Source organism: Rahnella woolbedingensis (genome assembly GCF_003602095.1).
GTDB lineage: Bacteria > Pseudomonadota > Gammaproteobacteria > Enterobacterales > Enterobacteriaceae > Rahnella > Rahnella woolbedingensis.
In genome coordinates, this window is the sequence record NZ_RAHH01000011.1 from 115,344 (window position 1) to 173,014 (window position 57,671).

Here is a 57,671-nt window from a genome sequence, read left to right on the forward strand (position 1 = left end):
TCCTGAAAATCGCGATAGTCACGATTTTGCCAGTGATACTGCAAACCCTGACGGTGCTGCCAGACGGGTTCAGCCCCGATAATCCGGTTGGCGCGTTCGTCGGTAAAATTGATGTGCGCGCCGGTCAGGCCATTTTCTTCCAGATAATCCGGCAGTGCCTGTAAGAGGCTTACCGCAGCAGATTCATCGCCCAGCAGCCGTGCGCCGGTCACCGGACTGAACGGCACGGCGCCGAGCCACTTCGGATAATAAGCAATGCCGGAACGCTGACAGGCGTCTGCCCAGCCCTGATCAAACACGTATTCGCCGTAAGAATGTCGCTTACGGTAGCCGGGAATGGCGGCGCGGATTTCGCCGTTTTCCTGCCAGGCCAGATGTTGCGGACGCCAGCCGGAATTGGGCCCCAGACTGCCGCTGTCTTCCAGAGCGGATAAAAAAGCATGACTGAGAAAGGGTTGCTGCGCAGGCACCAGCGCATCCCACTGTGCAGCAGGACAATCGGCCAGACGGTTCAACGTGATAACAGGCATGAATTATTCTCGCTATGGCATTGAAGGAGAAAGCGGTTAAGTGTCGTACAGGTGGGGAAATATTGTCGGCTTAAAGGTGCGGCTGAAATTATAAATTTGGTTAAATGGCCGGTTTATAATGCGCAACCGAGTTAAAGCTGTTCCGCATTAAATACCGGCACGACATCATGCCGGTATTTCTTATCAGCTGGCCCTGACTTCAGGATTATCTGACAGGGAAATAAAGGTGCTGCTTTTGGAGTCAAAGGCTTCAATTGAACCCGATTCAATATCATATACCCAGCCGTGCAGGGTCACTTCGCCTTTCGCTAAAGCCACCGCCACGCAAGGATGGGTGCGCAGATTGCTCAGCTGCGCGACCACGTTCTGATGCACCATACCGTTAACACGCGCTTCAGGCGATTCGTGTTCGAAGGATTCATTGATGGCTTTCGCCGCATCAGAATAACGCAGCCAGTGTGCGACCGCAGGCATGTGATCCAGACAGGTGCAGTTAGCGATTGCGCTCATTGCGCCGCAGTTGGAGTGTCCGCAGACCACGATATCTTTTACGCCCAGCGCCATCACCGCGTACTCGACCGTGGCAGAAACGCCGCCCGGTTCCGGCCCGAATGGCGGCACAATGTTACCGGCATTACGGATAACAAACAGTTCGCCCGGCTCACGCTGCGTGACTAATTCCGGCACTAAACGGCTGTCAGAACAGGATATAAATAGGGTCTTAGGATTTTGATTTAATGCGAGCTTTTTGAAGAGCTTAGAGCGTTGGGGAAACGCTTCTTTCTGGAATCTGAGAAAACCTTCAATTACGTCTTTCATAGGGGAATTCCATGTATTTCAATGCCAGTGAGTCTGCCATGAAAAAAAAAGCAGATCAATCAGACGCAATATCAGTACTATTTACAGGGGAAATTATCGATCACAAAATATTATAATTTTCGGGTCATAAGAATTTCACATTCTGTTTTTTTAATGGCATACCTTTATCTCAGCATTATCCGTCCCCATATTTCCTCTACCCCCTGAGTGAAGGAGTCTGTATGACAATCGAATACGCTATTTTCGGTGGCGGCTGTTTCTGGTGTACAGAAGCGGTGTTCAAAGACGTCATCGGCGTGGAGTCGGTGGAAAGTGTTTACACCGGCGGGCGTCGACCGAATCCGAATTATGAACAGGTTTGCACCGGTACGACCGGCCATGCGGAAGCCATCCGTGTCGGTTTCGACCCGGAAAAACTGACCTACGGTGATTTGCTGGATATCCATTTTGTCACGCACGATCCGACCCAGCTTAACCGCCAGGGGAATGACGTCGGAACGCAATACCGTTCGGCGATTTTCCCGGCGAATGAACAGCAAAAGGCGGATGCAGAAGCGGCAATTCTGCGCGCGCAGCATGACCACAGTGACCCGATAGTCACCAGCATCGAACCGCTGGGCGAAGTGTATGTGGCTGAAGGTTATCACCAGAATTACTGGGATGGCGCAGGGCAGCAGAACCGTTACTGCATGGCGGTGATCCCGCCGAAATTACAAAAACTGCGCAAGAGTTTTGCGCAGCGAGCGAAATCCTTGCAATAATAATTCGCCTACACACGAATGAATAAATTATGAGCAGGGTAATGTCTTCGTTACCCTGCTTTATTTTATTTCAGAAGAATTATTTTCTTAATCATTCATTAACCCCCCCCCCCATTATTGAAATAACTTACTGAATTAAAAGAGACTTTTAACTAGTTTAGTGTAACTTAAATAATCATTCAGAAACCGTACGTTTACATACTCTAATTAAAGGAATGATAATGCGACGTTTTAGAGGATAAACTTACAGGAACGTATAAATAATGAGTGGTTTAAAATTAGCAGCATTTTCTATTGCAACGTTAATCATATTAACAGGTTGTGTAAATAAAACCGATCCGGCAAAAAGTAACTCCCCGATTGCGCAAAGAGAGGGAGTGACATGCATTAATGAATTCAAAGCGTTGCAAAGTCTTTCTCCTGGAGATTTTGCAGTTTACCAGTCACAGTTTACGCAACTGACTAATGCTTACGATGTATATAGAAAAAATAATGGAGCTATTAATAAAGATTCCGAGGAAATTCTTAATATCGAATTGCAGTCAAAATTAAAGATGATCTGCGCCCGCGTGAAAGGTGCTGTATTTAAAAATATGGACGAACGCTCCCAGGAAATTAATAAAATATGATGAGCAAAATAACATCAGTTATTTTTATTTTTTTGCTGACCGCATTTCAGGGGGCTCGGGCCGATAATTTAGAGTTGCTGGATATGCTTCAGCAGGAACACTTGATCCCGTCGTCTCAAAAACCGGTGGTTCAGGAGGAAATTAAAACTTCTCCAGCATTGACTGCGCAACCACAAAACATTGAAGCGCCAAAAACTGTCACCAAGGCGTCTGCACCGGTTAAAAAGTTGCCGAAGAAAGCAAAAGCAAAACACAAAAAATCTGACCAGCGGATACATTCCACTCTCGATGTGCAGCCAAAATCCGTGCCTGCTACTTTGGGTGCCGATCTCATCGTCACCGGGAAGGAGCTGCCAAAATCGGATTTTGAAACTCCGCATGCCAGCAACAATCTGCCGGAGGCTGTGAAAACGGAGGCTATCCTGACTGAGCCTGCCGCAATACCAGTGACTGCGAAAGCAGATCCGAAGCCAGCTGCACCAGTCACCCAAAAAGTGCATCAGGTTAAAAAAAGTCATCAGCAGTCAGATCGTAAAAAACAGACCGCTAAGAAAGAGCGACCTGTTGAGAAGACCACGGTGAAAGTTCAGGAAGTGAAATCTGCGGAGAAACCCGTGATGACCACAACGCCTGAAGTGAAAAACGTTGAAGTGAAAAACGTTGCTCAGAACTGAAGGCAGATATCTGTCAGCGTAAAAGCCAGAACTTCTGTTCTGGCTTTTTTTGTTTGCGACGGCAACAGAATACGTATCTTTGTTGAAGGCGATTTACTCCGTCTATTATTCTTCCGGTAACACTCCCCCTTTTGCCCAATGTGATTTTGGTATTTCAGTGATCACCACATCCACACTTTCAGGCTTACATTTCAGGGTTTCTACCGCCAGGCGGGTCACTTCACGGGCAAAGTCGCGTTTCTGCTCAGCAGTACGGCCTGGCAGCATTTCCAAACGGATCATCGGCATAGTAAATCCTCAGTCATTAAACCCTCACGGCGGGGGCAAAACCATTCTACGTATGGATGGTGAAGAATAAAGACGGAAAAAAACAAAAGCCAGAACTGAGGTTCTGATTTACGGGTGCCAAGATTTTTGGGTTTCTATCAGGCTGAAAATTATGACGTTTCACGACTGTTTATAGAGAGGAATGTCTGTCAAAAAAATCTGAACAAGTTGCCAAATTCTTTCCGCTATCCGCTTTTGAAGTCCTGTCTTATTGTTAATTCCAGCAGCACAACAACACAACGTTAAATAAAACTCACAACCCAACAATGCACTCTGAGAGGAAATGAAAATGTCTAAATTCGATCTGCTGGATCCACAGAACTCCACCCTGATTTTCATCGACCATCAGCCACAGATGTCATTCGGCGTTGCGAATATCGATCGCCAGCAGCTTAAAAATAATACTGTCGCCCTCGCTAAAGCAGGCAAAGTTTTTAACGTGCCGGTGATTTACACCTCGGTCGAAACGGAAAGCTTCAGCGGCTATATCTGGCCGGAATTACTGGCAGTGCATCCGGATGTGAAGCCGATTGAACGTACTTCCATGAACTCCTGGGAAGACGCCGCATTCGTGAAAGCGGTGGAAGCGACCGGGCGTAAAAAACTGATTATCTCCGCGCTCTGGACCGAAGTATGTCTGACTTTCCCGGCCCTGATGGCAATGAAAGAAGGGTATGAAGTGTATGTGGTGACGGATACCTCCGGCGGCACCAGCGTGGATGCTCACGAACGTTCCATCGACCGTATGGTGCAGGCCGGTGCGGTACCGGTAACCTGGCAGCAAGTTCTGCTGGAATACCAGCGCGACTGGTCACGCAAAGAGACATACGACGATGTGATGGATCTGGTGCGTGAACACAGCGGTGCATACGGTATGGGTGTCGATTATGCCTACACCATGGTGCACAAAGCGCCGCAGCGTCAGGGTTAATTTCTGAATATATAGCCCGGTTATTCCGGGCTATATACGGTGCTCAGTCCGTCGAAATCCTGCAAATTCTCCCGCCACCACATCGCTGCATTGCCGGTAGCATTTTCGTTCCAGGCCATAAACGCCTGATCACGGCGGGTTTCGGTATCGAGACGGCGTTCCACCAGCATTCCGCTTTCAAGGTGCGGCGCAGCCAGATAACGGGGCAGATAGCCGCAACCCAGCCCGGCAATTTGCGCATGAACTTTGGCATTAAAATCATGAACACTGAGCATTTTCTGCTCATCGAGTACGCGTAAATCAGCGCCTGTACTGTGGCGGGACGAGTCGTGAACGACGACCGCGCGATACTGGCGGATTTGTTCGCGCACCAGCGGTTCCGGCATCGAGGCGAGCGGGTGGTGTGGTGCAACGGCAAACACATATTCCAGCCAGCCGATAGGGCGATATTCAATGCCGCTGCGCGTGAGCGGTTCCTGCACGGCACCAAATACAATGTCAGCTTCACCATAACTGAGCGCCTCCCAGCAACCGGCGAGCACATCGTGGCGGAATAATAACTGGGTATGCTGATGCTCTGCGTAAAAGCGGTCGACAAGCGGCGCAAGCAGCGCGAACGGCACGGAAGCATCCACGCTGAGGGTCAGCTTGCTTTCCCAGCCACTTTCGACGTACTGAGCCTGTTGTTCCAGCTCGCTGACGGCACGCAGCAGCACGCGGCCTTTATCCAGCATCAGACGACCGGTGGGGGTGAATGTCGCGCGATGGCCGGAGCGGTCCAGCAGTTTGATATTCAGATCACTTTCCATTTTCTGCACGGTATAACTCAGTGCTGAAGCGGTTTTAAACAGTCTGGCGGCCGCTGCGGCAAAGGTGCCGTGTCTGTCCAGTGCATCCAGGATCAGCAGTGCTTCAAGGCTTAATCGCATTATTTTCCCCACCCCAAAAATTGTTTAACAACAACCCAAAATATTTCCGTTATCAATCGCCGTGCCGATTTCGTATCGTTTATGAATATAACGCAACATTCAGTTAACCAGAACAAGGGTTAATCAGAAGGAACATCCTGTGACTTATCCTCATCAATCTGACCACATTACCCTGGTGATCACCCACGGCGTACAGCGGGATAAGCTGGGGGAATACGAATTCTGGCTGGAAAATCTGATAGCTGACGCCGCAAGGTTTGCCGGTTATCAGAGTATTAACGTACTGCGACCGGTTCACGGTGAAACCATCTACACGCTGCTGGTGCGCTTCAATAACATTGATCATTTGTATCAGTGGATACAATCAGATCAGCGCGAAATCCGTGAGGCAACGCTCGCCAACTTGCTGAACGGACAGGAATATATTGAGATGCGTATGCAGGCATAATTTTTGCTGCCCAAAATTTACACAAGGTTTGTTCTGCAAAGGTTGAAGACTGTATAAAACGCCAGTATGATTCGCCTGTTTTTTATACGGCATTTTTATTGAAAAATTAGCAAAGAAAACAGGTCAGCTATTTTGTGGAATCCCGAAAAAGAGCTTTTTACCGAGCTCTATCAGTACCCTGAGCATCTACGTCATACCTTAGAAAACTTACCTAACTGCAGCGGCGTCTACATTTTTTATGGCGACAATAACGCCTTTCCGCTGTATATCGGCAAAAGTGTGAATATCCGCAGCCGCGTGATGTCGCATTTTCGCAATCCTGCCGAAGCCAAACTTCTGCACATGACCCGCGATATCGAATATATCGAAACCATCGGTGAAGTCGGGGCGTTATTGCTGGAATCAGATCTGATTAAAACCCGTCGTCCGCTGTTCAATAAGCGGCTGCGTGTGGCGCGAAAACTCTGTTCAATCAGGCTGTTGGAATTTAGCGCGCAAATCGTTTTTAGTGATGACGTAGATTTTTCCCACAGCGAAGATATGTTTGGCCTGTTTAAAACCAAAATGTCCGCAATCGAGAAAATCCGCGATATCGCCGATCAGGAGCAGCTGTGTTACGGCGCGCTGGGGCTGGAAAAACTGGCGAAAAACCGCGCGTGTTTTCGCTTCTCGCTGGGGAAATGCGCCGGTGTCTGTTGCGGCAAAGAATCGCCGGAGGCTCATCAGGCGCGTCTGCGGGATGCGCTCAGTGCGCTGAAAATCCGCAGCTGGCCGTATCCGGGGCGGATCGCTATCGTCGAAGAAGCCAGTGGTCAGACGGATTACCACGTCATCAATCACTGGTTCTATCTGGGCACGGTGAAAACGCTGGAAGCGGCCCGCGAATTTGATCTCGCCGTCCCGCATTTTGACCGCGACAGTTATAAAATTCTCTGCAAACCGATGTTCGCGGCGGACACCCCTAAAGTGATTTTGCTAGATTAACCTAGCAATCATGAAAACGAGTGAGCCGTTAGCTCACTCGGGGTAAGACGCGAGAAGGCGCCTCTTTTACTTGCCTTTCTTGTGATCATGCTCTTTCAAACCCGGATGTTTAGGTTTGTTTTCTGGCGTGACTCTTTGTCTTTTGTCTTCTTTTCCTGTTGATTCAGCAATTGGTTTTGGTCCGGTTTTGATACTCATATCAATCTCCTAAGTGTATTTTTAATCAGCAAGGAATATCTGCTGAGCGAGTTGATTATTATTTCTTGTGTACCATGGGTGCCAAATCGCTGAACCAGTTTGGGTGGTTTTCCAATGCAGTATCAAGTTCTGACCATTCAAGGATTTTTTCTGAATAACCTTTTTTAACTTTAGTCTCAATGGTTTTAGTCAACTTATTAAAATTGTCTTCACTCGTTGAATATTCCTTTTTCTTAAGCCAGTGTTCTAATTCATATGACTCTTTTTTTCCGGTGTTCACTAATTTCCAATCTGAATTAGGCATTTCATTAATTCCTTTAATGTCAGCACAGAATTGCACTGTCCTTTACTAAGATAGGGATTTGAAATGCTCTTTTAATTAGCTAGTTAACTAATTCGGCTGCGTTTTTTTTAGAGCTATAGATAACGCTATGAAATAAAATGATTTTAAATTTAAATTATTTTCGATAATTTTTTAATAACCAAAATAAGATTACATTAATCTAAGAAAAATATAGAAAAAAGGCCTGAGATCCAACGATCTCAGGCCTTTATATTTTTTACTGAAGGGCGAATTAACGCATGGTCACAAATTCTTCCGCGCCGGTCGGGTGGATGGCGACGGTGTTGTCGAAGTCTTTTTTGGTTGCGCCCATTTTCAGTGCGACCGCGAAGCCCTGCAACATTTCATCCATGCCGTATCCGATGCCGTGGATGCCGACGATTTTCTCTTCATCACCGACGCACACCAGTTTCATGCGACACGGCTGGCGGTGCTGCGTGACAGCGGTGTACATCGCGGTGAACGAGGATTTATACACTTTCACGTTGTCTTTGCCGAACTGCTCAATCGCCTGCGGTTCGGTCAGGCCGACCGTGCCGATTGGCGGGTGGCTGAACACGACGGTGGCAATGTTGCTGTAATCCAGATGCTCGTCAGGTTTGTTGTTAAACAGACGCTCAGACAGACGACGGCCCGCAGCGACGGCAACGGGTGTCAGTTCAACTGCGCCGGTGTTATCGCCCACCGCGTAAATGCCTTTTACGCTGGTGTTCTGGAACTTATCGACGACGATATAACCTTTATCGTTGGTTTTCACGCCAGTCGCTTTCAGGTTGAAGTTGTCAGTTTCCGGTTCGCGGCCAATCGCCCAGACCAGGCTGTCGACTTCAAACTCTTTCCCGTTTTCCAGTTTCAGCGTCAGGCTGCCGTCGGCATTTTTCACCACTTCTTTCGGAATGGATTCTTTATGCAGCACCGGGCCTTCAGCTTCCATCACTTCAACCAGCGTCTCGACCATCAGCGGATCGAAGGTACGCAGCGGCGCGTGTTTACGCACGAACAGGTGCGTTTCAGCACCCAGCGCGTTCATCACGCCGGCGATTTCTACCGCGATGTAACCTGCGCCGATAACCGCAACGCGTTTAGGCATTTCGGTCAGATCAAAGAAACCGTCGGAATCGATACCGTATTCTGCACCCGGAATATTCGGGTGACTCGGACGGCCACCGGTGGCGATCAGGATGTGATCGGCAGTGATCTTCTCGCCGTTCACTTCAACGGTATGTTCGTCAACGAAGCGCGCGAAGCCTTTGATCACGTCCACTTTATTTTTGCCCAGCACGTTGTCGTACGAGGTGTGGATGCGGTCGATGTAAGCGGTGCGGTTGGCGACCAGCGTTTTCCAGTTAAAGCTGTTCACGGTGGTATCAAAACCGTAATCCGGGCCGTAATTGCGGATGGCTTCAGCGATTTGCGCGGCGTGCCACATCACTTTTTTCGGGACACAACCCACGTTGACGCACGTGCCGCCAAGCTCTTTAGCTTCGATCAGCGCACATTTTTTCCCATACATGGCTGCACGGTTGATTGATGCGATACCGCCGCTGCCGCCGCCAATTGCCAGATAGTCATAATGTTTGGTCATCGGATTTTCCATGAGTTGTCAAAAATGAAGAACGCCATACCAGCGTCGCTAATCTTAAAAATTGTCTGAGAGTTTAGCGCGTGAATGCGTTTTGTCGCAAAGATTGGATCGATGGTTGCAATAGGTTTGATAGCTGAGACCTTAGAAAAAGGCCTCAGCCAGGGGAAAAGCTTTACTTACTCAGGCACTACCCAATTAACCGTAGTATGACCGGTACCGGAAGGTACCAGCACTTTCAGCAGCCACGGCAGAACGTTGTTCATCTGCTGCTCGAGTTTCCACGGCGGGTTAATCACAATCATGCCGGAAGCGGTCATGCCGCGCTGATCGCTGTCCGGACGCACGCCCAGTTCGATTTGCAGAATACGGCGAATGCCGGTGGCTTCGAGATCACGCAGCATTTTTTTGATTTGCTGGCGCATCACCACCGGATACCACAGCGCGTAAGTGCCGGTCGCAAAACGCTTGTAGCCTTCCTGAATCCCTTTTACCACGTCCTGATAATCGGTTTTCATTTCATACGGCGGGTCCATCAGGATCAGACCACGGCGTGAAAGCGGTGGCAACTGGGCTTTCAGCTGCTGATAACCATCGGCGCGCGCAACGCGGGTACGGTCATCTTTCTGGAATTCACTGCGCAGCAGCGGGAAATCGCTCGGGTGCAGTTCGGTCAGATGCAGTTTGTCGTCTTCGCGCAATAACTGACGGGCAATCAGCGGCGAACCCGGGTAATAACGCAGATTTTCATTGCGGTTGAAGTGATTGACGACCGACATATACGCCGCCAGTTCTTCAGGAATATCGTCCCGCTGCCAGATGCGTGCGATGCCTTCCAGATATTCGCCGGTGCGTTCGGCGTGTTCGCCGCTCAGCTGATAGCGCCCGGCACCCGCGTGGGTGTCGAGATAAAGGAAGGGCTTTTCTTTTTCTTTCAGGGATTCAATGATCAGGCTCTGAACGGTATGTTTCAGTACGTCAGCATGGTTGCCAGCGTGGAAGCTGTGGCGGTAACTCAACATAGGTCTTACGTTTCCGTATGATAGGTGTAGACAGTAAAATCAGTGGGTTACCGGATTTTTATACTGTACTGGGATGCAGCGGCAAGCGGCCATGATGTGCGGCACGCCTCTAATACGGCTTAGTATAAACTGTCTGGCGATGAAAATGGCAAAAGCCTTGCTCAAATCGCCAGACGGGCTGCCATCCTATGACGCGTTCGGACAGGTTTCAGACACGCCGTTAAGGTTTTCAGCCTCTTTTTTGAAGCTGACTTTTTGTGTCGGTGCGGATTTATCCAGTGTCACAATGAAAATACTGTCAAAATCGCTGCCCGGCCATTCAGGCACCCTATTCGGATCGCCGCCATTTTCTTTCACAATCTTTTTGACGATTTTGTCCAGATTCTTGTGCTCCCAGGCGACAAAAATCAGGGCGTTCTGGTACTTATCGTTCTGTAATTCTTTGGCTACGCCATCCGCATCATCGGCATTGTACGCAATATTAATCGCCTGATTCAGGCGTACCGCCGTCGGCATAATGGTTGACAGCGGGCGTAAAGAATCGCCGGGTTTTTGTTCTTTCGGACCTGAGGCGAAAATAAAATCCGGATGACCAAAACGCGACAATAAAACACCGGGCAATGCCAGTGCCCGGTTCAGCCCTTTACAGGTCAATTGCCCGCTGTTACTGGTGGGTTTCTCCCCGTGACGGACAAAAATCAGAGTTTCCCTGGCACTGGCTGTCTGGCTGACGAGTGACAGCGCGAGCAGACCACCGGCTAAATAACCCATCGTTCTTGCTTTCATTAATGACGCCCTTTTGCTGAGTTAACTTAATATAGCGTGATCGCGACATGGTTGAGCAATGAAGAGGCATTCCCCCATTGATTTCCCCATAACTTGACCGCATGTTAGAAGTTACGTCATCTTTAAGACGACCCGAATTCACGGCGTGGTGCGCCACAGGCGCATCAGCCCCAAACGCTATTACGAAGGACTGGCCCTATGACTGAACTGCAAAACGCGTCGAATCCGCTCTTAAAACCGTTCTCCCTGCCTCCTTTCTCTGCGATCAAGCCTGAACATATTGTCCCTGCGATGAAATCCGCGATCGAAGAAAGCCGTCAGACCATTGAACGTGTCGTCGCGCAGGGCGCGCCTTACACGTGGGAAAACCTGTGTCAGCCACTGGCCGAAAGTGACGACCGCCTGAGCCGTATCTGGTCGCCGGTCGGTCATCTCAATGCTGTGAAAAACAGCCCGGAACTGCGAGAAGCTTACGAGCAATGCCTGCCCATTCTGTCTGAGTTCAGTACCTGGACCGGCCAGCACGCCGGTTTATATCAGGCATACCGCGATTTAAAAGACAGCGAAAATTTCAGCACGCTGTCTGTTGCTCAGAAAAAAGCCATTGATAATGCGCTGCGTGATTTTGAACTGTCCGGCATTGGTTTGCCGATGGACAAACAAAAGCGTTATGGTGAAATTTCTGCACGTCTGTCCGAACTGGGCTCGACCTACAGTAACAACGTGCTCGATGCCACGATGGGCTGGAGCAAACTCATCACCGATGAGAACGACCTGAAAGGCCTGCCGGAAAGCGCACTGGCCGCCGCAAAAGCGCTGGCAGAATCGAAAGAGCAGGAAGGCTGGCTGTTAACGCTGGATATCCCGAGCTATCTGCCGGTGATCACTTACGGCGAAAACCGTGCGCTGCGTGAAGAAATGTACCGCGCGTTCGGTACCCGCGCGTCCGATCAGGGCCCGAATGCCGGTAAGTGGGATAACAGCGAAGTGATGGCTGAAGAACTGGCGCTGCGCCACGAACTGGCTCAGCTGTTAGGTTTTGACTCCTTCGCGGATATGTCGCTCGCCACCAAAATGGCGGAAAGCCCGAAACAGGTTATCGACTTCCTGAGCGGTCTGGCAACTCGTGCGCGTCCGCAGGGTGAGCAGGAGCTGGCGCAACTGCGTGCCTTCGCCAAAGATCATTTCGGCGTGGATGAAATGGAAGCCTGGGATTTGCCGTTCTATGGCGAAAAACAGAAACAGCATCTGTTCTCCATCAACGACGAGCAGCTTCGTCCGTATTTCCCTGAACAGCGCGCGCTGGAAGGGTTGTTCGAAGTGGTGAAACGCATTTACGGCATCACTGCCAAAGAGCGTAAGGACGTAGAAACCTGGCACAAAGACGTGCGTTTCTTCGATTTGTTCGATGAAACCGGCGACCTGCGCGGCAGCTTCTATCTCGACCTGTATGCCCGCGAGCACAAGCGCGGTGGCGCATGGATGAACGACTGTGTCGGCAGTATGCGTAAAGCTGACGGCGAACTGCAAAAACCGGTCGCCTATCTGACCTGTAACTTTAACGGCCCGGTCGGCAATAAACCGGCGCTGTTCACGCACAACGAAGTCACCACGCTGTTCCATGAGTTCGGTCACGGTCTGCATCATATGCTGACCCGCATCGACACCCCGGGCGTCGCCGGTATTGCCGGTGTGCCGTGGGATGCCGTCGAGCTGCCAAGCCAGTTTATGGAAAACTGGTGCTGGGAGCCGGATGCACTGGCGTTTATCTCCGGCCATTTCGAAACCGGCGAACCGTTGCCGAAAGAAATGCTGGATAAAATGCTGGCAGCGAAAAACTACCAGGCGGCGCTGTTTATTCTGCGTCAGCTAGAGTTTGGTCTGTTCGATTTCCGTATGCATGCGGAATATGACCCGGCCAAAGGCGCGCAAATCCTGCAAACGCTGGCAGAAATTAAGAAACAAGTTGCCGTGGTGCCGTCACCTTCATGGGGACGTTTCCCGCACGCCTTCAGCCACATTTTTGCCGGTGGTTATGCAGCCGGTTACTACAGCTATCTGTGGGCGGAAGTGCTGTCTGCCGATGCGTATTCGCGCTTCGAAGAAGAAGGGATTTTCAACCGGGAAACCGGTCAGTCATTCCTGGATAACATTCTGTCGCGTGGCGGTTCTGAAGAGCCAATGGAGTTGTTCAAACGCTTCCGCGGGCGTGAGCCGCAGCTGGATGCTATGCTGCGCCACTACGGAATCAAAGGATAACCTCTGCCTGTGAGTGTGTGTTTACTGTGTGAAGAAGGCGCCGATGAAGGCGCCTTATCTGTTCTGGCGCAGCGCTGGAGTCTGACGTCTGATCCGGATGCCATTATGGCGCTGGTGCTGACGCCTGAACGTCTGGAATTACGCAAACGTGACGAGCCAAAACTCGGCGCGATTTTTGTCGATTTTGTCGGTGGCACCATGGCGCATCGTCGTAAATTCGGCGGCGGACGCGGTGAAGCGGTAGCTAAAGCCGTCGGCATCAAAGGCAGCTATCTGCCGGATGTGGTTGACGCCACCGCAGGCCTGGGCCGCGATGCCTTTGTGCTGGCGTCTCTGGGCTGTAAGGTGCGGATGCTGGAACGTAATCCGGTAGTGGCAGCATTGCTCGATGACGGGCTGGCACGTGGCTATCGCGATGCGGAGATCGGTCCGTGGCTGCGTGAGCGCATGACGCTGCTGCACGCCTCGAGCCTGACGGCGCTTGCTGAGCTTTCGCCAAAGCCGGAAGTGGTGTATCTCGACCCGATGTATCCGCATAAACAAAAAAGTGCGCTGGTGAAGAAAGAGATGCGGGTGTTTCAGGGATTAGTTGGCCCGGATGAAGATGCCGACGGTCTGCTGGAACCGGCGCGCCGCTTAGCGACCAAGCGCATTGTGGTAAAACGCCCGGACTACGCCCCGCCAATGGCCGATATCGCCGCACAGGCCGCCGTCGTGACCAAGAGTCACAGGTTTGATATTTATACGCCGCTGTAACGAGCTGGCGCTTTAGCATCTTCTGTTTTAGTCATAAAAAAATGCCCGCCGGTTTCCACCTGCGGGCATTTTTTATGTCAGCGTAAACGCAAGAATACGTCTTACGCTTCTTCTTCCTCATCGCGCAGAGGCACAATCAGCATGTCGATGTGAACGGTGTTGATCAGCTGGCGAGCAGAGGACATCAGTTTGCTCCAGAAATCCTGATGATGGCCGCACAGCACTAAATCCACGCCGTACTTGTTGATGGCATCCACCAGCACCTGCGCTAAATCACCGCTGCCGCTCAGAGTTTCTGAAATCGGGTAACCGGCGTTTTGCGACAGTTCGTTCAGCGCGTGGTGAGTTTCTTCGGAAATACGTTTCTGCATGTCACCCAGATTGACGTCGATAAGACCGGTATACAGGTCAGAATAGTTCACATCAACGTGGATCAGGGACACCTTGGCGTTGTAGGGACGCGCCATGGAAACCGCTTTCTCGACTAAAACTTTGCTCTCAGGTGAGAGGTCAACAGCAATAAGTATGTGTTTGTAAGCCATAAGAAAACTCCTTCCATAAGTCGGTTAATAGCAATATCAGCATCATGCGAATGTCATGACTTTAGTATAGCGCCAAAATGGTGAGAGAAATCAAGCATACAGATCCCATTTCCAAATCCGGGCATCTATAGATACAAATAATATGAACAGTTCGGGATTCGTTTCCTACACTCAATAATGCAGGCTTCTCCTGCTTTAGCAATCTTCTGTGGTACGAAAAGAGGGCGGGCGCAGTTTGCCCGGGGGTGTGAAATTGCGGAAAGGCAGGGCGAAACGTCGGGGATGTGCCGCTATTTTACCGGTGCATTGCGCGGTGTCAGTTCGCCTTGAGGGGGAATCATGATCAGTCCCGTTGCGCTGTTTTGGGCTTTATGTTTTGTGTGTGTCGTGAATATGCTGCGTTATTACTCTTCTTTGCGCGCATTGCTGGTGGTATTGCGCGGGTGCGATCCACTGCTGTATCAGTACGTCGATGGCGGAGGTTTTTTCACGTCGCACGGTCAGCCCAGCAAGCAAATAAGACTGGTGCGCTATATTTATGCTCAGCGCTATGTTGAACATCACGATCCTGAGTTTATCCGCCGCTGTGAAAGGGTTCGCGGTCAGTTTGTGCTTACGACTGCTCTGGTCGGACTGATATTGATGAGCATGATTGCGATGCTCATTTGGTATTAAAACCTGAAGGAAACGTGAGGGAGGATGTGTGAAAAAGGAAACAAAAAAGGCGACATGCTGAGCATGGTCGCCTTTTTAATGCCGGTCAGAAAGCTATCAGATAAGCTTCAGCGCAAGCCAGTACAGCACGCCGGAAAGCACAATCGACACTGGCAGAGTTAAGATCCACGCCATTGCGATATTCTTCACGGTCTTCGACTGCACACCGCCGCCATCCACAATCATGGTCCCTGCAACCGCAGAAGACAGCACGTGTGTGGTGGAAACCGGCATACCGGTGTAGCTGGCAACGCCGATGGAAACGGCTGCCGTCACCTGTGCAGACAAGCCTTGTGCATAAGTCATGCCTTTCTTGCCAATCTTCTCACCGATGGTGGTCGCCACGCGTTTCCAGCCAATCATGGTACCCAGTGCCAGCGCCAGAGCGACAGCAACGATGATCCAGATTGGAGCGTATTCAACGGTTTGCAGAATGTCTGTTTTCAGATCGCCGAGGAAGCGTTTGTCCGCTGCAGAGGTTTCCGGCAGCTTGGCAACTTTATCCGCGGTATCAGAAACACACATCAGCAGGCGACGCATATGGCTGCGTTCTTCCGGTGACAGGTTGCTGTAAGACTGAAGATTGGTCAGCAGTGTTTGCGCGCGACCGATAGCGTCAAGTGCGTGGCTGCTGTCGCAGTGGAACACTATAGGCTCGTCGGTCGGTGCGATATTAACGTCAGGCGCAGGCACTATCGGCGTCTGGGCAATCACGTGCGGCACGGCATCAACATGTTGCTGATAATACTGGCCGAGGTGCGTGACTGCGTCGCGGGTACGGGTAATGTCGTAACCGGTCGCGTTCATATTCACCACAAAACCCGCGGGTGCCACACCAATCAGAACCAGCATGATCAAGCCAATCCCCTTCTGACCATCGTTAGCGCCGTGAGAGAAACTCACGCCGATAGCCGACATAATCAGACCGGTACGTGTCCAGAATGGCGGCTTTTTCTTGCCATCTTTCTTTTCACGCTCAGCAGGTGTCAGGTGGATACGGGCATGTTTCTTGCTGCCACTCCAGTAACGGCGCAACAGGAAAATCATGGTACCCGCCATAATCATCCCGACCAGTGGTGAGATAATCAGAGAGGCGAAAATTCCAATCATTTTAGGTATGTTTAATGCATCGACCACAGAAGTGTGAGTCATTAATGCATTGGTCAGCCCTACGCCAATAATGGCGCCGATAAGCGTATGGGAGCTGGACGCCGGCAGGCCGAAATACCAGGTGCCGAGGTTCCAGATGATCGCCGCCAGTAACATAGAGAACACCATGGCAAGGCCATGTGCGGAACCTACATTGAGCAGCAAATCGGTTGGCAGTAAATGGACAATGGCATAGGCCACGCTCAAGCCACCAAAAAGGACACCAAAGAAGTTAAATACCCCTGCCATCACGACCGCTAATTGCGAACGCATTGCCCGGGTATAGATGACGGTTGCTACTGCGTTGGCCGTATCATGGAAGCCGTTGATGGCTTCATAGAACAGAACAAACAGTAACGCGAGAATCAATAAAGAACCGGTATGAATATCCAACCCGGCAAATAGATGCAGCATAATTGTTACGCCAGTTAGTGGTCATGAACGCCGCGCATTATCTGCGAGAACAGGGTGAGGGGAAAAGGAAAATATGACATTTTTTTGACTAAAAATAGTTTATTTATCGCACGTTATTCAATTTAATTTTTATTAATCAAAATCTTAATCCTGCTTTCCCGGCTGAAACATTTACTTACGACGTTCAAAAAGCGGACTGTGTTGCTGGTTTAAGGCGTGCCTCTCCCTTACAATCCGCGGCGTATGCGGCCACAACGCCCATTCAGTCGGGGCAGACCCTATCTAAAACGTAGTCGAATTTTCGTAAAGAGAGGCCAAAAGTGGAACAGGTTGATGTGGTAGTCATTGGTGCAGGTGCGGCAGGCATGTTTTGTGCAGCACAGGCCGGACAGGGTGGCTGCCGGGTTCTGCTGGTGGATAACGGAAAAAAAACCGGACGTAAAATTCTGATGTCAGGCGGCGGACGCTGCAACTTCACCAATCTTTATGCTGAACCTGCTGCCTATCTTTCTGAGAATCCGCACTTCTGTAAGTCCGCGCTGGCGCGTTACACCCAGTGGGATTTTATCGATATGGTCAACCGCTACAGCATCGCCTGGCATGAGAAAACACTCGGGCAGCTTTTCTGCGACGACTCCGCGCAGCAGATTGTGGCGATGCTCGATAAAGAGTGCGAGTTGGGTAACGTCGATGTGCGCCTGCGCAGTGAAATTACCGACGTGGAGAAAACCGAAGAAGGCTTTATTATCAAGATGAATGGCTCAACTGTGAGTACTCACTCACTTGTTATCGCGAGCGGCGGACTTTCTATGCCGGGTTTGGGCGCGTCGCCATTTGGTTATCGTCTTGCCGAACAGTTTGGGCTGAAAGTACTGCCAACCCGCGCGGGGCTGGTGCCGTTTACCCTGCATAAGCCGCTGCTTGATCATTTACAGGCCCTTTCCGGTGTCTCGGTGCCCGCGGTTCTGACTGCGGAAGATGGGACTGTGTTTCGCGAAAGCATTCTGTTTACCCATCGCGGTCTTTCTGGTCCGGCTGTTTTGCAGCTTTCGAGCTACTGGCAACCTGGTGAGTTTGTAAGCGTTAACTTACTTCCTGATGTAGACCTGGCGGCGTTTCTCAATACGCAACGTCAGGAACATCCGAACCAGAGCCTGAAAAACACGCTGGCGATGCAACTGCCGAAGCGTCTGGTGGAATGTTTGCAAACACTCGGCCAGCTGCCAGATGTGACGCTTAAGCAACTGAACGCTCAGCAGCAGGCCGAACTGGTGGAACAACTGCAAAACTGGCAGGTGCAACCTAATGGCACCGAAGGTTACCGCACGGCGGAAGTGACACTCGGCGGAGTCGATACCAAAGCGTTGTCTTCAAAAACGATGGCGGCGGTAAAAGTCCCCGGTTTGTATTTCATCGGCGAAGTGGTGGATGTGACCGGCTGGCTCGGCGGCTACAACTTCCAGTGGGCCTGGAGTTCTGCCTGGGCGTGTGCGCAGGATTTGGTGGCTGAGTCGGGCAAATAAAAAAATAAGGTCTGCACACGAGTCAATATGTCTGAATAAAATGAATATTTTTAATTGTTAACAATAAAAATTTTGAATATTCATTTTAAATGACATTGCTCATTTTATTTTCTGCTTTTTATTTCTCCCTATAAGTGTTCACGCCGCGTTTGGCACCACTTCGGCGTTGTCAGTAATGAGTTTTCCTCCCGGATATAACGTGACCTCAATCGCAGTGACCTATTTAACTCGCGTACAGAATAAATGTAACAAAATAACCGCTAAAGAAATTCAAAATTAAACAACGGGCAGTTGTCATTTATTAATTAAGCACTATAGAATGCGCCCACACTTTTTCAACCCGATCAAAAGCAGAAAAATGAAAGCAGCATGATTCAGTCTCACCGAGTTATCCTTCTCCTCCCTCTGTTTCTCAGTGCATGCGGGACATTGTCTGACATGCATGTCGACGAAAATCCGCAAGATGCGAAACAGCTTGCCTGTACTGACGATCTTAACGGCATGGTGGATGACGTTGTCAGCCACTACCGGCGCAAGGAAAAATCTCAAGGTGTGGCGATTGGCATTATCAGAAATAACGGTGCCGCTCAGACCTGGGGTTATGGCTATACCAACGCGGTGAACGGCCACAAAATCGATGGCGAAACGTTGTTTGCGCTCGGTTCTGTCAGTAAAGGAGTCACGGGAGAAGTGGTGGCCGGGCTGGTGGATAAAGGCCAACTGAGGTGGGATGACAAGCTGGGAGATTTACTGCCGAAAAATATTGTGCTGAGTGAAGATGCCAAAAATATCACGTTGTTGCAGCTGGCAACGCATACGTCCGGTCTGCCGCGTCAGAATATGACGAAAGATATGCTGGAAAACTTCCTGAAATATCTTTATACCGGCGATAATTTCTATCATGAGCTGGACAGTGACGACGTACTTAACGATTTGTCTTCATTTAAAAAACCGCAAAATCCGGCACCGCAATATTCCAATCTGGGCTACGCGCTGCTTGGGTATATTCTTAAATTAAAAACCGGCGAAGATATCCAGCAGCTGGCTTATGATTTTATCTTCGACTCGCTGAAAATGGGCAATACCAGTTTCTATGGCAACAGACTGAAAGCCTATCCTTACCGCGCGATAGGGCATGCAGGTGATCAGCCCAAGTTTATCCGTCGTGGCGAAGTGGTCCCGGACTGGTCGTTTAATAATAATATGGTTGCTGCCGCCAGCCTTTACAGCAATGTGGATGATTTACTTAAATATCTTCGCGCCCACCTTGATGATGAGAAGCCTGGTGATCTCAATACCGCTTTCCAGGTAGTGGAAAAAGTGTATTTTCAGCGGCAGATTGAAGCCGCCAATATTGCCTGGATATCTGATACGAAAAACAACCAGACTATCACCTATCAGGTCGGGTATATCGGCGGCTACTCCAGTTATATTGGCTTTGATAAGAAACATAAAAATGCCATTGTTGTGTTACAAAACTCTTTCAACTGGAGTAATTATCTTGGCCATGATTTGTTGCTGAAAATGGCGATGGCAGACGATTATCAGGGACGCTGTACTGATGAAAAAAAATCCCATTAATGAAGTATCATATTCATTTGTTGTAATTATTTTATGTCGTCACATTATTCCGTTGACTTATTAATATATGAAGTCTTACATAATTGATTGTTCGTATTTTTAATCTACTATTATTATGTGCCTTCATAATTCTATCGTTATGAGTCGTTATAATTTTTGCATGGCGTAAGTTATGCAACATTATCAGGTTCATAACACTCACTTTTGAAAGGATCTTTATGCCTCGCTCTTACAAAAAAGGACTTTACCTGTTCAGTGCTCTGATGATGTCGGGTATGACTTTATCTGCCAGCGCGGCTGAACAGGCTGCGGCTGTGGCAACCCCTGCAGCGACCGCACCGGCTGTGGCACAAACCCAAGACGCCACTCCGGCTGCACCGGCAGATGCTGCACCTGCTCCGGTCGTGACGGTGGAAAAAACGCCGCAAGCAATCCCAACTCAGGCAACGACGCCAGTGACAGCGCCGGAAAAAACGCCAGTGGCTGAAACTACGCTGCCGACCGCGGCTGCAAAAGCAGTGCCTGATGCACCCGTGAAAAAAGACATTCCGGAAGAAGTGACCGCTGACAGTATTAAAGCGGCCGGGATTGTGCCTGCACCGGCGCAGATGCTGGACAGTGAAGAGCAGAAACGCGCGTATGCCAGCGGTGTCATGCTGGCGCACTTTATCGAAGAGCAGCTCGCTAACCAGAAAAGCCTGCACATCACCCTGAATAAGAACATCCTGCTGGCCGGTATTGCGGATACGTTCAGCCATCAGGAGAAGATGAGCGATGAAGAAGTCCACACCACGATGACTGTGTTTGATGAGCAGGTTAAGGTGCTGACGCTGGCGCAGAATCAGAAAAAACAGGCGCAAGACAAAGCCTATGTGGAAGCCTTTGCCAAACGTGAAGGGGTGAAAAAGACCAAACAGGGTCTGCTGTATCGGATTGATAAGAAGGGCGATGGCCCGGCGCTGAAAGATACCGATAACGTTGAGGTCAGCTATAAGGGCACGCTGGTTGATGGCACCGTGGTTGACGGACCAAAGATCGACAACGCGAATGAAATTTTCCGCGTCGCTAACATGCCACCGGTACTGCGTGACGGCGTGAAACTGATCCGCAAAGGGGGTCAGGTTACAGTGGTGATCCCACCTGCGACGGTGGAAAAAGTCAAAGACGACAACGGTGAATCGCCGCTGGATACTGTCGTGATTTACACCATCACACTGATGAATGTGGCTTCGGCGCAGTAAGTTTTGGCGCTACAAGTAAACGGGGCTATTTGGCCCCGTTACTGTTTGCGTCTTACTCAATTTCAGCGGCATTTTCGATAGTGGTTGCCAGCGCGTTCAGAGAATTCAACAGCTGAGCGTGGTCAGTATCACGAAGAATGATCTGACCGATGAAATCCGCATTGCTTTTGATTTCATCATTGAGCATGTCGCCCGGTTTTGCTGAGAATTTCACCTGATGCGCGCTGATCCCCAGTTCTTCTGCCAGCTTTTTCCCATCGGGTAATGACACCAGCGTGCCACTCTGGCGGGCACGCAGCATGCGGATACCGGCGTAATGCGTCTGACGTAACGGCTCTGACGCGACAGTGCCTTGCGCCGCCCAGCTCAGCCACAGCTGCCAGGGATTGAAGTTCTCGAAGCTCAGCATCGCCAGATCCCAGATATGCATTCCGGCCGGTCGCATATTGGTTTCCACTGCCGCCGTCGCTCCCGGTAACAGGAAAATCTCGTTATGCCACGCGCCATTTTGCGGAGAAACCAGATGACGCATATGTTCGCCCGCATGGCGCAGCAATGATTCGTCTTCCGGTGACAAACAGGCCGGAACCACCTGCTGATATTCGGCGCGGTAATGCCCTTGCGTGGTGTGCTTCTCAGTGATCCACTGCTTTCCTGCAACGTAATCCCAGCTGAATTCGCTGGCACTTTCAATCAGCGTTTCCACCAGTACGCCCGCCTCGTGATAAGGCGTGAGAGAGAGCCAGACCGCCTGACAATCTTCCACACTTTCAATCACCTGACAGCCACGGCTGTTGCCTTCTTTCGCCGGTTTGATAAAGGCTTTGCCGCCGAGTTCTTTCACCCGGCTGATAAGGTCCTCCAGCGAGCTCACCTGCTGACTGGTAACGGTGCGGTATCCGGCCGGATGCGAGACGGACTGCGCGTCAAGTTGTCGAAAAATCTGTTTATCCAGCCCCGCGAGAGCCTGTTGCGGCGTTGCGCCGTGCAGTGAAAAGCTCTCTGCCAGCAGCGCGCCCAGCGGTACGCCGCGGTCAGAAAAGGGCAGGATCCCGACAGGTAACAGTCCGCTTTTGGCCAGTGCATCGCTCACCGAACATAAGGACTGATGGAGCCGCTCAGAGTCGAACGACGCTTCCACCACCAGATCAGCAAACTCGTCGTCGGTCGCTCCTTTTTTCTCGGTGATCAGCACCATTTTGGCATCGAAATTTTTTAAGGCTTCTTTACGCATTTTCTCAACGTCATAAATGCGGACGTTGTTATAACCCACCACCACAAAACACGGAGTACTCATGATATTTCCACCACTGTGCATACATTGAAAATCGACTCAATGGTCTGAGAAATCTGTTCCTGCCCGCCGAACACCACGCCGCTCAGCGGAGAGCGATCCGGAGAATATGAAATCGTGCCTTTGGAACAGATGCCTGCATTACATTGATAATGAAGTAAATTCTCACTCCAGTTTGCAGGCGAGAAGGAGAGGGTGTAATCGGAGTGCAAACGGTGGGCGGGATAGACAAACCAGCCGTAAAATACGCCATTGAGCAGCGGGACACAGACCGGTGGCATGCCGTAAATCTGATAACGCAAATCGGCATGGTACAAGTTCAGGCCGGTGCGCAGATGGAATGTTTCAGCCACGCCGGCACCGCCCACGCGGGCCGCTGTTTCCAGAAACCAGAACTGACCGCTGGCATCTTTTATGGCTTCAAAATGGAAGCTGCCATTCTCGTAACCCAGTGCCGCCAGGGTACGGGTCACCAGTGTGACGTGCGCCGCTTCGGTACTCACTTGAACTGAGCCCAGCGGCGTACCGCCCGAAAAACTCAGGCAGTCGCGAATGTAGTGGCTGCTGACGAACGCCAGCGGTTCGCCTTTATTCAGCCAGCCGTCGAAGTGATAAATCACGCCATCGATAAACTCTTCCACCATCATGGTTTCATCGTCTTTCAGCGCGAAAATAGCCTGTTTGATGGCGGCATAATCCCCCACCTGAATGCCGTTACTGGAGGCTTCCGCACGTGGTTTGAGCAGGAATTTTCCTTCGCGCTGAGGCCCCTGAATAAATTCCAGCGGATGCCAGAAATCAGGCTGCGGGATCCCCTGCTGTTTGCAGCGATATCGCATGGTCCATTTATTTCTCAGCGGTAAGATCTCAGCAGGGGTATCACCCGGGATCACAAAGAATTCGCGGATCTTCGCGGCTTCAATCAGATCGTACTCCGAACGGGAGATCACCCGGTCGGCATCCACCAGCAACGAGGTATAACGCTCGATCAGTTCTGAAGCGAGGAAGGTGTCGTTATTAACAATAATCACGTTAGCGTCGTCGGGCAGGTCGCTGCTGTGGCCCGGCAGACAGAAGTAATACACCTCATGCAGGCGGCTATCGATAATCTGGTCGTAGCGAATTTTTTCAAACGGGATGCGATGCAGAACGATGATTTTCATGGCTGATACTCCGTTTTCAAATAATCGTTGGTCTGGTTGAAAAAGTCGGGCTGCTGGCTGGCGGCCATTTCGGTGATATCCCACAGCGCCATGCCGAGGAAAATCTCGCGCTCCACGCGGGGCAGGCGGTCGCCGGGTTTGTAGAGCACCTTGTCCAGCAGCACCTGCGGTTCAGTGACGTTGCGTTCAATGCGTTGCAGGGTACGACCGGACTGACCGAAAAAGACCCGGAAGAACGTGGTGCGTTCGTGCCGGGATCCACGCTGAGCGGGTTTGCCGGTGATCAGCCGCAGCCAGGTTTCCAGCAGGCAGGCGCCGGAGTGGACCCGGGTGCTGTCCACAATGTAAGCACCGCCAATGCGCGGATTGATTTCGATGATTTCCCAGCGATTTCTGGCGTCGCATTTCATCTCGACGTGGTAAACGCCGGTGTGTACGCCGAGTGTCTGCATCACCTTGCCGAGAAAAGCTTTACCGGCTTCGGTTTGTTCAGCATTAAGCGAGCGGGGCGGGCAGATACAGGCGCCTTCCAGCACCGACCAGGTATCCTGTACGACATCGAGTTTTTCATGGACAGCCAGCACATCCGATTGCCCGTCGCTGACGCTGACTTCAAAACTGCATTCGGTGCCGCTGATAAAGCCTTCGATGATGAAGCCGTTATCCGCTGAAAAAACACCATCGTAATTGCGGTCAGCGGCGGCGCTGGCCCACAACGCATCAAGCTGGGAATAGGCCGTCAGGGATTTCGCAGGAAAGGTGCCCATTGAGGCCAGACCGGTACGCGGCTTGATAAAGTAGTTTTCCGGCGTAGTGATACTTTGATAAATATCTTCGTTCAGTAACTGGCAGGAAACCGCTGACAGACCGGCTTCCCGAAGTCTTGTGCGCATGGCAAGCTTATCGCGTAAACGTACGACGACGTCTTCGCTGATATCGTTAGCCCCCAGTTTCTGATTGGCGTACGCCATTAATTCGCGGTAGCCGTCCCACACGCTGATACATCCGACGAAATCGATTCCCTGACCGTAATCTGTCAGGAACTGATCAATATCCGCATGAATCAGATGCAGCGAATTTGTCACATGAACAGAGTATTTATCAAAAGACCACTGTGGCTTCTCAATTCTTTCTGAGGCGGAAGAAAGAATGAAACAGGTATAACCTGATTTTTCTGCAATGTGTTTAATCGGTTCAACCATCGAGAGTAACTGATGGGATAAAATAAGAATTGCTTTTGCCATTTCGCCTGCTCCGCCATATTGACTCGTTTATTCAGGTTGCAGAAAACCCTGCAACCTGAATTGCATCATTACTGAGTCTTAATGAATTATTCTTTAATATATTTGTTATGCATATCTACGAAGAACATTTTCAGCAGCTCCTGAATTTCCGCTAAATAACGTTTTACATCCTGAATATCTTCTTCGCTTTCGATGAGTTTGCTCAGAATATCCCACATGTCCTGCGTGTGATCTTCTACCAGGTCGGTATTGAGATGGGCAGCCTGACCGCTGATTTTGTCTTTACCAATGGACTCTGACAGCGCCTTAATTTGTTTTGGCGTGATTTTCTGCGTGGTGTATTCCACCAGATAGCTGTAACACACCACACCGACCGGCTTTTCATGTTCGGCGATGAAATACAGAAAGCCGCTCAGCAGACGGGTATAGAAGCTTGGTTCCGTGTTGAAAATGGTTTCTTTGGCAATGCCTAAGCTTTCGGCATCCTGCATGAACAGGGTGTCGTGCAGCATTTCTTCATCCTGATAGGCGGCATAAAGTTGCGCGGCTTCGGCATTGGTCTGGGAGATTTTGTGCAGCGCATTGCATTGTACGGTACGCATCAGACGGATACGCCAGCTGTGCTCGATCAGGGTTTGCTTATAGTAATCCTGATTGATCTCTTTATTTTCGAGATGTTTAGCCGAAGGCACGGTATTGTTCCATTCGATAATTTTTGTATCGAGGAAGTCATCAATTTCACGCTTAACCTGCTGGCTTCTTTCAAGATTCAGAAACGGTGCGCGACGAACAATAGCGGTATCTTTAATACGGTTGCTCATGAAATTACTCCAGAAAATTTTCAATTAAGGTGACATCACCGGTTATTTTGCACTGGCAGGCCAGTCGTATATCAGGATCTTCGATTTCAAGAACTTTAAACAGGCGTCTTTCTTTAGTGGTGATGGATGTGATGTTTTCTATGCCGGATAAAACTTTCACCCGGCATAATCCACAATTACCCGTTTTACATCCAAACTTCATATTATCCCGACATTCCAGCAGACTGATTACATCTCTGAACGTAAATTCCGTTTCACTTTTCGTAAACGTCACTGAGGGCATCAGCACTTTCCTCATGTTTTGTTTCAGGCGGATATTTGTATTGCCATAGCCAGATAAATAATGCGGCGATGGAAATAACCGAAAGGATTTCAGTGTTTACCGATACCGGGAAAAAACGCATGACTAATACGGTTAATCCGGCACCTATGCTGACTGACAACTCTTTAATCAGGAGTGCATTGTCCTGTGCGGCGCAATAATCGATATAACTCAGCCCGCATTCGGCAATCGAAAGAAACGCCAGCCACACAAATGCTCCTGCAAAAGTATGCACCTGAAATAATCCTGGCACGGCCAGAACAATTAATCCGGATAATATAATGGCCATTGATAACAACATAGCCCGTGAGCCGCTGCGCTCAATCAGTTTCATTACCGGAATTTGCAGCAGGGCGACAATCGCGCTGTTAAGAATAATCATCACACCGTACCAGCCTGGCAATTGTGGTCGGTGAGCGAGAATTTCCTGCGGCAGTATGGAGAAGACAGCGAATAATTTAATACCCGTCACCACACCGGCCAGTACCCATTTAAATTTGCCGGGTTTACGGGCATTGGATTTAATCATGCTCTGCGTGGTGACTTCACCCGACAGGCTGAACCGGCGCGCCGCAGGAAGGCAAAGCAGCAGGAGCAGACCCATAATCAGATAAAATTCGACCGGCATCCAGTGTGGATAAAGTAATAACAACCCGGCACATAAGCTGCCCAGATTGAGCATTATTTTGTTGTTTGCCGCTCCGGCAGGGGTTTTCGCCGCATCATTCTTGACGATAAAACCCAATACCGCCACGCCATAACTGAACAGAATCACGGCCAGCCAGTTGAAGATGGCCAGAATATTGAGCGACAGCAAGATAAGACCCAGCAAAGAGGCGAATAATGTTGCAATTAACGCGCGTTTTCCGAACAACGCCAGAGTCAGTGGAGTCAGGATCAACAGAAAACGGTACCCGAAGGCCAGCAGCGCATTACTGGTGGCGTCCAGCCAGACATTGGCCTGCCCCAGTAAGGAAAACAGGGCGATGGCAGAGATCATCCGCAACAACAAAAGTTGCGCATTACCTGATTTTAACAGGCTGTTTTTTAACGATTTATCGGAATCTTTACAGCGGTTCATCGGGTTGTCTTATGTCTGGCTAAGTCTGTGCCCGAAAACATAAGGTATTATTTCGTTACTGGTCATAGAATGCTGAACGAAACATTGGCTGTCCTTACTGGTCAAAACACCGGTAAAGTGAATACCCGTCTCAAGCAGAGGAAACACCATTTTTAGCTTATCCCAATTCCACTTAGTGGAAGGAACGCCTAAAGTACGTCAGCTCGTTGATTTTATTAGCGAGGCTGTAGCCGATGGCCGCTTATTACCCGGCAGCCGTCTCCCTTCTTTACGTGTTTTTTGCGAGCAACTTTCGATCAGCAAATACACGATGGTGGAGGCCTTAGAGCGTTTACGTGCCAGCGGATTGGTGACTTCTATTCAGGGACGGGGTTATTTTGTCAGCCGCACGCGGGCTAATCCGGATAATGAATTAGATAAACCGGTATCAATCGTTAATTCCGATTTACACTCCCGCCTGAAACGGGCATTTATCAAAAATACCGACGTGCTCAGACCCGGTTGCGGTTTCTTTCCTGAAAACTGGCTGGACACGGAGTTATTTCGTAAAGCCTTACGTCAGACTATTCGCAAACCGCAACTGAAGTTCTCTGAATATGGTAATCCGATGGGTTATCTGCCGCTTCGAAAGACGCTGCAAATGAAAATGAGCGAGGCGGGAATAAGCGTTCCGGTTGACCAGATTATTCTGACCAACAGCACCATGAACGCCATTGATATGTTATTTCGCGTGCTGTTAAAGCCGGGAGATACGGTATTACTGGACGACGCCTGTTATTTCAATTTTCACGCCAGTCTCCGGCAGCATCATGCCAATGTGATTTTCGCGCCACGCGGCCATCAGGGCGTCAGTAAAGAGGCGCTGGCAAAACTTCTGGAAACGCACCGTCCGCGCGTGTATCTGACCTCCGGGCTGATGCACAATCCGACCGGTCACAGCTACACGCTGGAAGAGATGTTTTCCCTGATTACTCTGTTAAATCAATACGATTGCCATCTGATTGAAGATGACCTTTATCATGATTTGATGGAGCCGGCGCCGAAGCCGATGGCAGCCTTAGCCGGACTGGTGAACGCCAGTTATATTTCCGGATTTTCCAAGCTGCTGAGCGCCAATATGCGGGTGGCGTATATCGCAACCAGCCCTAAACTGGCTGAACAGCTGGCGCAGCTCAAATCGCTGACCGGCGGCGTGACCTGTGAATTTACTGAGCAGACGCTGTACCAGTTTTTCCGTGATGGCAGCTATAACCGCCATCAGCGGCGACTGGCGAGCAATCTGAGTGATGCGTCTTCGCGGGTGAAACGCTGGTTGCAGGCGGCGGGATGCCGTTTTCCGGTGGAGAATTCCAGCGGGCTGTTTTTGTGGGTGGAACTCCCTGAGCAGATCGACAGCGAAACGCTGGCCGATCAGGCCTTAAAACAGGGCATGGCGCTGGCTCCCGGCACCCTGTTTTGTCAGGGGCCGGAAGGTCTGCGCTTCATGCGTTTTAACATCGCGCACAGCGACAACGACGCGGTTAAAAATCTGGTGACCAGCCTGCTCAGTCAGTGATGCACCGCAATATAGCGTTCAAATTTTGCCGGTTTGGGCGCTGTATCGGGCGTCAAAACTCAGAAAGTGATCTCTTTCGCAGGATCCTCAACAAGTGTTGCCCGGCCAGCAGGATTTGTTCGCGGCTTTCCTGATGACAAGCTTCTTCCAGATGTTCACAGGCACTGACCAGTTCCTGTGAGCCGGTGATCCGCGCTCCCCCTTTAATTTTATGTGCCAGTTCAGCCAGATTTTGACGGTCGTCTTCAGCCAGTGCAATGGTCAGGGTAAGGATATCCTCCTGATGACTGGCGGTAATTTCTGCCTGAAGCTGCGTGGCGAGACTTTCGTCCCCTCCGGTCAGTTTCAGCAGATTGCCAGGTTCTGCCCCCCCGGAATACGGGGTGCCGGCGCTGGATAATGCCTGCTGCAAATCTTCCAGCGTGCTGGGTTTAAACATGCATTCGTCCATGCCTGATTGCATGCAGCGTTCCCGCTCATCGTTCTGCGCATTGGCCGTGAATCCCAGCAACATGCAGGGGGGAGCCTGCCTTTTACTTTCTTCTTCGCGAATGGCCTGCGCCAGCTGGTAACCGGTTAACCCCGGCATTCTGATGTCAGTGATCACCACATCGAAATGTCCCTCATAACACCATTTTTCCAGCGCTTCAGCGCCGTCTCTGGCTTGTGTCACCTGGTGCCCGAGGAAGTGTAACTGCTTGGTCAGTAACAGAAGATTGGCCGGGAAATCGTCGGCAATCAAAATGTTCAGTGCTCTTTTTTCTGCCGCCTGAGGCGTTGCCAGTCCCGCCTCCGCCGCCTTTTGCGAGCCGTCCGTCATGGCGGCAAAAACCTCGGCCACTATCCTTGTACCTCGCAGGGGCGCGCTGTGCAGGGAAATTTGCCCGTCCATTTTTTCACACAGCGTTTTACAAATAATCAGCCCGAGGCCGGTGCCACGCAGGGCCTGACTCTCATGGCGACCCACCTGACTGAAGGGCGCAAACAGCTTTTTCTGATCTTCCTCGCTGATCCCTTTTCCGGTATCGGTCACTGTCAGCGTGATTTTCCAGCGTTGAGAAGGCTCGTCCGGGGTGAAGCTGATTTTTACCGTCACACCGCCATGCTCAGTAAATTTAATAGCATTACTCAGCAAATTGGAGAGGATCTGCTTAAAGCGCAGCGGGTCGATCAGCATATCGGGTACCGGCAACGGGGCGATATCGAGTGCCAGAGAGAGATTTTTTTGCTCAGCCAGCCCGGAGAATACGCGGATCACCGCCTCACTGACGGGCTGGATATTAGTGAGCTGGGGTTCAAGATTGAGCTTCCCGGATTCGATGCGGGCGATGTCGAGAATATCGCCGAGCAGCTCCACCAGTCCGTTGGCAGAATCGTAAGCTACGTCGAGCGCTTGCATATCGACACGATTCTTCTCACCCGCTTTACGTGCCATTTCCAGCATGCCGATCACAGCGTTCAGCGGCGTACGGATTTCATGGCTCATCGTCGATAGGAAGGTCGTTTTCGCCAGATTAGCTTGCTCGGCCTGGTCTTTAGCAAGATTCAGCGCCAGTTGTATCCGGTTTTTAAAAGCAATCTGGCGTCTCAGCCAGCCAGCCCACAGAACGGCAATCAGGATCACCACCAGTGCCGTGCCGCCACCTCCCAGTATGTACAACCGGTTATCCCGCCAGAAATTTTCGCCAGACACCATATTGTTCGGCCGCCATAAATTGCCGATTACATCCATTTCATCCGGAGGAATACTGAGCATGACTTTGTCGATAATCGACAGCAAAACCGGTGAGTTTGCAGGGACAGCGAACGACAGATAGGCCGGGGTTTCACCCAGTGTGGCGGTAATTCTCATGCGATTTTTGTAGAACCGGGCAATCTGATATTCAGAATTCGAGAGCGTGTTGATGGCAGCATCAACGTCACCGTTGTTGAGCATCGACAGCGCATCAACGGCGCTGCTGGCGTTGACCAGCTTGGTCTGCGGATACTGTGCCTGAAGATTTTCATTAATATCAGAACCCGAGATCACCGCCAGCTTTTTACCGCTCATTTCGGCCAGGCTGCGAGGTGCGCCCTTAGTCTGGCGGGTGACCAGCACAAAGGCGCTGGTGAGATAGGGGCGGCTGAACGTCAACCCGGATTGCCGCTGCGGGCTGGGGGTGAGCGCGCCAATCATATCCGCACTGCCGTGACTGAGCATTTGCATCATTTCGCTGACGCTGTCGGCACTTTTGATTTCAAAATCCAACCCGGTTCGCAAACGGATTTGCGAGAGCATATCAATGGTAATACCGCGATAATTGTCGTCGTCATCGGTAAAAGTCAGCGGGGCGAAACCATCAATGGCCGCTACAGTGACCTTAGGGTGACGGGTAATCCACTGCTTCTCCTCCTCCGTCAGTTCGAAAACCTGCTGACTTAACACGCTGGCACTGCGACCTACATGCCAGCGCTGCAGAACATTCAGCCGTTCTTCCGTGCTGACATCTGATAAGGCAATGTTGACGATTTCCAGCAGGGTCGGGTTATCAACCGCGACAGCAAAAGACAGCGAGCGTGTGGGGAAATTGGCAAAATTCACCACACGGATATTATTGAGGAAATTGCGGTTGATCGGGTACAAATCGCCCAAAAAGACATCCGCCTCACCAAAAGCCACCGCCCCGATGGCCTGCTGATAGCTCGGATAGGCAGTGACATGGGCCAGCGGATACTGTTTTTTGACCCAGTCGATCGGCAGATAACCTTCGGCCATCGCCACTTTACGGTCTGACAGGCCAGGTGGCAGTGGCCGTTTTTCATTGGTGCGGGTTGCCAGAATGGCCTGTTCGCTGGCGTAGGGGTCAGAAAGTAAAAAAGGGCGGCGATACTGCTCATACTGTGTGACAGAGCCGAGCAGGTCGATTTCGTGTTTTTGCAGTGCACTCTGGGCTGAAACCAGATTATTGAAGACTTTTACCTGTACATCTTTTTCCAGCAAAGTCGAAAGCAACCCGACATAATCTGCGGTGATGCCTTCAAACTCTGACTTATTGTTGATGACGGTAAATGGCGGGTATTGCGGCAACGCGACGCCAACGACCAATTTCGGTTTGCCGGCCAGCCACGCCTGCTGGCGGGCGTTAAATTGCTGCGATGGCGGGTGCGCCAGTTGTGGCGAACGGCTCAGCAGGTTCACGTCTGCCGACGGTTCTGCCGCAGGTACTGACGTGTCGTACAGTGCCAATCCGGCGAACAATAACAGCGCTGTTATACCTGCTTTGAAGAAGGTTTTTTTCATGGCAACGTTTAATCGACCAGCTTGTGGCGAAACGCCAGGCTAATCAGATCAACCAGCGTTTTCATGCCCAGCTTCATCAGCAGACGGGTTTTATAGGTACTGATGGTTTTGTTGCTCAGGGTCAGCATCTCGCCGATCTCCATATTGCTATACCCTTTAGCCAGATACACCAGCACTATCATTTCACGATCAGAAAGCGAGGCCAGTCGTTCGGCCTCATCGCCAACAGATAAGGTTTTCGTGTGTCCCACCGGGATATTTTCTGCCGGAAAATAGGTATAGCCGGAACGAATGGCGCGTATGGCGTCCAGCAGTTCGTTCAGTTCTTCGGTTTTCTCCACATACCCGGAAGCACCTGCCTGACGGCAGCGCGCGGAGAATGAAGATGCCAGCTGCGAGGTGAGGATAAGAATTTTCATTGAATGGCTGATCGCGCGGATGCGACTAATCACTTCCAGCCCGTTCAGCACCGGGATCGCAATGTCCAGGATGATCAAATTGGGCTCAAGCGATTTTGCCATTTGCACGGCCTCGGCACCATTTCCGGCTTTGCCGACGACAGAAATATTATTGCGGTTGAGCAGTATTTCTATCGCCATCCTGATGACCGGATGGTCGTCAACTATCAGTGCCTTATACATTTACCTCACATCCTTCAGGTTACGGGTGTTATGACTACGCTGACACATAAAACAGATACGGCAATCTCCATTAATGATAAGTCGGGATTACCGTATCTGCTGGATTTCACAACCGATTTCCGCAAGGAAAAAATCAGAAGCTGACTTTAATGCCCAGCATGGCGCTGGTATCGCGATAGCTTTCGCTGCCCATTTGCTGGCCCACGTTGCCCCAGAGATTAACGCGCTCGGTGATCTTGCCATCCACACCGGCGCGCACTTCTGCAATGTTTTTGCTGCCGCGTTGTTCGATGGTCACGCCATTCATCGTGCTGGCCGCATTCTGGCTGTTGTTGATCCAGTTCGCTTCAAGATAAGGCTGGAATACCGGCTGCTGGTTTTCGCCAGGAGTTTTCATCGCGGCGCGGATCCCCACGCGGGATTGGACGTCGCCGTTGCCCTGCGTGCTGACGCGGGTGCCATTGTTCTCTGTCAGTGAATCGGCCTGAATATTGCTCCAGATAACCTGCGCGTTTGGCTCGATGAAGTAGCTATTTTTCTTCGCGTCTTCGCCCAGTTTCCAGCTGTATCCGCCTTCGAGTGATGCGCTCACCCCTTTGGATTTATAGCTTTCCTGTGGCAAACCGTCGCCTTTCACGCTGTTGTTGAACCAGCTGTATTGTGCCCAGCTGTCCAGATACGCGCCGGTTTGCGCTTCGGCATTCTGATACCAGGTGCCGTATACGCCGAGGCTGTAGCCGTTGACCTGGCCTTTCGAGCGGTAACCGGACACGTTTGAATCTGTCGTGCTTTGCGCGTTCCCGTAACCTGCCAGTGCGCCAACGTGCAGGCTGTCGGTGCCGTCAAACGTCCATTTACCGAGGTCGCCGCCGAGTTGCAATACGTAGCGGTTGGTCTGCGTATCCAACTGACCGCTGCTGTCCTTACTGGTGTTGTGGCCGCCGGTGTTACGCATCCACAGGCTGGTGACTTTTTGCTCGCCGGTAATGGCATCGGTGTACCGCGTTTCGCCACCACGGTCATGCAGGCGCAGGTTAAACAGGGTGCTGGCTGCCGCCATGTTGGCGATGTAACTGCCCGCTTCCGGACGGCTGATCATTTTGGCAGGCTCGACCGGGCGGATCACAGGATCCACAGGAATTGTCGGATCCACAGGATCAGTGGGATTCACCGGATCGATCGGGTCGATCGGAACAACCGGATCGACAGGATTCGCCTCGCTGTTCAGATACCAGTTTTTGGCCGCACCATCAGTGCCGCGTGTCAGGTGATAATCGTAGGCACCGGCCACAATACGGCCCTGCTGGGTAAACTCGCCGTCTGATTCACCGCCGACGGTGATCACTTCAATGCCGTTCAGCGTTTTTGCACCGGTTCCGCCCGCTTTGTTGATGACGACGTTTGTTTCGCCCGACGTGTTGCCGCTGACGACCAGACTGTCATGCGCCGAGCCATCATTGTCCAGAATGCTGTTCATGACCAGTGTGCCGCCGTTACTGGTGTAATCACCTTCTACAGTCAGTGTTTTAAAACTGTCGGTGTCGTGATTAAACACCACGGTGCTGTCATTCAGATTCAGATCCACCACATTGGAATCACCGGTCATATTCCACTGGCTGTTATTGCTCAGATTCAGAGTTTGCAGGCCGGAAGAAGCTCCCTGCCATTGAGAGGCATCCAGCGCCAGCGTGCTGTCGAGTGTGAAATCACGATCGATACTCACGTCGCCGGTCAGCTGAGAACCATTTGTGGCGTTGAAATTGATGTCTGCGACGACGTCACCGGCATCGTTAGCTTGCCCGCCCGCCAGCAGGGTTTTCGCAGACAGCACCGAACCGTCAGCGGTCAGGTTGAGCGCGGAGCCCGCATTGACCGTCACGGCCGTATTGTCACTGGAAATTAAGGTGTTTTTTAAGTTAATGGTCTGCGCTCGGGTGCTCGCCATTATCGCCGTAGCATTGCTGCCGTTCACCACAACCCGCGAATCTTCAAAGCTGGCGACGGTATTGCCCGTGCCAAACCGGTTCCAGATCCCGGCTTCCGGCAAGTCAGTCAGTTCGCCGTTGGCGTTGTTAATGACGATATCCACATTTTTAGCGGAAAGAATGGAGCCATAGCGGGTTTCCACGCCATATCCACCGACATCACTTTTAATGCTGACATTATTCAGGTTGGTGAACGCGCCATCACTGACCACGCCATAAGATGCCGGTGTGTTCAGGGTAATCTGGCTATCAGACAGATTCAGCGTTGACGTGCCAAAACTCCAGACCGCCGGACCGTGATAGTCCCCGGTTTTGTTAATATTCAGGTTATTACCATCAAACTGGCTGTCCACAACCCATACCGCGTTGCCGTTGGCAGTGATATTCATGTTGTCTGCCTTCATCACGCCGCCTGCGGTCGCGACCAGTGCTGATGTACCGCCAGCATCGAATTGTCCGGTGTAATACGTGGTGATATCCATATTGCTGGCCTGGATCGTGGCACCGTTAATCGCGTGGATGCCGCTGGATCCGGCGCTTTGAGTGGTGACGCTTCCGCCGTCAATGCTCAGCGACGTTGTTGCACCGGTGGCATAAATTGCGCCTGCTCCGCTGCCGGTAGTAGAGACGTTCGCGTTGTTCAGCGTGGTGACGCCACCCTGCAACCGGACGGCGGTCGCGCCGTTGCCGGTGGTGTTAATCGTCGCATTACTGAGAACAGCATTCGCCGTGCCAGCCACCTGAACACCATAGCTGCTGGTGCCCTGCGTGCTGACGTTCAGGGTGTCTATATTCAGCCCTGTCCCCGTGCCCTGAAGAATAATCCCGCGGGCGCCGTCGCCGGTGGTATTCAGTTCGATATTATTGCCAGTCAGGTTGCCTGCTTCCCCGAGGATACCGTGTGCACCGGTGCCGGACGTGGTCGCTGTGGCGTTAGCGAGCGTCACGTCTGCGGCACTGGTATAACGGACACCGTAAGAGTTTGTGCCGCTGGTAACGATGTTCAGTGTGTCGATATTCAGATTTGAATCAGCCACCAGGATCCCCGTGTTGGTGCTGAGTATCTGTACGCCGGTCCCGGTGAACTGACTGTTGTTAAGCAGATTGATGCCGTAAGAACCGGTGCCCACCGCCATCAGACGCAGGTTATTGGCATTGATCACCGCTCCACCGCTGCCATACAGCACGTGGGTATTGGCGGCAAAAGTGCCGAGGGCAACATTATCCAGTGACAGCGCGGACCCACTCTGTACCAGCGCTGCATAGGCTGAGCCGCCGGTGGTGGTGGCCTGATTGTTGGAATACGTCAGGTCGCCGCCATTAATAACCTGAAGGGCATATTGCGACGTACCTGTTGTGGCGATGTGATAATCGTCGTAATTAGCGGTAATGCCGTCGATCACCAGTTGGCCATTAACCTCAGCGGTCACGGAAAATGACGTCATCAGCGCGGCAGCGGTCACCAAACCTGTGGCTGAACGGGATTTGGTTTTGCCTGTTGCCAGTTCAGAAGTGACCATAAAACAGCGCAGGGCGCGGTTCCAGATGACGCGATAGATTTTGTTCATGTCTGTTTTACTCATTTCGTGGCAGCAGGCTGCAAAAGGAAAAACTCAGCGACTGGGTGACAAATAGCCGCGGAATTTGCTGTCACGAAATATATTCAGACCGGAGGTAAAGCAGTAGTCGGACGCGGCCTACAGTGGTGTAGGACGCGTCCGAAGGCATCAGAAATGCAAATCAGAGAGGAGAGGAAATGTCCTGATGCACCGCAATATAGCGTTCAAATTTTGCCGGTTTAAGCTGGCTGAGATCGACCAATACTAAGCCGTCGATGCAGTTGTTGAATTCCGGATCACTGCCGAAATCGATGAACTGCACGCCGCCGGTTTCGCAAAGTTCTGAATACTGTTTATAAAGCGCCGGAATACTGCATCCGAGATTCGCCAGCAAACGCTTCAGCCGCTGCAAATCTTCCTGATAATCGTCGCCGCAAAACTGCGCCAACACGTCTGGCAGCGAGGCCGGATACGGGCGGCGCGAAGTCGCCAGCGGCAACGCCGGAGCGAAATACAGCCGGTAAAACGCCACCAGCAAATCGCGGGCAGGCAGCGGCATTCCTCCGGAAATCGACACCGGACCAAACAGATAACGCGTCTGCGGATATTTCGCCAGATACGCGCCAATACCCAGCCACAGATAATCCAGCCCGCGTTTGCCCCAGTAAGCGGGCTGAATAAAGCTGCGCCCGAGCTCAATGCCCTGCGCCAGAATCGGGTCCATCTGATGGCCGTACTGGAACAGACTCTGGCTGTAAATCCCGTTCAGCCCTTTGCTGGCGACCTGTTCTGCCGTGGGAATAAACCGGTAAGCACCGACGATTTCCAGTGCCTGTGGATCCCACAACACCAGGTGATAATAATCGTCGTCGTAGCCATCGAGGTCACGGCGGCGGCCACTGCCTTCACCGACTGCACGGAACGCGATTTCGCGCAGGCGTCCCAGTTCGCGCAGAACCGGCACGTAATCCTCACCATGGCGACGATAGAGATAAATCATTTTGCCGTCCGGCGTTTTGCCGAGCACTTCGCTGGCTTCCAGCGCGTGCTTCAGTACGGCGCGATCTTCAGCGCGGGCAATCGATGTTTCGGTGTGGAACAGCCCCGGTTTACCTGCGCCGAGACGGTAGAGATGTTTGCGAAAACGTGCCGCCAGATCGCCCGCCTGCATTTGTCCGTCATGCCAGCTGGAATAAGGAATGCGCGCGCCGATTTTCAGCGTCAGGCTGTTGCCGCGCTGGCCGAACATTTCATGTACCAGCAGCAGGGTGCTGAGCGGACGGTAAATCATCGAGCTGAGATAAAACAGCGCGCTGTTGCTGCCGCTGATATGCACCGGCACCACCGGCGCACGGGCTTTGGCGGCCAGGCGCAGAAAACCGGTATGCCATTTGCCATCGCGCACGCCTTTGGAACTCATGCGTGAGACTTCGCCTGCCGGGAACACAATCAGCACGCCCTGATTCTCCAGATGCTCCTGCATCTGCGTCACCTGATTGCGCCGGGTGCGGTTGCCCATATTATCCACCGGGATCATCAGGCTGCCGAGCGAGGACACCAGCGACAGCAGCTGATTCGCCACCACTTTGACGTCCGGACGCACCGACGCCACCGCATGCAGCAGCGCCAGACCGTCGAGGGTACCAATCGGATGGTTGGCCACAATCACTACCGGGCCGTAACTCGGGATCTGCTCCCGGTCGCGTTCCGTCAGTTCACAGCGAATAGTAAAATGCTCCAGTACCTGCTCAGCCATATCAATCCCTTTCAGGTGCTGATACTCGCCGGCAAAGCGGTGGAATTCTTTTTCGCGGAATAAGATTTTTAACAGACGGCGTTGCCAGGAAGGGGTTTTGTGCTGCGGGTCGAGATCCTGAAACAGGGTATCCATGCTGAACATAGGATGTCCTCCGGTTGAAGTATCCCGACCATAAGCAGGGCAGATGACAGTGATGTGTCACTTTGATGGCAGTACCGGGAAGGCTGAGTAAAACAACGGTTCAATTTGTTGCGAAAGTAATCAATTGCTAATAAAGTCAAAGACTCATTTACGGCTTCGTAACACGCCTGAACCTTCTTCGTGAGACACGAATTTCCATGCCTGAACCTGCTTCGCCCGACCTTACTGCTGCCAGCCCGTCAAAGACCACGCTGCGAATTCTCTCCATTCTGGTATTCAACTTTGCCAACTATCTGACCATCGGCCTGCCGCTGGCGATTCTGCCGGGCTATGTGCATGAACATCTCGGCTACAGCGCATTCTGGGCGGGACTGGTGATCAGCCTGCAATATTTCGCCACGCTGCTCAGCCGTCCGTATGCCGGTCGTTATGCCGATAAAATCGGGCCGAAAAGGGTGGTGATGTTCGGGCTCAGTGGCTGTCTGCTCAGCGGCGTTTTCTATCTGCTGGCGCTGTGGTTCGATGCCTCACCGGCGCTGAGCCTCGGGCTGTTGTGTGCCGGACGCCTTCTGCTGGGTGCCGGGCAAAGTTTTGCCGGAACCGGCTCGACGCTGTGGGGCATCAGCGTGGTCGGCTCTGTGCATATCGGCAAAGTAATTTCGTGGAGTGGTGTGGTGACTTACGGCGCGATGGCGATTGGCGCACCGCTCGGCGTGCTGATTTTCAGCGCCGGCGGCCTGATGCTGTTGTCGGTTTGCATCATTCTGGTGGCGCTGGCGGCGTTAATCACCGCCTCGCGCAAACCGCCGGTCACTGGCACCGCATCGACGCAAATCCCGTTCAGTCAGGTGCTGGGTAAAATCCTGCCCTACGGCATGATGCTGGCGCTGGCTTCCACCGGTTTTGGCGTGATCGCCACGTTTATCACCCTGTTTTATGCCGCTAAAGGCTGGTCCGGCGCGGCGTTCTCCCTGACTTTTTTCAGCGTAGCGTTTGTTGGCATGCGTCTGTTGTTGCCCAATTGCATTAACCGTTTTGGCGGACTGCGCGTGGCGCTGGCCTGTTTTGTGGTGGAAATCGCCGGGCTGATTATGGTGTTTTTCGCCCCGAACGCATGGGCTGCGATGGGCGGTGCGTTTATTACCGGCGTGGGATTCTCGCTGGTGTATCCGGCGCTGGGCGTGGTGGCGGTGAAGAAACTGCCGCCGGAAAATCAGGGCAGCGCGCTGGCGACCTATTCGGCGTTTCTGGATTTATCACTGGGGATCACCGGACCGCTGGCGGGTGTGCTGATGGCGCAGGCGGGAATTGATGCGATTTATCTCGGCTCGGCATTGCTGGTGGTGATAGCAATGGCGCTGGTTGTGCGGTTGCTGGTACGTCAGCCCTCGCCTGAAACCCGCGCCACTGTGAGTGATTAAACGGCGCGGATGCGGCCCATATGCAGCGTATCCACGAACTCACCGTCGCGTAACGCATAACATGGGCTGCGGCCTTCAATCGTAAAACCGAACTTTTTATACAGGCTGATAGCGGCTTCGTTATCGGCATACACCGTCAGTTCCACGCGTTTCACGTAAAGCCATTTATCACACAGCTCAAGTGCAGCGGCGATAAGCTTGCTGCCCACACCTCTGCGCTGAAATGCCGTATCTACGCCAATCCCGAACGTTGCCACATGGCGGCGTCGCCAGGCCTGCTCAACCATCAGGGTGAGATTGCCCACCAGTTTGCCGTCGATGCACGCCACCAGCGCGAACCGGCCGGGCGCGGCGTTAGTAAGGCGGTCTTCCCATAGCGTGGCAGGCGGGTAAGGAAGTTGCAGGGTGTCGCTGTAAACAGGAACCTGAGCGTATAGGTGCTGAAGCGCCTCTGCATCTGCGGCTTCAGCGTGACGTATGACTATTTCGCTCATGGTGACACTCCTCTTTTTGTGGTTACTGTTTGAATATCCTCTACATTTATCAGGAATAGGAAAACTGTCAATCGAATGTTTGGTGAAAAATAATGCTTTACAAGTGCGAATGATAATGATTATTATTGCCATGCGTTCCGGGGATGGCCTCACACCAAGGTCAAACGGGTCCCCATGAATGCACGACATTGCTCACATTGCTTCCAGTATTATTTAGCCAGCCTTATGCGCTGGCTTTTTTTTCTTCATATTTTGAGCGGCAGATGCGTTGGCTGCGTTCAAATCTGCTCCCGGAAGATTTGTCCCACAACTCAAACTATTTCGAAAAACTCCGTTCTAAATGCTCCCACTCTCCAGCAATTCCTTTGAATTTAGTCATCTGCATTTGTTCATATTTTTTGAACAGAGGGGTGAAGTTTTTGCGCTTTCTTATTCTCAGCCGTTGACTAGACTAGAGAAAACATTGAGGGGAGTTGAACATGATCTACTTACGCAAAGCACAAGAACGCGGTCACGCAAGTCACGGCTGGCTGGAAAGCTGGCATACCTTCTCATTTGCCGATTATTACGATGCTAACTTTATGGGATTCTCCGCGCTGCGGGTGATCAACGAAGATTTCATCGATGCGGGTCAGGGTTTTGGTAAGCATCCGCATAAAGACATGGAAATTCTGACCTACGTGCTGGAAGGCACCGTGGAACATCAGGACAGCATGGGCAACAAAGAGCAGATCCAGGCCGGTGAGTTCCAGATTATGAGCGCCGGTACCGGTGTGACGCATTCCGAATACAACGGCAACAGCGACAGTAAACTGCATCTGTATCAGATCTGGATTATTCCAAATCAGAAAGGGCTGGAACCGCGTTATGAACAACGCATGTTCGATGCGCCGCAGGGCCGCCAGCTGGTGCTGTCTCCGGATGCCCGTGACGGTTCGCTGAAAGTGTTCCAGGATATGGAATTGTCCCGCTGGGCGCTGAAAAAAGACGAGCAGTCTGTTTATCAGATTCAGGCCGAACGCCGCGTGTGGATCCAGGTGGTGAAAGGCACGGTTTCCATCAACGGTCAGAAAGCTGGACCCAGTGACGCGCTGGCTATCTGGGATGAAACGGCGCTGTCAGTTCATGCAGACGAAGACAGTGAAATTCTGCTGTTTGACTTGCCACCGGTCTGACCATTCATATTGATTAAATTCACGTTTATTAAGGCGACTCCGGTCGCCTTTTTCTTGGGTTTTAAAGCCACATCCCCTTAGTCCTTTTCCCCGCGTTTGCATTGTTTAATTTTTCCGCTTCGTGACGCCATTCACACCCGCAGCAAATCTAGCTCTAAAATTTTGAGCCCGTTCGCACATCACTGTCACAGTGATGGAAACCGGTTTCCAAAGTGTCTCAAATACCCCCGACAGGAAGAAACGGGCAGAACATAAATCATCTGGGAGTAAAGCAAAAATGAAAAGAATCATGCTTTGTTGTTCGGCGGGGATGTCGACCAGTTTGTTGGTGCGTAAAATGAAAGAAGTCGCGGCACAGCGCGGTGAAGAAGTGCAGATCGATGCCTTCGGGGCCAGCGAGTTTGACGAGAAGTTCCGTGATTATCAGGTCGTGCTGCTCGGGCCGCAGGTTCGTTACATGCAGGCTGATCTCTCCAAACGAGCGGCAGAATTTAATATTCCGGTCGAAACCATCAACATGATGGATTATGGCATGCAGCGCGGCGACAACGTGCTGGACTTCGCCTATGGCCTGATCGCACAGGAAGGAAGCCCCGTATGAGTGGCCTCTATCAGTCGATGGTTAACGTCATCGAAAAACACATCACACCCCTGGCGGGCAGCGTCGGCCAGCAGCGGCATGTGATCGCCATTCGTGACGGGTTTATCGCGGCGCTGCCTTTTATGATCATCGGCTCGTTCATGCTGGTCTTCATTTTTCCACCCTTCTCGCCGGACACCACCTGGGGGTTCGCGCGCGGCTGGCTGGATCTCTCGATGAAATATCGCGAACAACTGATGCTGCCGTGGTATCTGAGTATGGGCGTAATGACGTTCTTCATTTCGGTAGGCATTGGCGCGAGTCTTGGTAAACATTACAAACTCGACCCGATCATGACCGGATTGCTGGCGTTTATGGCGTTCCTGCTGGTGGCGGCGCCGTATCATGACAAGCAAATCTCGACGCAATACTTTTCCGGCGAAGGTATTTTCACTGCCATCCTGACAGCGATTTATGCCGCCGAAGTGTATGCGTTGCTCAAACGCCGCAACATCACGATCCGCCTGCCGAAAGAAGTCCCCACCGGCGTGGCGCGTTCCTTTGAAATTCTGATCCCGGTGGTGGTGATTGTCGCGACGCTGCATCCGCTGAATCTGTTTATTCAGTCCACCACCGGCATGATCATTCCTGAAGCCATCATGCATCTGCTGGCGCCGCTGGTTTCGGCCTCAGATTCACTGCCTGCGATCCTGATTTCGGTGTTTATCTGCCAGGTGCTGTGGTTTGCGGGTATTCACGGTGCGCTGATCGTTACCGGCATCATGAACCCGTTCTGGATGACCAATCTGGCGCTCAACCAGAGCGCATTACAGGCTGGCGAACCGCTGCCACATATCTATCTGCAAGGCTTCTGGGATCACTATCTGCTGATTGGTGGCGTTGGTTCGACGTTGCCGCTGGCGATTCTGCTGCTGTGCAGCAAGGCCGTGCATCTGCGGACGATCGGACGGATGGGCGTGGTGCCGAGCTTCTTTAACATCAACGAACCGATCCTGTTCGGTACGCCGATTATCATGAATCCGGTGTTCTTCCTGCCGTTTATTCTCGTCCCTATGCTCAATGCCATTTTTGCTTACACGGCCACTAAACTTGGCTGGGTGGCACAAGTGGTGTCGCTCACCCCCTGGACAACGCCGGCGCCAATTGGTGCGTCATGGGCCGCAAACTGGGCGTTCAGTCCGGTAATTATGTGCCTGTTCTGTATGGTGTTATCAGCCGTAATGTACTATCCGTTCCTGAAAGCCTATGAACGTACGTTGCTGAAACAGGAAGCGGAAAAAGCCACGGCACAAACGGCGGGCAATGCCGTGCCGGCAAACAGTTGAACATTCACTGAAAAAGTCACAGTTAAAAACGTAAAGCTAACGGACAGCGAGGATGACAATGAAATACGCATTTCCAAAAGAATTCTGGTGGGGCAGCGCCAGCTCTGCGCCGCAGACGGAAGGTGAAACCCTGAGCCACGGTAAAAGCGCGACGGTGTGGGATCACTGGTATTCACAGCAACCGACGCGTTTTCATAACGATGTCGGTCCGCAGGATACCTCGACGTTTTATAAAAACTGGCGCGAAGACATTGCGCTGCTCAAACAGCTGAACCACAACACCTTCCGTACCTCCATTTCTTGGGCGCGTCTGATCCCCAACGGACGCGGTGAAGTGAATCAGGAAGCGGTCGCCTTCTATAATCAGGTGATTGACGAAATGCTGGCGCAGGGCGTGCAGCCGTTTATTAATCTGTTCCATTTTGATATGCCGATGGCGATGCAGGAAATCGGCGGCTGGGAAAACCGCGAAGTGGTGCAGGCTTACGAAAAATATGCCGATACCTGTTTTGAATTGTTCGGTGACCGCGTGAAGCACTGGTTCACCTTTAACGAGCCGGTCGTGCCGGTCGAAGGCGGCTATCTGTATGACTTCCACTACCCGAATGTGGTGGATTTCAAACGTGCGGCAACCGTGGCATTTCACACCATGCTGGCGCATTCTCTGGCGGTAAAAGCCTACCGTGCGCGCAATCTCGGCGGCGAAATCGGCATTATCCTCAATCTGACGCCGTCTTATCCGCGCTCGCAGAATCCGGCTGATCTGAAAGCGGCGAATATTGCTGATCTGATGTTTAACCGCAGTTTCCTGGACCCCGCCTTGCGCGGTGAATATCCGCAGGAACTGGTGGAACTCCTTAAAAAACACGATCAGCTTCCGGCCTGTCAGCCGGGCGATAAAGAGCTCCTGCAACAGGGTGTGGTGGATTTACTCGGCATCAACTATTACCAGCCGCGCCGCATTCAGTGCCGCGACAGCATGGTCAATCCTGAAAGTCCGTTTATGCCGGAATGGTTCTTCGATAACTACGTCATGCCGGGGCGCAAAATGAACCCGCACCGCGGCTGGGAAATCTACGAGCAGGGGATCTACGATATCCTGACTAATCTGCGTGAAAACTACGGCAATCCGCGCTGTTTCATTTCTGAAAACGGCATGGGCGTGGAGCATGAACTGCGCTTCGAAAAGGACGGACGGATTGATGATGATTACCGCATCGAGTTTGTCAGCGGGCATCTGAAATGGCTGCACCGTGCGTTGCAGGAAGGCAGCGGCTGTCTCGGCTACCATATGTGGACATTTATTGATTGCTGGTCATGGATGAATGCCTATAAAAACCGGTATGGTTTCATCCAGCTGGATCTGCAAACCCAGAAACGTACGGTGAAGAAAAGCGGCGAGTGGTTCGCGGCGGTTTCTAAAAATAACGGTTTCGATTAACACAAGGAAAGACATGGCCAACATTAACGACGTTTCGCGGCTGGCGAAGGTGTCGAAAGCGACAGTGTCCCGTGTCCTGAGTGGCAGCCGCGGAGTCAAAGAAGAGAGCCGTCTGGCCGTGATGCAGGCGGTGGAAACGCTGCAATACAAACCGAGCGTGATTGCGCAGTCGTTGTCCACGCAATCCACCGGGTGTATCGGCGTGATCTGTGCGGCGGAAAATATCAACCAGTCCACCGGTTATCTGCATGCGCTGGAAAAAGAACTGCGGCTGAACCAAAAGTATTTGCTGCTGCGGTTCGCGACAGATGCGGCGAGCCTCACGCATTCTGTGGCCGAAATTGGCCGTGGTCTGTGCGATGCGATGATTGTGATTGGTGCGCGTTTTCCATTGCCTGCTTTACCTGAAAACGTCATCACCATTGATTGTCTGGATGCGGATTCAGAACGCAGCATTCATTTTGACCGCAGTTTTGCTGCCGAAACTGCCTGTCGGTATGTGCTCAAGCAAGGACGCAGACAGATTGCGCTAATTAACGCGGAAAACAGCGAAACGGCCGGGCAAATCCTGCAGGGCTATCATCTGGCGCTGGAGAAGTTTTTGCTGCCGTATGACCGGCGTCTGGTGCACAGCGGCAGTCAGGCGCTGGCGCAGTTGCTGGAACAGAACGTGCCGTTTAATGCGCTGCTGGTGCCGGACGATGCCACCGCGCAGGACGCACTGCGTCAGCTCGCGCTGCACGGGCGTAGCGTGCCGGAAAGCGTGATGGTTTTCAGCCTCGACAGCACGCTGCCTCCGGGTGTTTCGGCGATCCCGGCGATTGCCTATCCGCTGGAAACGCTGGCACAGCGCGCGATGGCGCTGCTGACCGGGCAGTTCTCAGCGAACATCAGCGCACCGGTTCGCGGTCAGCTCTCGTTACCTTCCTGACAAACCTCTCATGTCGCGCAGCAACGGATATCCGCCTGCGCGATTGTTTGCTAACATCACTCTCTGATCCCTTAACCTTTTCAGCGGCACCATCTCATTGATGAATATCAAGAAAAAAAGGCCCGTACTCCAGGATGTTGCCGACAAGGTGGGCGTCACCAAAATGACGGTCAGCCGCTATTTGCGCAATCCTGAACAGGTTTCCGGCGCGTTGCAGGAAAAGATCTCTGCGGCGCTCGATGAGCTGGGTTACATCCCCAACCGCGCACCGGATATTCTTTCCAATGCGAAAAGCCGCGCCATCGGCGTACTGCTGCCGTCGCTGACTAACCAGGTGTTCGCCGAAGTGCTGCGCGGCATCGAAAGCGTGACCGATATTCACGGCTACCAGACCATGCTGGCTCATTACGGTTACAGCCAGGAGCGCGAAGAACAGCGTCTGACGTCGCTGCTTTCCTACAATATCGACGGGCTGATTTTGTCCGAACGCCATCACACGGCGCGTACGCTGAAAATGATTGAAGTGGCCGGTATTCCGGTAGTGGAAATGATGGACTGCGTGTCACCGTGCGTGGATCTGGCGGTCGGGTTCAACAATTTCGAAGCCGCACGACAAATGACCCAGCAAATTATTGCGCGCGGGCATCGCCATGTGGTGTATTTCGGCGCGCGTCAGGACGAACGTACCCTCATCAAACAACAGGGTTACGAGCAGGCAATGCGCGAATCCGGGCTCGAACCTTACAGCGTGATGACCAGCCGGTCGTCGAGCTACAGCGCGGGCGCGGAACTGCTGCGTCAGGCGCAAAAAGACTGGCCGAAAATCGACAGCATCTTTTGCACCAACGATGACCTCGCGGCGGGCGCTTTCTTTGAGTGCCAGCGTCAGGGGCTGAAAATTCCGTCACAAATGGCGATTGCTGGTTTCCACGGTCACAACATGGGGCAGGCGATGGAACCCCCGCTCGCCAGTGTGCTCACACCGCGCGAAAGAATGGGGCAGATTTCCGCCGAACGCCTGCTGGCGAGACTTCGTGGCGAAGAAGTGGTGCCGAGAATGGTCGATGTAGGGTTTACCATCTCGGCAGGCGGAAGCATCTGATCTTTTGTAATAAAATCGAAGAACCCAGTAATTGGAGTTGCGGCAAGGCAGCAAACGAGTGAATCCCGATGAGCTGACATGAGTCAGTGATTCGGGTGAACGAGAGCCGCTAACGGCGCAGCAGCTTCAAGTACGAAGGTTATTCAGTGCGGCAACGCAGCGATCAACCACACCTTCAAACTTATGATCAATATTCACGCGCAACACATCCGGCTCATCTTCGCCCGGCTCTTCGAGTGCATCGAACTGGCTGCGCAGTAAATCGGTCGGCATAAAGTGTCCGGCGCGCGCTTTCAGACGGTCGGCAATCACATCAAAACTGCCTTTCATGTAGATGAAGACCATGCCTTCGTTGTCTTTACGCAGCGCATCGCGGTAACGGCGCTTCAGCGCGGAACAGACAATAATACCGGTTTCATTTTTATGGCGCAGGCTGTAGGCCGCGTCGTTCAGACGCAATAACCAGGGCGCCCGATCGTCGTCGTTCAGTGGCGTGCCGCTGGCCATCTTTTGGATATTGGCGCGGGGATGAAGATCATCACCGTCGATGAATTTCGCGTTAAGTTCACGGGCCAGTGCCGCGCCGACGGTGGATTTACCGCTGCCTGACACGCCCATCAGAATGATGCTTTGTCCTGCCATAAGTATGATCTCTATCCCAAAATGAACATTTTGACTGCGTAGTGAGTCCTAATATTAGCATGTTACCGGTATCATGATACCGGTAACAAATGGAGATGTGACTAATATCACAAAGGAATGCACTGCTGTTTTAGCGGTCGCGGTCTGTACCCGTTGCACTGTTAATTCCTACAACATCATGAAAATTAAAAACAATGCGTCACCGGGTCGAACGCTAAACCACGGTGACCGCATGAGGGGAAGAATATGCCATTAGTTATTGTAGCGGTGGGCGTCGCACTGCTGTTGTTACTTATGATCCGATTTAAGCTTAATGGCTTCATTGCACTGATCCTGGTCGCGCTGGCGGTGGGCATCATGCAGGGAATGCCGGTCGACAAAGTCATCACGTCGATCAAAAACGGGGTAGGCGGCACGCTCGGTAGTCTGGCTCTGATCATGGGCTTCGGCGCTATGCTGGGCAAGTTGCTGGCAGATTGCGGTGGCGCACAGCGTATCGCGACCACGCTTATCGAAAAGTTTGGCCGTGAACACATTCAGTGGGCAATCGTGCTGACCGGTTTCATCGTCGGTTTCGCGCTGTTCTATGAAGTCGGCTTCGTGCTGATGCTGCCGCTGGTCTTTACCGTGGCGGCGGCGGCGCGTCTGCCACTGTTGTATGTCGGCGTGCCGATGGCGGCTGCGTTATCCGTCACGCACGGTTTCCTGCCTCCGCACCCTGGCCCGACGGCGATTGCCACTATTTTCCACGCAGATATGGGCAAAACTCTGCTGTACGGTTCACTGCTGGCGGTGCCAACGGTCATTCTCGCCGGTCCGGTCTATGCACGTTTCCTGAAAGGGATCGACAAACCGGTTCCTGAAGGTCTGTTCAACCCGAAAACCTTCACTGAAGAAGAAATGCCGGGCTTTGGCGTCAGCGTAGCGACGTCACTGGTACCGGTCATTCTGATGGCGTTCCGTGCCGTTTGCGAAATGATCTTACCGAAAGGCCATCCGGTGCTGTCTTACGCTGAATTCTTCGGCGACCCGGTAATGGCAACGCTGATTGCGGTACTGATCGCTATCTTCACCTTCGGCCTGAACCGTGGCCGTAAGATGGATGAAGTGATGGCGACCGTGAGTGATTCCATCAAAATCATCGCGATGATGCTGTTAATCATCGGCGGTGGCGGTGCGTTCAAACAGGTACTGGTAGACAGTGGTATTGAAAAATACATCGCCGCCCTGATGAATGGCAGCAACCTGTCGCCAATCCTGCTGGCCTGGTCGATTGCGGCGGTGCTGCGTATCGCACTGGGTTCTGCCACTGTCGCAGCGATTACCGCGGGCGGCATTGCCGCACCACTGATTGCGACTACCGGCGTCAGCCCTGAGCTGATGGTGATCGCCGTCGGTTCCGGCAGCGTGATTTTCTCTCACGTGAATGATCCGGGCTTCTGGTTGTTCAAGGAGTACTTCAACCTGACCATCGTCGAAACGTTCAAATCCTGGTCGGTGCTGGAAACCATCATTTCCCTCTGCGGTCTGGCCGGATGCCTGCTGCTGTCGATGGTCGTCTGACGACAAATTGTGAGCATAAAAAAGGCGAGCCATTTGGCTCGCCTTTTCGTTTCTGACGAGAAAAACCTCGCGTTGAACTCTTACCCTGTGAGAGTGTTATCCCGCCATCTTGAGTCATGGAATGAGTCATATGGAATATCTGGAGTTTATCGAAACCCCGACGTTTAGTCGTCAATGCAAAGAACTGCTTACTGAGGACGAGTATCGCCAGTTTCAGGAATACCTTTCGCATTATCCCGATGCAGGCGCTTTGATTGTCGGGACGGGAGGATGCAGAAAAATCCGCTGGGGTTATCAAAAGCGTGGGGAAAGTGCGGGTGTGCGGGCGATTTATTATTACCTGTGCGCTGATGGTCAGATTTTCATGCTGCTGGTTTATCCGAAGAGCGAGAAAGATTCTCTGACGGGAAATGAAAAATCGATTTTAAAAAATATCGTACAAAGTCTGTCGTGACACAGGAGATGGACCATGAATAAAGAATTATTCGACGAATTGCGGCAATCGGCCGAAGAGATGATCGCCATCCGCAAAGGTGAAATGGCACCCGCGCATATCACGCATGTTGCGATGCCTGAAGTAAAACAAATTCGAACCAAGGCGGGAGTTAAACAAGATGAATTCGCACGGTTGCTTGGCGTTTCCCCTTCGCTTGTTCAGGCGTGGGAACAACAAAAACGTTTGCCAAATGGCGCAGCACTGAAGTTATTGAAAATGCTGGAACTGAATCCGCAAATTATCCAGACGCTGAAAACGATTTAAACAGATGTACAAAAGGCGAGCCAGATGGCTAGCCTTTTTCGTTTTATGTTGTCGCTAAATCTTCAAATACGCCCTGATCCCATCGAGGAACATCTGCGTCGAGAGCATGACCAGAATCAGGCCCATCAGGCGTTCGAGGGCACTGACGCCTTTGTCGCCGAGCAGTCGCAGGAACAGATTCGACAGCAGCAGAATTGCCATCGACAGGCCCCAGGCGATAAACAGCGCCAGCGTTAAGTGGCTCATCTGATTCGGGTACTGATGCGAAAGCAGCATCAGGGTGGCGAGAATCGACGGGCCGGCGACCAGCGGGATCGCCATCGGGACGAGGAATGGCTCTTCACCGGCAGGCAAACCGCTGCTGCTTTTCTCTTCCGACGGAAAAATCATTTTGATGGCAATCAGGAACAGAATAATACCGCCGGAAATCGACACGGTTTCTGTACGCAGATTCAGGAACGACAGGATTTTTTCCCCGGCAAACAGGAATATCAGCATCAGGAGGAGTGCGATCAGCATTTCGCGGATTAACACCACACGGCGGCGTTTCGGGTCGAGATGTTTTAAGACCGACATGAAAATCGGTAAGTTGCCCAGCGGATCCATAATTAAAAACAGCAAAATCGTTGCTGAAATCATTTCGGTCATGACTACCTCAGAATGATAAAAAACGCCTGTTATAAGTCGTGCTGCTATTAAAGGCTGCACTATTGATTAAATTAACTTGCCACTTCTGGTGCATTTTGTAAGGTGGTAGACCCGCGCGCTAACGGGGCACAGTGCATCAAAACAGGCACTCACTGAGTGCAAACGCGCGTTTAAGCCGTTTTAAGCAGTTATCACCCTCAGGGCAGGACAGATATTATGAAAAATGTAGGTTTCGTAGGCTGGCGTGGAATGGTCGGTTCTGTACTCATGCAACGCATGATTGAAGAACGCGATTTCGACGCTATCCGTCCGGTATTCTTCTCCACCTCTCAGCACGGTCAGGCCGCGCCTTCTTTCACGGGTCAGTCTGGTACCTTGCAAGATGCCTATGATCTGGACGCACTGAGTGCGCTGGACATTATCATCACCTGTCAGGGCGGCGATTATACCAATGAAATCTATCCTAAGCTGCGTGAAATCGGTTGGTCCGGCTACTGGATTGACGCAGCTTCTTCTCTGAGAATGGAAGATGACGCGATAATCATCCTCGACCCGGTCAACAGCGCAGTGATACATCAGGGTATCGACAAAGGCATCAAAACCTTTGTGGGCGGTAACTGTACCGTCAGCCTGATGCTGATGTCGCTCGGCGGCCTGTTCGCCAATGACCTGATCGAATGGGCGTCTGTCGCCACCTATCAGGCGGCGTCCGGCGGTGGTGCGCGTCACATGCGCGAGCTGCTGACCCAGATGGGCATGCTGCATAACAGCGTGGCGAAAGAGCTGGAAAACCCGGCTTCCGCCATTCTGGATATCGAACGTAAAGTGACGGCGCTGACCCGCAGCGGTACGTTGCCAACCGATAACTTCGGTGTTCCGCTGGCTGGCGGTCTGATCCCGTGGATCGACAAACAGCTCGATAACGGCCAGACCAAAGAAGAGTGGAAAGGTCAGGCGGAAACCAACAAAATTCTCGGCACTTCCAGCATTATTCCGGTGGATGGCCTTTGTGTCCGTATCGGCGCGTTGCGCTGCCACAGCCAGGCGTTCACGCTGAAGCTGAAAAAAGATGTGTCGATCCCTGAAATCGAACAGATGCTGGCTTCGCACAACGACTGGGTTCGCGTGATCCCGAACGACCGGGAGCTGTCGATGCGTGAACTGACGCCAGCTGCGGTTACCGGCACGATGAACACCCCGGTTGGCCGTCTGCGCAAACTGAATATGGGGCCGCAATATCTGTCGGCGTTTACCGTCGGTGATCAGCTGCTGTGGGGCGCGGCAGAACCTTTACGCCGTATGCTGCGTATTCTTTTGTAAGCTGAAAACTGCCCTGTTTTCTTTGTAAATATTTCCCCTGCGGGACACCAGCACGGTGTCCCGTTTTTGTTTCAACCTTCAATAACTTCCGCCATTTCTCCCATCACCCGCAGCGCTTTTTACTGTATTTATCTTTTTCAAAAATTTGTCCATTTTTGAACTCCTTAACGCCCTGCCTTTTTTAATCTTTGTCTATGCTTAGTAGAAGAGCTCTGCCTTTTTGAGAAGCGGAATTAGAGACTTATTTGGAAATTGTGAACAAAGGCGCACTGGCGCATTTTTTGCCAAAGTGAAGTACCGCCAGATCACAATGCAACGACAAAAAGGGGAGCACACTTAATTTACATGTCGTATTGAATACCTGAATGATTTTATTGGATTTATTGATTTAATTAATCATAGGACGAAATACATGTCTGTACTTCCCGATCAGCACGTCATTAATCAAATTATATCTGGCCACTACGCTGATCCTTTTTCTCTTTTGGGAATGCATTCTGTGGCCGCCGGGCTCGAAGTGCGTGCCCTGTTGCCAGATGCTGATCAGGTCTGGGTTATTGATGTAGAAAAAGGCAAGCAGGTGGCGGAACTGCGTCGTTATGACGACCGCGGTTTCTTTGTCGGCCTGATCCCACGCCGTAAAAATGCATTTCGCTACAAGCTGGAAGTCCGCTGGGGCGAGAATCTCCATGTGATTGACGACCCTTACCGGTTCGGCACGCTGTTGCAGGAGCTGGATATCTGGCTGCTGGCAGAGGGTACACACCTGCGGCCGTATGAAAAACTCGGTGCGCATCTGCAAACACTGGACGATGTCGAAGGCGTCAGTTTTGCCGTCTGGGCACCGAATGCCACGCGGGTTTCCGTGGTCGGTGAATTCAACTTCTGGGATGGCCGCCGTCACCCGATGCGCCAGCGTCGTGAGAATGGCATCTGGGAACTGTTTATCCCTGCCGTGCGCGAAGGTCAGCTGTATAAATTCGAAATTATCGACTGCCGCGGCAATGTCACCCTGCGTGCCGATCCTTACGCTTTTGAGGCGCAGATGCGCCCGGATACCGCCTCATGTGTGCGGAAATTGCCGGACGTTGTGCCACATTCACAAGCGCGTAAGCAAGCCAACGCGCTGAATCAGCCGGTTTCCGTCTATGAAGTGCATCTGGGTTCCTGGCGTCGTCATACCGATGACAATTTCTGGCTCAGCTACGGCGAGCTGGCTGAGCAATTAGTTTCCTACGCCAAATGGATGGGCTTTACGCATATCGAGCTGATGCCGGTGAATGAGCATCCGTTCGACGGCAGCTGGGGTTATCAGCCGCTGGGCATGTATGCGCCGACCCGCCGTTTCGGTACGCCGATGGATTTCAAAGCCTTTGTCGATGCTGCGCATAACGCCGGACTGAATGTGATCCTCGACTGGGTGCCGGGGCATTTCCCCAGCGATGCCTACGGGCTGGCGCAGTTCGACGGCACCGCGCTGTATGAATATGCCGATCCGCGCGAAGGTTATCATCAGGACTGGAACACGCTGATTTATAATTATGGCCGCCATGAAGTGCGTAACTATCTGGCTGGCAATGGTTTTTACTGGATTGAGCGCTTCGGTATTGATGGCCTGCGTGTAGATGCGGTGGCGTCCATGATTTACCGCGATTACAGCCGTAAAGCAGGCGAGTGGATCCCTAACTATTACGGTGGCCGCGAGAACCTCGAAGCCATTTCTTTCCTGAAATACACCAACCATACGATTGGCAGGGAACTCGGCGGCGCAGTGACGCTGGCGGAAGAATCGACCGATTATCCGGGCGTTACCATGCCGCCGGACGCCAACGGGCTGGGCTTCCATTACAAATGGAATTTGGGCTGGATGCACGACTCGCTGTCTTATATGCAGCTCGATCCGGTTCACCGTAAATACCACCACAATCTCATGACATTCGGCGTGCTTTACGCCTACAGCGAGAACTTCATGCTGCCGCTGTCGCATGATGAAGTGGTGCATGGCAAAAAATCCCTGCTGGATAAAATGCCCGGCGACGTCTGGCAGAAGTTTGCCAACCTGCGCGCCTATTACGGCTTTATGTGGGGGCATCCGGGCAAAAAATTATTATTTATGGGGTGCGAATTTGCGCAGGGGCGCGAGTGGAATTTCGACGCCAGCCTCGACTGGCATCTGCTGGACGACGCGTCTGGCTGGCACAGCGGCGTGCAGCATCTGGTTCGCGACCTGAACCTGACGTATCAGGCCAACGCGCCGCTGTATGAGCTCGATTACAACCCGCGCGGCTTCGAATGGCTGGTGGTTGATGACCATGAAAATTCGATTTTTGCCTTTGCGCGTCGGGACGAAAACGGCTGCGAAGTCATCGTCATCAGTAACTTCACGCCGGTGCCCCGTGAACACTACCGTATCGGCATTGGCCGCCCTGGCCGTTACCGCGAAATTCTTAACACCGATTCGCATTTCTACCGGGGCAGCAATGTCGGCAACAGCGGCGACGTTTACAGTGAAAACATCGGTCATCATCAGCGCGAACATTCGATCAGCGTGACCATTCCGCCGCTGGCGACGGTTTATTTGCGAAGGGAGGCGTAATGAAACAGCTCGCGACCGGTCAGCCCGCACCTTTTGGTGCGCATCTCAGAGATAACGGCATCAATTTTTGCCTGTACTCCGCGCATGCGGAAAAAGTGGAGTTATGTCTTTTTGATGAGACCGGCAGCGAGCAGCATCTGCCTTTACCGGGACATACCGGCAATCTCTGGCACGGTTTTCTGCCCGATGCCAAAGCCGGACAACGCTACGGTTATCGCGTTTACGGGCCGTTCGACCCGAAAAACGGCCATCGTTTTAACCCGAAAAAAGTGCTGATCGACCCCAGTGCGCGGGCTGTTGACGGCGTTCTGCATGACAATGCGCGCTTTACCGGTGGCACTGACGCGCCGGACGACAAAGACAGCGCCGTGGTGGCGCCGAAATCTGTCGTCGTCGCCGGAAATTTCGACTGGGGCGATGATAGACCGCCCGCCAGACCGTGGGGCGAAACGGTGATTTATGAAGCGCATGTGCGTGGTCTGACCCGCCAGCATCCTCGTATTCCGGCGGCTATCCGCGGCACTTACGCCGGACTGGCGCATCCGGTCATGCTTGAGTATTTACAGCATCTCGGTGTGACCGCAATCGAGCTTCTGCCGGTGCAACATCATGCCGATGAACCGCGTTTGCAAAAGCTGGGTCTGAGCAATTACTGGGGCTACAACGTGCTGGCGCCGTGCGCCGTTGAGCCACGTTATGCCAGCGGGCTGGGCGGTGTGTCGGCGCTGAATGAGTTTAAATCGGCAGTCAAAGCGCTGCATCAGGCCGGTATCGAGGTGATCCTCGACGTGGTGTTTAATCACAGCGCGGAGCTGGATATCGACGGGCCATTTATCTCTTTCCGCGGTATCGATAACGCCAGTTATTACTGGCTCAACGAAGACGGCTCTGACAACAACATGACCGGTTGCGGCAACACGCTGCGCCTGATGGATGACGACGTTATCGCCTGGACGCTCGACTGCCTGCATTACTGGGTGCGCGAATGTCACGTTGACGGATTCCGTTTTGATTTAGCCACCGTACTCGGCAGAACGCCGGAATTCAGCGCACAATCGCCGCTGTTTAACGCCATTAAGCAGGATGCGATTCTCTCGCAGGTCAAACTGATCGCAGAACCCTGGGATATCGGTACCGGCGGCTATCAGCTCGGCCATTTCCCGTCACCGTTTGCCGAATGGAGCGATGTGTGGCGCGACGATATGCGCCAGTTCTGGCTGCATGGCGATATTTCTCTCGGTCATTTTGCCGGACGTTTTGCGGCCTCTGCCGACAAATTCAGTCCCGCTCAACGCGAACCTTACGCCAGCGTGAATATGCTGACGGCACACGACGGTTTCACGTTGCGCGATCTCGTGAGTTTTAACCAGAAACACAATCAGGCCAACGGTGAAGAAAACCGCGACGGCCACAACGAAAATTTCAGCCAAAACCACGGCGAAGAAGGGCTGGAGGCGTCTGCAGAAGTACAGCAGCAGCGCCGTCTCAGCCAGCGTGCTTTGCTGGCGACGCTGTTTTTGTCACAGGGCACGCCGATGTTGCTGGCCGGTGACGAGCAGGGTAACAGCCAGTCTGGCAACAACAACGCCTACTGTCAGGACAATCCGCTGACCTGGCTCGACTGGGAAAATGCCGATGAAAGCCTGATGGCCTATACCTCTGCGCTGATTGCGCTGCGCCGGAAAATTCCGGCACTGACGCAAAACCGCTGGTGGCAGGAAGGCAGCGAAGATGTGCAATGGCTGAATCAACAGGGGCAACCGATGAGCCCCGGCGACTGGGAACAGGGACCGCAGCAGTGGCTGCAAATCTGTCTGTCTCAGCGCTGGTTACTGATCGTCAATGCCTCGCTGCACGACGTGGATTTGCAGCTGCCGCCGGGAAACTGGCAGCCGGTTGCACCGTTCAACAGCGTGCTTTTTGATGAGGAACCCCGGCGTGTCATGGAAGGCTCGCAATGGCGGGCAGCAGCAAAAACCCTCTGTGTCCTACAAGATTTCACTCCACAGAGCCGGTCATTATAAAAACGAAGGAGTCAGATATGGCGACATTAGACAACCGGGACCCGGTTATGCTGGCACGACAGTTGCCGCTTAAATCCGTGGCATTGATCCTTGCCGGGGGCCGTGGTTCAAGACTGAAAGATTTAACCGCAACCCGCGCCAAGCCTGCCGTCCACTTCGGTGGGAAATTCCGTATCATTGATTTCGCCCTGTCGAATTGCCTGAACTCCGGCATTCGCCGCATCGGTGTCATTACGCAATATCAGTCGCACACGCTGGTTCAGCATATCCAGCGCGGCTGGTCTTTCCTCAACGAAGAAATGAACGAGTTTGTGGATTTACTCCCGGCGCAGCAACGCCACGGCACCGAGCACTGGTACAAAGGCACCGCCGATGCGGTCTATCAGAATCTGGATATTATCCGCCGCTACGACGCCGAATTTGTGGTGATCCTGGCGGGTGACCATATTTACAAAATGGACTATTCGCGGATGCTGATCGACCACGTGCAGAAGGGCGGTGAATGTACCGTCGCCTGCCTGGAAGTGCCGCGCGCTGAGGCCAGCGAGTTCGGGGTTATCGGCGTCACAGAGGATTACCACATCACCAGTTTCGTCGAAAAACCGAAAGACCCGCCGCCGATGCCTGGTAATCCCGATATGGCGCTGGCGAGCATGGGCATCTACATTTTTAATGCGGACTATCTGTTTCGTATGCTCGAAGAAGACATGGCGAGTGAGGAATCCAGCCATGATTTCGGCAAAGACCTGATCCCGAAACTCACCCGTCAGGGCGTTGCCCGCGCGCATCCGTTCGGACTTTCCTGCGTGACGCAAAACGATGAATTGCCACCGTACTGGCGTGATGTCGGTACGCTCGACGCCTACTGGCGCGCGAATCTGGATCTGGCGTCGGTTACGCCCGAGCTGGATATGTATGACCGCGACTGGCCGATCCGCACGCATATGGAGCCATTGCCACCGGCCAAATTTGTGCAGGATCGCTCGGGCAGCCACGGTATGACCATGAATTCACTGGTGGCGGGCGGCGTTATCGTCTCCGGTTCAGTGGTGGTGCATTCCGTATTGTTCCCGCGGGTACGCGTCAACTCTTTCTGCAACATAGATTCGACGATTATTTTGCCGGATGTGAACGTGGGGCGTTCATGCCGCTTACGTAAATGCGTCATCGACCGCGCCTGTCAGATCCCCGAAGGCATGGTGATTGGCGAGAATGCGGATGAAGACAGCCGCCGGTTCTATCGTTCCGAAGGGGGCGTGGTGCTGGTGACGCGCGCGATGCTGGCGAAACTATAAACAGACGTTAGAAAGCACGACTTTTCGTCATCCCGGTTTTGCCGGGATGACCGGGATAATCAGGAGCGCGAATGCAGGTTTTACATGTTTGTTCCGAGCTGTTTCCGCTGTTAAAAACAGGCGGCCTTGCTGACGTCGCCGGCGCATTGCCCGCTGCTCAGATTGCGGAGGGCGCGGACGTCCGCGTACTCATTCCAGCTTTCCCTGATGTCAAAAAAGGACTGGGAGAAACGCAGGTAATCGGTACGCTGGCGACCTTTGCGGGGCATGTCACCCTTTCACTGGGCTATTTTGATGGCGTGGGCATTTATCTGATTGATGTGCCTGGTTTGTATGATCGCCCCGG

General features: G+C 52.3%; 52 protein-coding genes (2 of these 52 cut by a window edge). 28 read left to right on the forward strand and 24 right to left on the reverse strand.

Annotated features, from left to right (window positions below; all coding sequences use genetic code 11):
* Together D6C13_RS11315 and D6C13_RS11320 are read right to left on the reverse strand one after the other, a co-directional pair.
* Positions 1–530, reverse strand: the beginning of a protein-coding gene (locus D6C13_RS11315; RefSeq protein WP_120132843.1) for a GNAT family N-acetyltransferase. 592 nt of this gene lie to the left of the window's left edge; only the first 530 of its 1,122 coding nucleotides appear in the window; its start codon is at positions 528–530; its stop codon lies off the left edge, out of view.
* Positions 531–713: 183 nt separating this feature from the next.
* Positions 714–1,349 (reverse strand): carbonic anhydrase, encoded by a 636-nt coding sequence (locus tag D6C13_RS11320; RefSeq protein ID WP_120132844.1) that lies wholly within the window; start codon positions 1,347–1,349, stop codon positions 714–716.
* A 221-nt stretch (positions 1,350–1,570) separates the two neighbouring features.
* Here D6C13_RS11320 and msrA point away from each other — a divergent pair, with 221 nt between their 5' ends.
* The 3 genes from msrA to D6C13_RS11335 all read left to right on the forward strand — a co-directional run bounded on the left by msrA (position 1,571) and on the right by D6C13_RS11335 (position 3,413).
* Positions 1,571–2,110: a peptide-methionine (S)-S-oxide reductase MsrA gene (msrA, locus tag D6C13_RS11325; RefSeq protein WP_120132845.1), complete on the forward strand. Its 540-nt coding sequence runs from the start codon at positions 1,571–1,573 to the stop codon at positions 2,108–2,110.
* Between the two features lie 263 nt (positions 2,111–2,373).
* The gene (locus tag D6C13_RS11330) at positions 2,374–2,739 is read left to right on the forward strand and encodes a hypothetical protein (protein ID WP_120132846.1); all 366 of its coding nucleotides are present in this window, start codon (positions 2,374–2,376) and stop codon (positions 2,737–2,739) included.
* Complete coding sequence (locus D6C13_RS11335; RefSeq protein ID WP_120132847.1) at positions 2,736–3,413, forward strand: hypothetical protein; 678 nt, start codon at positions 2,736–2,738, stop codon at positions 3,411–3,413. The genes D6C13_RS11330 and D6C13_RS11335 overlap by 4 nt, the downstream gene beginning before the upstream one ends.
* Positions 3,414–3,518: 105 nt before the next feature.
* Here the strand turns inward: D6C13_RS11335 and D6C13_RS11340 are convergent, their stop codons facing one another.
* Positions 3,519–3,701, reverse strand: a complete 183-nt coding sequence (locus D6C13_RS11340) for a 4-oxalocrotonate tautomerase (RefSeq protein WP_120132848.1) — start codon at positions 3,699–3,701, stop codon at positions 3,519–3,521.
* A gap of 328 nt (positions 3,702–4,029) precedes the next feature.
* Between D6C13_RS11340 and D6C13_RS11345 the strand changes: the two genes are divergently transcribed.
* Entirely contained in the window at positions 4,030–4,671 is a 642-nt protein-coding gene (locus tag D6C13_RS11345) for a hydrolase (protein WP_120132849.1), read from the forward strand.
* 20 nt (positions 4,672–4,691) lie between these two features.
* Here D6C13_RS11345 and D6C13_RS11350 read toward each other — a convergent pair whose 3' ends face one another.
* A complete protein-coding gene (locus D6C13_RS11350) occupies positions 4,692–5,600 on the reverse strand; it encodes a LysR family transcriptional regulator (RefSeq protein ID WP_120132850.1) in 909 nt (302 codons plus the stop codon).
* 139 nt (positions 5,601–5,739) lie between these two features.
* On the opposite strand from D6C13_RS11350, the gene D6C13_RS11355 reads away from it, so the two are divergent.
* Positions 5,740–6,048, forward strand: a complete 309-nt coding sequence (locus D6C13_RS11355) for an antibiotic biosynthesis monooxygenase (protein WP_120132851.1) — start codon at positions 5,740–5,742, stop codon at positions 6,046–6,048.
* Positions 6,049–6,180: 132 nt separating this feature from the next.
* Positions 6,181–7,032, forward strand: a complete 852-nt coding sequence (gene cho, locus D6C13_RS11360; RefSeq protein WP_120132852.1) for an excinuclease Cho — start codon at positions 6,181–6,183, stop codon at positions 7,030–7,032.
* A 66-nt stretch (positions 7,033–7,098) separates the two neighbouring features.
* On the opposite strand, the gene D6C13_RS26085 is transcribed toward cho, so the two are convergent.
* From D6C13_RS26085 to D6C13_RS11380, 5 genes are all read right to left on the reverse strand, one after another.
* Positions 7,099–7,230 (reverse strand): hypothetical protein, encoded by a 132-nt coding sequence (locus tag D6C13_RS26085; RefSeq protein ID WP_279630063.1) that lies wholly within the window; start codon positions 7,228–7,230, stop codon positions 7,099–7,101.
* A gap of 58 nt (positions 7,231–7,288) precedes the next feature.
* Positions 7,289–7,534: a hypothetical protein gene (locus D6C13_RS11365; RefSeq protein ID WP_120132853.1), complete on the reverse strand. Its 246-nt coding sequence runs from the start codon at positions 7,532–7,534 to the stop codon at positions 7,289–7,291.
* A 271-nt stretch (positions 7,535–7,805) separates the two neighbouring features.
* Positions 7,806–9,158, reverse strand: a complete 1,353-nt coding sequence (gene gorA, locus D6C13_RS11370) for a glutathione-disulfide reductase (protein WP_120132854.1) — start codon at positions 9,156–9,158, stop codon at positions 7,806–7,808.
* Positions 9,159–9,334: 176 nt separating this feature from the next.
* The gene (locus D6C13_RS11375) at positions 9,335–10,177 is read right to left on the reverse strand and encodes a 23S rRNA (adenine(2030)-N(6))-methyltransferase RlmJ (RefSeq protein ID WP_120132855.1); all 843 of its coding nucleotides are present in this window, start codon (positions 10,175–10,177) and stop codon (positions 9,335–9,337) included.
* Positions 10,178–10,363: 186 nt separating this feature from the next.
* Positions 10,364–10,963: a histidine phosphatase family protein gene (locus tag D6C13_RS11380; protein WP_120132856.1), complete on the reverse strand. Its 600-nt coding sequence runs from the start codon at positions 10,961–10,963 to the stop codon at positions 10,364–10,366.
* Positions 10,964–11,161: 198 nt separating this feature from the next.
* Here D6C13_RS11380 and prlC point away from each other — a divergent pair, with 198 nt between their 5' ends.
* Complete coding sequence (prlC, locus tag D6C13_RS11385) at positions 11,162–13,222, forward strand: oligopeptidase A (RefSeq protein ID WP_120132857.1); 2,061 nt, start codon at positions 11,162–11,164, stop codon at positions 13,220–13,222.
* 9 nt (positions 13,223–13,231) lie between these two features.
* Positions 13,232–13,978, forward strand: coding sequence for a 16S rRNA (guanine(1516)-N(2))-methyltransferase RsmJ (gene rsmJ, locus D6C13_RS11390; protein WP_120132858.1), 747 nt, complete (start codon positions 13,232–13,234; stop codon positions 13,976–13,978).
* Between the two features lie 101 nt (positions 13,979–14,079).
* Here rsmJ and uspA read toward each other — a convergent pair whose 3' ends face one another.
* On the reverse strand, positions 14,080–14,520 hold the full coding sequence (uspA, locus tag D6C13_RS11395; RefSeq protein ID WP_014333460.1) for a universal stress protein UspA: 441 nt from the start codon (positions 14,518–14,520) through the stop codon (positions 14,080–14,082).
* A gap of 339 nt (positions 14,521–14,859) precedes the next feature.
* Here uspA and uspB point away from each other — a divergent pair, with 339 nt between their 5' ends.
* Positions 14,860–15,195 (forward strand): universal stress protein UspB, encoded by a 336-nt coding sequence (gene uspB / locus D6C13_RS11400; protein WP_120132859.1) that lies wholly within the window; start codon positions 14,860–14,862, stop codon positions 15,193–15,195.
* 96 nt (positions 15,196–15,291) lie between these two features.
* On the opposite strand, the gene pitA is transcribed toward uspB, so the two are convergent.
* The gene (gene pitA / locus D6C13_RS11405; RefSeq protein ID WP_120132860.1) at positions 15,292–16,797 is read right to left on the reverse strand and encodes an inorganic phosphate transporter PitA; all 1,506 of its coding nucleotides are present in this window, start codon (positions 16,795–16,797) and stop codon (positions 15,292–15,294) included.
* A 320-nt stretch (positions 16,798–17,117) separates the two neighbouring features.
* Here pitA and D6C13_RS11410 point away from each other — a divergent pair, with 320 nt between their 5' ends.
* The 3 genes from D6C13_RS11410 to D6C13_RS11420 all read left to right on the forward strand — a co-directional run bounded on the left by D6C13_RS11410 (position 17,118) and on the right by D6C13_RS11420 (position 21,142).
* Positions 17,118–18,320, forward strand: coding sequence for a BaiN/RdsA family NAD(P)/FAD-dependent oxidoreductase (locus D6C13_RS11410; protein ID WP_120132861.1), 1,203 nt, complete (start codon positions 17,118–17,120; stop codon positions 18,318–18,320).
* A gap of 438 nt (positions 18,321–18,758) precedes the next feature.
* Positions 18,759–19,901 carry a serine hydrolase domain-containing protein gene (locus D6C13_RS11415; RefSeq protein WP_244212679.1) on the forward strand — a complete coding sequence of 381 codons (1,143 nt, stop codon included), beginning with the start codon at positions 18,759–18,761 and terminating at the stop codon, positions 19,899–19,901.
* A gap of 218 nt (positions 19,902–20,119) precedes the next feature.
* Positions 20,120–21,142 carry an FKBP-type peptidyl-prolyl cis-trans isomerase N-terminal domain-containing protein gene (locus D6C13_RS11420; protein ID WP_120132863.1) on the forward strand — a complete coding sequence of 341 codons (1,023 nt, stop codon included), beginning with the start codon at positions 20,120–20,122 and terminating at the stop codon, positions 21,140–21,142.
* A 52-nt stretch (positions 21,143–21,194) separates the two neighbouring features.
* On the opposite strand, the gene D6C13_RS11425 is transcribed toward D6C13_RS11420, so the two are convergent.
* The 6 genes from D6C13_RS11425 to D6C13_RS11450 form a co-directional block, all read right to left on the reverse strand.
* Positions 21,195–22,439 (reverse strand): ATP-grasp domain-containing protein, encoded by a 1,245-nt coding sequence (locus tag D6C13_RS11425; protein WP_120132864.1) that lies wholly within the window; start codon positions 22,437–22,439, stop codon positions 21,195–21,197.
* Positions 22,436–23,599 (reverse strand): ATP-grasp domain-containing protein, encoded by a 1,164-nt coding sequence (locus D6C13_RS11430; protein ID WP_120132865.1) that lies wholly within the window; start codon positions 23,597–23,599, stop codon positions 22,436–22,438. Before D6C13_RS11430 ends, D6C13_RS11425 begins: the two co-directional genes overlap by 4 nt.
* Positions 23,596–24,843: an ATP-grasp domain-containing protein gene (locus D6C13_RS11435; RefSeq protein WP_120132866.1), complete on the reverse strand. Its 1,248-nt coding sequence runs from the start codon at positions 24,841–24,843 to the stop codon at positions 23,596–23,598. Before D6C13_RS11435 ends, D6C13_RS11430 begins: the two co-directional genes overlap by 4 nt.
* Before the next feature lie 86 nt (positions 24,844–24,929).
* The gene (locus D6C13_RS11440; RefSeq protein WP_120132867.1) at positions 24,930–25,664 is read right to left on the reverse strand and encodes an iron-containing redox enzyme family protein; all 735 of its coding nucleotides are present in this window, start codon (positions 25,662–25,664) and stop codon (positions 24,930–24,932) included.
* Between the two features lie 4 nt (positions 25,665–25,668).
* The gene (locus tag D6C13_RS11445) at positions 25,669–25,947 is read right to left on the reverse strand and encodes a 2Fe-2S iron-sulfur cluster-binding protein (RefSeq protein WP_120132868.1); all 279 of its coding nucleotides are present in this window, start codon (positions 25,945–25,947) and stop codon (positions 25,669–25,671) included.
* Positions 25,919–27,067: a hypothetical protein gene (locus tag D6C13_RS11450; RefSeq protein ID WP_120132869.1), complete on the reverse strand. Its 1,149-nt coding sequence runs from the start codon at positions 27,065–27,067 to the stop codon at positions 25,919–25,921. The genes D6C13_RS11445 and D6C13_RS11450 overlap by 29 nt, the downstream gene beginning before the upstream one ends.
* Positions 27,068–27,242: 175 nt before the next feature.
* Between D6C13_RS11450 and D6C13_RS11455 the strand changes: the two genes are divergently transcribed.
* Positions 27,243–28,622, forward strand: coding sequence for an aminotransferase-like domain-containing protein (locus tag D6C13_RS11455; protein ID WP_120132870.1), 1,380 nt, complete (start codon positions 27,243–27,245; stop codon positions 28,620–28,622).
* Positions 28,623–28,674: 52 nt separating this feature from the next.
* Here the strand turns inward: D6C13_RS11455 and D6C13_RS11460 are convergent, their stop codons facing one another.
* The 4 genes from D6C13_RS11460 to olsF form a co-directional block, all read right to left on the reverse strand.
* Positions 28,675–31,902 (reverse strand): transporter substrate-binding domain-containing protein, encoded by a 3,228-nt coding sequence (locus D6C13_RS11460; RefSeq protein ID WP_120132871.1) that lies wholly within the window; start codon positions 31,900–31,902, stop codon positions 28,675–28,677.
* 8 nt (positions 31,903–31,910) lie between these two features.
* Entirely contained in the window at positions 31,911–32,543 is a 633-nt protein-coding gene (locus D6C13_RS11465) for a response regulator transcription factor (RefSeq protein WP_120132872.1), read from the reverse strand.
* A gap of 133 nt (positions 32,544–32,676) precedes the next feature.
* Positions 32,677–36,096, reverse strand: a complete 3,420-nt coding sequence (locus D6C13_RS11470) for an autotransporter outer membrane beta-barrel domain-containing protein (RefSeq protein ID WP_167458022.1) — start codon at positions 36,094–36,096, stop codon at positions 32,677–32,679.
* A 172-nt stretch (positions 36,097–36,268) separates the two neighbouring features.
* Complete coding sequence (gene olsF / locus D6C13_RS11475) at positions 36,269–37,987, reverse strand: bifunctional ornithine lipid synthase OlsF (protein WP_120132874.1); 1,719 nt, start codon at positions 37,985–37,987, stop codon at positions 36,269–36,271.
* A 197-nt stretch (positions 37,988–38,184) separates the two neighbouring features.
* Between olsF and D6C13_RS11480 the strand changes: the two genes are divergently transcribed.
* Positions 38,185–39,408 (forward strand): MFS transporter, encoded by a 1,224-nt coding sequence (locus D6C13_RS11480; protein WP_120132875.1) that lies wholly within the window; start codon positions 38,185–38,187, stop codon positions 39,406–39,408.
* On the opposite strand, the gene D6C13_RS11485 is transcribed toward D6C13_RS11480, so the two are convergent.
* Positions 39,405–39,902: a GNAT family N-acetyltransferase gene (locus D6C13_RS11485; RefSeq protein ID WP_120132876.1), complete on the reverse strand. Its 498-nt coding sequence runs from the start codon at positions 39,900–39,902 to the stop codon at positions 39,405–39,407. The two genes, D6C13_RS11480 and D6C13_RS11485, sit on opposite strands and share 4 nt — an antisense overlap.
* Positions 39,903–40,381: 479 nt before the next feature.
* Here D6C13_RS11485 and D6C13_RS11490 point away from each other — a divergent pair, with 479 nt between their 5' ends.
* The 6 genes from D6C13_RS11490 to gntR all read left to right on the forward strand — a co-directional run bounded on the left by D6C13_RS11490 (position 40,382) and on the right by gntR (position 46,477).
* On the forward strand, positions 40,382–41,077 hold the full coding sequence (locus tag D6C13_RS11490) for a pirin family protein (protein WP_120132877.1): 696 nt from the start codon (positions 40,382–40,384) through the stop codon (positions 41,075–41,077).
* A 277-nt stretch (positions 41,078–41,354) separates the two neighbouring features.
* Positions 41,355–41,678 carry a PTS sugar transporter subunit IIB gene (locus tag D6C13_RS11495; protein ID WP_120132878.1) on the forward strand — a complete coding sequence of 108 codons (324 nt, stop codon included), beginning with the start codon at positions 41,355–41,357 and terminating at the stop codon, positions 41,676–41,678.
* The gene (locus tag D6C13_RS11500) at positions 41,675–43,003 is read left to right on the forward strand and encodes a PTS sugar transporter subunit IIC (RefSeq protein ID WP_120132879.1); all 1,329 of its coding nucleotides are present in this window, start codon (positions 41,675–41,677) and stop codon (positions 43,001–43,003) included. The genes D6C13_RS11495 and D6C13_RS11500 overlap by 4 nt, the downstream gene beginning before the upstream one ends.
* Before the next feature lie 58 nt (positions 43,004–43,061).
* Entirely contained in the window at positions 43,062–44,444 is a 1,383-nt protein-coding gene (locus tag D6C13_RS11505) for a glycoside hydrolase family 1 protein (protein ID WP_120132880.1), read from the forward strand.
* A gap of 13 nt (positions 44,445–44,457) precedes the next feature.
* Complete coding sequence (locus tag D6C13_RS11510; RefSeq protein ID WP_120132881.1) at positions 44,458–45,375, forward strand: LacI family DNA-binding transcriptional regulator; 918 nt, start codon at positions 44,458–44,460, stop codon at positions 45,373–45,375.
* Between the two features lie 106 nt (positions 45,376–45,481).
* Positions 45,482–46,477 (forward strand): gluconate operon transcriptional repressor GntR, encoded by a 996-nt coding sequence (gntR, locus tag D6C13_RS11515; RefSeq protein WP_120132910.1) that lies wholly within the window; start codon positions 45,482–45,484, stop codon positions 46,475–46,477.
* A gap of 126 nt (positions 46,478–46,603) precedes the next feature.
* Here the strand turns inward: gntR and D6C13_RS11520 are convergent, their stop codons facing one another.
* Entirely contained in the window at positions 46,604–47,119 is a 516-nt protein-coding gene (locus tag D6C13_RS11520) for a gluconokinase (RefSeq protein WP_120132882.1), read from the reverse strand.
* A gap of 246 nt (positions 47,120–47,365) precedes the next feature.
* On the opposite strand from D6C13_RS11520, the gene gntT reads away from it, so the two are divergent.
* From gntT to nadS, 3 genes are all read left to right on the forward strand, one after another.
* Entirely contained in the window at positions 47,366–48,682 is a 1,317-nt protein-coding gene (gene gntT, locus D6C13_RS11525; RefSeq protein ID WP_120132883.1) for a gluconate transporter, read from the forward strand.
* A gap of 130 nt (positions 48,683–48,812) precedes the next feature.
* Positions 48,813–49,136 (forward strand): addiction module toxin RelE, encoded by a 324-nt coding sequence (locus tag D6C13_RS11530; protein WP_120132884.1) that lies wholly within the window; start codon positions 48,813–48,815, stop codon positions 49,134–49,136.
* A 15-nt stretch (positions 49,137–49,151) separates the two neighbouring features.
* On the forward strand, positions 49,152–49,442 hold the full coding sequence (gene nadS, locus D6C13_RS11535; protein ID WP_120132885.1) for a NadS family protein: 291 nt from the start codon (positions 49,152–49,154) through the stop codon (positions 49,440–49,442).
* A gap of 54 nt (positions 49,443–49,496) precedes the next feature.
* Here the strand turns inward: nadS and D6C13_RS11540 are convergent, their stop codons facing one another.
* Positions 49,497–50,090, reverse strand: coding sequence for a YhgN family NAAT transporter (locus tag D6C13_RS11540; RefSeq protein ID WP_120132886.1), 594 nt, complete (start codon positions 50,088–50,090; stop codon positions 49,497–49,499).
* 216 nt (positions 50,091–50,306) lie between these two features.
* On the opposite strand from D6C13_RS11540, the gene asd reads away from it, so the two are divergent.
* The 5 genes from asd to glgA all read left to right on the forward strand — a co-directional run.
* Positions 50,307–51,410, forward strand: a complete 1,104-nt coding sequence (gene asd, locus D6C13_RS11545) for an aspartate-semialdehyde dehydrogenase (RefSeq protein ID WP_120132887.1) — start codon at positions 50,307–50,309, stop codon at positions 51,408–51,410.
* 412 nt (positions 51,411–51,822) lie between these two features.
* Positions 51,823–54,006, forward strand: coding sequence for a 1,4-alpha-glucan branching protein GlgB (gene glgB / locus D6C13_RS11550; RefSeq protein WP_120132888.1), 2,184 nt, complete (start codon positions 51,823–51,825; stop codon positions 54,004–54,006).
* Positions 54,006–56,030 carry a glycogen debranching protein GlgX gene (gene glgX, locus D6C13_RS11555; RefSeq protein ID WP_120132889.1) on the forward strand — a complete coding sequence of 675 codons (2,025 nt, stop codon included), beginning with the start codon at positions 54,006–54,008 and terminating at the stop codon, positions 56,028–56,030. The genes glgB and glgX overlap by 1 nt, the downstream gene beginning before the upstream one ends.
* A gap of 17 nt (positions 56,031–56,047) precedes the next feature.
* Positions 56,048–57,325 carry a glucose-1-phosphate adenylyltransferase gene (gene glgC / locus D6C13_RS11560; RefSeq protein WP_120132890.1) on the forward strand — a complete coding sequence of 426 codons (1,278 nt, stop codon included), beginning with the start codon at positions 56,048–56,050 and terminating at the stop codon, positions 57,323–57,325.
* A gap of 71 nt (positions 57,326–57,396) precedes the next feature.
* Positions 57,397–57,671, forward strand: partial view of a glycogen synthase GlgA gene (glgA, locus tag D6C13_RS11565; protein WP_120132891.1) — the beginning only. 1,162 nt of this gene lie beyond the right edge of the window; 275 of the gene's 1,437 nt are visible here — the first part of the coding sequence; its start codon is at positions 57,397–57,399; its stop codon lies off the right edge, out of view.

Coding starts and splice junctions, on each gene's coding strand:
- D6C13_RS11320 (WP_120132844.1), bottom strand. CDS start 1,349: ATGAAAGACGTAATTGAAGGTTTTCTCAGATTCCAGAAAGAAGCGTTT.
- msrA (WP_120132845.1), top strand. CDS start 1,571: ATGACAATCGAATACGCTATTTTCGGTGGCGGCTGTTTCTGGTGTACA.
- D6C13_RS11330 (WP_120132846.1), top strand. CDS start 2,374: ATGAGTGGTTTAAAATTAGCAGCATTTTCTATTGCAACGTTAATCATA.
- D6C13_RS11335 (WP_120132847.1), top strand. CDS start 2,736: ATGATGAGCAAAATAACATCAGTTATTTTTATTTTTTTGCTGACCGCA.
- D6C13_RS11340 (WP_120132848.1), bottom strand. CDS start 3,701: ATGCCGATGATCCGTTTGGAAATGCTGCCAGGCCGTACTGCTGAGCAG.
- D6C13_RS11345 (WP_120132849.1), top strand. CDS start 4,030: ATGTCTAAATTCGATCTGCTGGATCCACAGAACTCCACCCTGATTTTC.
- D6C13_RS11350 (WP_120132850.1), bottom strand. CDS start 5,600: ATGCGATTAAGCCTTGAAGCACTGCTGATCCTGGATGCACTGGACAGA.
- D6C13_RS26085 (WP_279630063.1), bottom strand. CDS start 7,230: ATGAGTATCAAAACCGGACCAAAACCAATTGCTGAATCAACAGGAAAA.
- D6C13_RS11365 (WP_120132853.1), bottom strand. CDS start 7,534: ATGCCTAATTCAGATTGGAAATTAGTGAACACCGGAAAAAAAGAGTCA.
- gorA (WP_120132854.1), bottom strand. CDS start 9,158: ATGACCAAACATTATGACTATCTGGCAATTGGCGGCGGCAGCGGCGGT.
- D6C13_RS11375 (WP_120132855.1), bottom strand. CDS start 10,177: ATGTTGAGTTACCGCCACAGCTTCCACGCTGGCAACCATGCTGACGTA.
- D6C13_RS11380 (WP_120132856.1), bottom strand. CDS start 10,963: ATGAAAGCAAGAACGATGGGTTATTTAGCCGGTGGTCTGCTCGCGCTG.
- prlC (WP_120132857.1), top strand. CDS start 11,162: ATGACTGAACTGCAAAACGCGTCGAATCCGCTCTTAAAACCGTTCTCC.
- uspA (WP_014333460.1), bottom strand. CDS start 14,520: ATGGCTTACAAACACATACTTATTGCTGTTGACCTCTCACCTGAGAGC.
- uspB (WP_120132859.1), top strand. CDS start 14,860: ATGATCAGTCCCGTTGCGCTGTTTTGGGCTTTATGTTTTGTGTGTGTC.
- pitA (WP_120132860.1), bottom strand. CDS start 16,797: ATGCTGCATCTATTTGCCGGGTTGGATATTCATACCGGTTCTTTATTG.
- D6C13_RS11415 (WP_244212679.1), top strand. CDS start 18,759: ATGCATGTCGACGAAAATCCGCAAGATGCGAAACAGCTTGCCTGTACT.
- D6C13_RS11420 (WP_120132863.1), top strand. CDS start 20,120: ATGCCTCGCTCTTACAAAAAAGGACTTTACCTGTTCAGTGCTCTGATG.
- D6C13_RS11425 (WP_120132864.1), bottom strand. CDS start 22,439: ATGAGTACTCCGTGTTTTGTGGTGGTGGGTTATAACAACGTCCGCATT.
- D6C13_RS11430 (WP_120132865.1), bottom strand. CDS start 23,599: ATGAAAATCATCGTTCTGCATCGCATCCCGTTTGAAAAAATTCGCTAC.
- D6C13_RS11435 (WP_120132866.1), bottom strand. CDS start 24,843: ATGGCAAAAGCAATTCTTATTTTATCCCATCAGTTACTCTCGATGGTT.
- D6C13_RS11440 (WP_120132867.1), bottom strand. CDS start 25,664: ATGAGCAACCGTATTAAAGATACCGCTATTGTTCGTCGCGCACCGTTT.
- D6C13_RS11445 (WP_120132868.1), bottom strand. CDS start 25,947: ATGCCCTCAGTGACGTTTACGAAAAGTGAAACGGAATTTACGTTCAGA.
- D6C13_RS11450 (WP_120132869.1), bottom strand. CDS start 27,067: ATGAACCGCTGTAAAGATTCCGATAAATCGTTAAAAAACAGCCTGTTA.
- D6C13_RS11460 (WP_120132871.1), bottom strand. CDS start 31,902: ATGAAAAAAACCTTCTTCAAAGCAGGTATAACAGCGCTGTTATTGTTC.
- D6C13_RS11465 (WP_120132872.1), bottom strand. CDS start 32,543: ATGTATAAGGCACTGATAGTTGACGACCATCCGGTCATCAGGATGGCG.
- D6C13_RS11470 (WP_167458022.1), bottom strand. CDS start 36,096: ATGAACAAAATCTATCGCGTCATCTGGAACCGCGCCCTGCGCTGTTTT.
- olsF (WP_120132874.1), bottom strand. CDS start 37,987: ATGTTCAGCATGGATACCCTGTTTCAGGATCTCGACCCGCAGCACAAA.
- D6C13_RS11480 (WP_120132875.1), top strand. CDS start 38,185: ATGCCTGAACCTGCTTCGCCCGACCTTACTGCTGCCAGCCCGTCAAAG.
- D6C13_RS11485 (WP_120132876.1), bottom strand. CDS start 39,902: ATGAGCGAAATAGTCATACGTCACGCTGAAGCCGCAGATGCAGAGGCG.
- D6C13_RS11490 (WP_120132877.1), top strand. CDS start 40,382: ATGATCTACTTACGCAAAGCACAAGAACGCGGTCACGCAAGTCACGGC.
- D6C13_RS11495 (WP_120132878.1), top strand. CDS start 41,355: ATGAAAAGAATCATGCTTTGTTGTTCGGCGGGGATGTCGACCAGTTTG.
- D6C13_RS11500 (WP_120132879.1), top strand. CDS start 41,675: ATGAGTGGCCTCTATCAGTCGATGGTTAACGTCATCGAAAAACACATC.
- D6C13_RS11505 (WP_120132880.1), top strand. CDS start 43,062: ATGAAATACGCATTTCCAAAAGAATTCTGGTGGGGCAGCGCCAGCTCT.
- D6C13_RS11510 (WP_120132881.1), top strand. CDS start 44,458: ATGGCCAACATTAACGACGTTTCGCGGCTGGCGAAGGTGTCGAAAGCG.
- D6C13_RS11520 (WP_120132882.1), bottom strand. CDS start 47,119: ATGGCAGGACAAAGCATCATTCTGATGGGCGTGTCAGGCAGCGGTAAA.
- gntT (WP_120132883.1), top strand. CDS start 47,366: ATGCCATTAGTTATTGTAGCGGTGGGCGTCGCACTGCTGTTGTTACTT.
- D6C13_RS11530 (WP_120132884.1), top strand. CDS start 48,813: ATGGAATATCTGGAGTTTATCGAAACCCCGACGTTTAGTCGTCAATGC.
- nadS (WP_120132885.1), top strand. CDS start 49,152: ATGAATAAAGAATTATTCGACGAATTGCGGCAATCGGCCGAAGAGATG.
- D6C13_RS11540 (WP_120132886.1), bottom strand. CDS start 50,090: ATGACCGAAATGATTTCAGCAACGATTTTGCTGTTTTTAATTATGGAT.
- asd (WP_120132887.1), top strand. CDS start 50,307: ATGAAAAATGTAGGTTTCGTAGGCTGGCGTGGAATGGTCGGTTCTGTA.
- glgB (WP_120132888.1), top strand. CDS start 51,823: ATGTCTGTACTTCCCGATCAGCACGTCATTAATCAAATTATATCTGGC.
- glgX (WP_120132889.1), top strand. CDS start 54,006: ATGAAACAGCTCGCGACCGGTCAGCCCGCACCTTTTGGTGCGCATCTC.
- glgC (WP_120132890.1), top strand. CDS start 56,048: ATGGCGACATTAGACAACCGGGACCCGGTTATGCTGGCACGACAGTTG.